The 43,693-nt window shown below is 57.8% G+C and carries 35 protein-coding genes; 14 read left to right on the top strand and 21 right to left on the bottom strand.

Going from position 1 to position 43,693, the window contains the following annotated elements; genetic code table 11:
- Positions 1-314: 314 nt before the first annotated feature.
- Positions 315-1,898, bottom strand: coding sequence for a peptide chain release factor 3 (locus EYC95_RS26570; protein WP_131062973.1), 1,584 nt, complete (start codon positions 1,896-1,898; stop codon positions 315-317).
- Positions 1,899-2,396: 498 nt separating this feature from the next.
- Here EYC95_RS26570 and EYC95_RS26565 point away from each other — a divergent pair, with 498 nt between their 5' ends.
- The 5 genes from EYC95_RS26565 to EYC95_RS26545 all read left to right on the top strand — a co-directional run bounded on the left by EYC95_RS26565 (position 2,397) and on the right by EYC95_RS26545 (position 7,493).
- A complete protein-coding gene (locus EYC95_RS26565; protein ID WP_054049992.1) occupies positions 2,397-3,113 on the top strand; it encodes an ABC transporter permease in 717 nt (238 codons plus the stop codon).
- A gap of 20 nt (positions 3,114-3,133) precedes the next feature.
- Entirely contained in the window at positions 3,134-4,042 is a 909-nt protein-coding gene (locus EYC95_RS26560) for a glycine betaine ABC transporter substrate-binding protein (protein ID WP_131062972.1), read from the top strand.
- 12 nt (positions 4,043-4,054) lie between these two features.
- A complete protein-coding gene (locus tag EYC95_RS26555) occupies positions 4,055-4,708 on the top strand; it encodes an ABC transporter permease (RefSeq protein WP_131062971.1) in 654 nt (217 codons plus the stop codon).
- Positions 4,705-5,862, top strand: coding sequence for a betaine/proline/choline family ABC transporter ATP-binding protein (locus tag EYC95_RS26550; RefSeq protein WP_131062970.1), 1,158 nt, complete (start codon positions 4,705-4,707; stop codon positions 5,860-5,862). The genes EYC95_RS26555 and EYC95_RS26550 overlap by 4 nt, the downstream gene beginning before the upstream one ends.
- Positions 5,863-6,329: 467 nt before the next feature.
- Complete coding sequence (locus EYC95_RS26545) at positions 6,330-7,493, top strand: type III PLP-dependent enzyme (protein WP_131062969.1); 1,164 nt, start codon at positions 6,330-6,332, stop codon at positions 7,491-7,493.
- A gap of 46 nt (positions 7,494-7,539) precedes the next feature.
- On the opposite strand, the gene EYC95_RS26540 is transcribed toward EYC95_RS26545, so the two are convergent.
- The 4 genes from EYC95_RS26540 to EYC95_RS26525 form a co-directional block, all read right to left on the bottom strand.
- Positions 7,540-8,415 (bottom strand): hypothetical protein, encoded by an 876-nt coding sequence (locus EYC95_RS26540; RefSeq protein ID WP_131062968.1) that lies wholly within the window; start codon positions 8,413-8,415, stop codon positions 7,540-7,542.
- A 49-nt stretch (positions 8,416-8,464) separates the two neighbouring features.
- A complete protein-coding gene (locus EYC95_RS26535; RefSeq protein ID WP_131062967.1) occupies positions 8,465-10,690 on the bottom strand; it encodes an alpha-xenorhabdolysin family binary toxin subunit A in 2,226 nt (741 codons plus the stop codon).
- A gap of 331 nt (positions 10,691-11,021) precedes the next feature.
- Positions 11,022-11,777, bottom strand: coding sequence for a tetratricopeptide repeat protein (locus EYC95_RS26530; protein WP_131062966.1), 756 nt, complete (start codon positions 11,775-11,777; stop codon positions 11,022-11,024).
- Complete coding sequence (locus EYC95_RS26525) at positions 11,774-12,454, bottom strand: Fe2+-dependent dioxygenase (RefSeq protein ID WP_131062965.1); 681 nt, start codon at positions 12,452-12,454, stop codon at positions 11,774-11,776. The genes EYC95_RS26530 and EYC95_RS26525 overlap by 4 nt, the downstream gene beginning before the upstream one ends.
- A 206-nt stretch (positions 12,455-12,660) precedes the next feature.
- Here EYC95_RS26525 and EYC95_RS26520 point away from each other — a divergent pair, with 206 nt between their 5' ends.
- Together EYC95_RS26520 and EYC95_RS26515 are read left to right on the top strand one after the other, a co-directional pair.
- Positions 12,661-14,985: a TonB-dependent siderophore receptor gene (locus tag EYC95_RS26520; RefSeq protein WP_131062964.1), complete on the top strand. Its 2,325-nt coding sequence runs from the start codon at positions 12,661-12,663 to the stop codon at positions 14,983-14,985.
- A gap of 167 nt (positions 14,986-15,152) precedes the next feature.
- Positions 15,153-17,681, top strand: coding sequence for a sulfite reductase flavoprotein subunit alpha (locus EYC95_RS26515; RefSeq protein WP_131062963.1), 2,529 nt, complete (start codon positions 15,153-15,155; stop codon positions 17,679-17,681).
- Positions 17,682-17,813: 132 nt separating this feature from the next.
- Here EYC95_RS26515 and EYC95_RS26505 read toward each other — a convergent pair whose 3' ends face one another.
- From EYC95_RS26505 to ptsP, 4 genes are all read right to left on the bottom strand, one after another.
- The gene (locus EYC95_RS26505) at positions 17,814-19,355 is read right to left on the bottom strand and encodes an alkaline phosphatase (protein WP_131062962.1); all 1,542 of its coding nucleotides are present in this window, start codon (positions 19,353-19,355) and stop codon (positions 17,814-17,816) included.
- A 166-nt stretch (positions 19,356-19,521) separates the two neighbouring features.
- Complete coding sequence (locus EYC95_RS26500; RefSeq protein ID WP_131062961.1) at positions 19,522-21,261, bottom strand: PTS fructose-like transporter subunit IIB; 1,740 nt, start codon at positions 21,259-21,261, stop codon at positions 19,522-19,524.
- Positions 21,262-21,272: 11 nt separating this feature from the next.
- Positions 21,273-22,214, bottom strand: coding sequence for a 1-phosphofructokinase (gene pfkB / locus EYC95_RS26495; protein ID WP_131062960.1), 942 nt, complete (start codon positions 22,212-22,214; stop codon positions 21,273-21,275).
- Positions 22,214-25,075 carry a phosphoenolpyruvate--protein phosphotransferase gene (ptsP, locus tag EYC95_RS26490; RefSeq protein ID WP_131062959.1) on the bottom strand — a complete coding sequence of 954 codons (2,862 nt, stop codon included), beginning with the start codon at positions 25,073-25,075 and terminating at the stop codon, positions 22,214-22,216. Before ptsP ends, pfkB begins: the two co-directional genes overlap by 1 nt.
- A 283-nt stretch (positions 25,076-25,358) precedes the next feature.
- Here ptsP and cra point away from each other — a divergent pair, with 283 nt between their 5' ends.
- Together cra and EYC95_RS26480 are read left to right on the top strand one after the other, a co-directional pair.
- Complete coding sequence (gene cra / locus EYC95_RS26485; RefSeq protein ID WP_131062975.1) at positions 25,359-26,354, top strand: catabolite repressor/activator; 996 nt, start codon at positions 25,359-25,361, stop codon at positions 26,352-26,354.
- A 3-nt stretch (positions 26,355-26,357) separates the two neighbouring features.
- Positions 26,358-27,134: a TatD family hydrolase gene (locus EYC95_RS26480; protein ID WP_131062958.1), complete on the top strand. Its 777-nt coding sequence runs from the start codon at positions 26,358-26,360 to the stop codon at positions 27,132-27,134.
- A 127-nt stretch (positions 27,135-27,261) separates the two neighbouring features.
- Here EYC95_RS26480 and EYC95_RS31120 read toward each other — a convergent pair whose 3' ends face one another.
- From EYC95_RS31120 to EYC95_RS26460, 4 genes are all read right to left on the bottom strand, one after another.
- Positions 27,262-27,966 carry a methyl-accepting chemotaxis protein gene (locus EYC95_RS31120; protein ID WP_371928437.1) on the bottom strand — a complete coding sequence of 235 codons (705 nt, stop codon included), beginning with the start codon at positions 27,964-27,966 and terminating at the stop codon, positions 27,262-27,264.
- A 1,646-nt stretch (positions 27,967-29,612) separates the two neighbouring features.
- Positions 29,613-30,449: a regulatory signaling modulator protein AmpE gene (gene ampE / locus EYC95_RS26470; protein WP_131062956.1), complete on the bottom strand. Its 837-nt coding sequence runs from the start codon at positions 30,447-30,449 to the stop codon at positions 29,613-29,615.
- Positions 30,446-31,006: a 1,6-anhydro-N-acetylmuramyl-L-alanine amidase AmpD gene (gene ampD, locus EYC95_RS26465; protein WP_131062955.1), complete on the bottom strand. Its 561-nt coding sequence runs from the start codon at positions 31,004-31,006 to the stop codon at positions 30,446-30,448. Before ampD ends, ampE begins: the two co-directional genes overlap by 4 nt.
- 64 nt (positions 31,007-31,070) lie before the next feature.
- Positions 31,071-33,269, bottom strand: coding sequence for a DUF1631 domain-containing protein (locus EYC95_RS26460; RefSeq protein WP_131062954.1), 2,199 nt, complete (start codon positions 33,267-33,269; stop codon positions 31,071-31,073).
- A 284-nt stretch (positions 33,270-33,553) separates the two neighbouring features.
- Between EYC95_RS26460 and nadC the strand changes: the two genes are divergently transcribed.
- Positions 33,554-34,402, top strand: coding sequence for a carboxylating nicotinate-nucleotide diphosphorylase (gene nadC, locus EYC95_RS26455; RefSeq protein ID WP_131062953.1), 849 nt, complete (start codon positions 33,554-33,556; stop codon positions 34,400-34,402).
- Positions 34,403-34,442: 40 nt separating this feature from the next.
- Here nadC and EYC95_RS26450 read toward each other — a convergent pair whose 3' ends face one another.
- Complete coding sequence (locus tag EYC95_RS26450; protein WP_059403417.1) at positions 34,443-34,748, bottom strand: DUF6388 family protein; 306 nt, start codon at positions 34,746-34,748, stop codon at positions 34,443-34,445.
- Between the two features lie 315 nt (positions 34,749-35,063).
- Here EYC95_RS26450 and EYC95_RS26445 point away from each other — a divergent pair, with 315 nt between their 5' ends.
- The 3 genes from EYC95_RS26445 to EYC95_RS26435 all read left to right on the top strand — a co-directional run bounded on the left by EYC95_RS26445 (position 35,064) and on the right by EYC95_RS26435 (position 37,420).
- Positions 35,064-35,855 carry a hypothetical protein gene (locus EYC95_RS26445; protein ID WP_131062952.1) on the top strand — a complete coding sequence of 264 codons (792 nt, stop codon included), beginning with the start codon at positions 35,064-35,066 and terminating at the stop codon, positions 35,853-35,855.
- A gap of 392 nt (positions 35,856-36,247) precedes the next feature.
- Positions 36,248-36,709, top strand: coding sequence for an NUDIX hydrolase (locus EYC95_RS26440; protein WP_131062951.1), 462 nt, complete (start codon positions 36,248-36,250; stop codon positions 36,707-36,709).
- A 276-nt stretch (positions 36,710-36,985) separates the two neighbouring features.
- Positions 36,986-37,420: a trypco2 family protein gene (locus EYC95_RS26435; RefSeq protein WP_131062950.1), complete on the top strand. Its 435-nt coding sequence runs from the start codon at positions 36,986-36,988 to the stop codon at positions 37,418-37,420.
- 199 nt (positions 37,421-37,619) lie between these two features.
- On the opposite strand, the gene EYC95_RS26430 is transcribed toward EYC95_RS26435, so the two are convergent.
- The 4 genes from EYC95_RS26430 to EYC95_RS26415 all read right to left on the bottom strand — a co-directional run bounded on the left by EYC95_RS26430 (position 37,620) and on the right by EYC95_RS26415 (position 40,830).
- The gene (locus EYC95_RS26430; protein ID WP_131062949.1) at positions 37,620-38,021 is read right to left on the bottom strand and encodes a hypothetical protein; all 402 of its coding nucleotides are present in this window, start codon (positions 38,019-38,021) and stop codon (positions 37,620-37,622) included.
- 216 nt (positions 38,022-38,237) lie between these two features.
- Positions 38,238-39,200, bottom strand: a complete 963-nt coding sequence (locus EYC95_RS26425) for a YiiX/YebB-like N1pC/P60 family cysteine hydrolase (protein ID WP_131062948.1) — start codon at positions 39,198-39,200, stop codon at positions 38,238-38,240.
- 125 nt (positions 39,201-39,325) lie between these two features.
- Positions 39,326-39,811, bottom strand: coding sequence for a histidine phosphatase family protein (locus EYC95_RS26420; protein WP_131062947.1), 486 nt, complete (start codon positions 39,809-39,811; stop codon positions 39,326-39,328).
- 308 nt (positions 39,812-40,119) lie between these two features.
- A complete protein-coding gene (locus EYC95_RS26415; protein ID WP_131062946.1) occupies positions 40,120-40,830 on the bottom strand; it encodes a CPBP family intramembrane glutamic endopeptidase in 711 nt (236 codons plus the stop codon).
- Positions 40,831-41,096: 266 nt separating this feature from the next.
- Between EYC95_RS26415 and EYC95_RS26410 the strand changes: the two genes are divergently transcribed.
- Positions 41,097-41,663 carry a recombinase family protein gene (locus EYC95_RS26410; protein WP_131062945.1) on the top strand — a complete coding sequence of 189 codons (567 nt, stop codon included), beginning with the start codon at positions 41,097-41,099 and terminating at the stop codon, positions 41,661-41,663.
- A 93-nt stretch (positions 41,664-41,756) separates the two neighbouring features.
- On the opposite strand, the gene EYC95_RS26405 is transcribed toward EYC95_RS26410, so the two are convergent.
- The 3 genes from EYC95_RS26405 to EYC95_RS30250 form a co-directional block, all read right to left on the bottom strand.
- The gene (locus tag EYC95_RS26405) at positions 41,757-42,578 is read right to left on the bottom strand and encodes a hypothetical protein (RefSeq protein WP_165557509.1); all 822 of its coding nucleotides are present in this window, start codon (positions 42,576-42,578) and stop codon (positions 41,757-41,759) included.
- Between the two features lie 92 nt (positions 42,579-42,670).
- A complete protein-coding gene (locus EYC95_RS26400; protein WP_131062944.1) occupies positions 42,671-42,886 on the bottom strand; it encodes a hypothetical protein in 216 nt (71 codons plus the stop codon).
- Entirely contained in the window at positions 42,873-43,043 is a 171-nt protein-coding gene (locus tag EYC95_RS30250) for a hypothetical protein (protein ID WP_165557508.1), read from the bottom strand. The genes EYC95_RS26400 and EYC95_RS30250 overlap by 14 nt, the downstream gene beginning before the upstream one ends.
- Positions 43,044-43,693 lie beyond the last annotated feature (650 nt).

Here is a 43,693-nt window from a genome sequence, read left to right as displayed (position 1 = left end):
CTTGATCATCTTCACGACTTCCAGCTTGAAGCTGTCGTCGAATGTTCTGCGTTTGTCGGTCATGAAAATCTCCTCGATAGATGCATTTTCCACCTATCGAGGTGTCCGGGGAAATTAGACCACTACACCGCGACACCCTTGCCTCTGGCTAACACTTCCCCTTGCCGGGTGTGTAGAGGACTTTCACCTCCAAGTCACCAGCGTGGCCACCATAGCCAAGCTGGTTGCGCTTCGCGCGCAACGCGCCATGCCTGGCGCACCAAAAAAAAGCCCACTGTGTTCACAGTGGGCTTTGGGGTGTTATCGCTCAGCGCTTAGTGATGCTCACGCGTCGCACGGAATTTCACGTCCGGCCAGCGCTCTTCCATCAGTGCCAGGTTGACCCGGGTCGGGGCCAGGTAGGTCAGGTGACCGCCGCCGTCAATCGCGAGGTTTTCCACCGCCTTGATCTGGAACTCTTCAAGCTTCTTCTTATCGCTGCAATCGATCCAGCGCGCGGAATAAACGGTGATCGGCTCATAGGAGCACTCGACCTTGTATTCCTCTTTCAAGCGACTGGCGACCACATCGAACTGCAGCACACCGACGGCACCCAGGATGATGTCGTTGCTGCGCGTGGGGAAGAACACCTGGGTCGCGCCTTCTTCCGCCAGTTGCTGCAGACCCTGACGCAGTTGCTTGGACTTGAGCGGATCACGCAGGCGCACGCGACGGAACAGTTCCGGGGCGAAGTGCGGGATGCCGGTGAAACCCAGGACTTCGCCTTCGGTGAAGGTGTCGCCGATCTGGATGGTACCGTGGTTGTGCAGGCCGATGATGTCGCCGGCAAACGCTTCTTCCAGTTGCTCACGCTCGGAGGAGAAGAACGTCAGGGCATCGCCGATCCGAACATCCTTGCCGGTGCGCACGTGGCGCATCTTCATGCCTTTTTCGTATTTGCCGGAGCAGATACGCATGAAGGCGATGCGGTCGCGGTGTTTCGGGTCCATGTTCGCCTGGATCTTGAACACGAAGCCGGCGAATTTCTCTTCGACCGGTTCAACGGTGCGCTCGTTGGCGACACGGGCCAGCGGTTTCGGCGCCCAGTTGACCACGGCGTCGAGCACGTGATCGACACCGAAGTTGCCCAGTGCAGTACCGAAGAACACCGGGGTCAGTTGGCCGTCGAGGAATTCCTGTTGATTGAATTCGTGGCAGGCGCCCTGCACCAATTCCAGCTGATCGACGAAGCGATCGTACTCGTCACCCAAGTGCGCGCGGGCTTCATCAGAGTCGAGCTTCTCGATGATTTTCACATCGGTACGCTCGTGGCCGTGGCCAGCGGTGTACACGATGATGTAGTCGTCGGCCAGGTGATAAACGCCCTTGAAGTCGCGGTAGCAACCGATCGGCCAGGTGATCGGCGCAGCCTTGATCTTCAGGACCGCTTCGATTTCGTCGAGCAGTTCGATCGGGTCGCGGATGTCACGGTCGAGTTTGTTGATGAAGCTGACGATCGGCGTGTCACGCAGACGGCAGACGTCCATCAGCGCGATGGTCCGTGGCTCTACACCCTTGCCGCCGTCGAGGACCATCAATGCCGAGTCAACCGCCGTCAGGGTGCGGTAGGTATCTTCGGAGAAGTCTTCGTGGCCCGGGGTGTCCAGCAGGTTGATCATGTGATCGCGATACGGGAACTGCATGACCGACGTGGTAATGGAAATACCCCGTTGTTTTTCCATTTCCATCCAGTCGGAGGTGGCATGGCGGTCGGATTTACGGGATTTCACCGTGCCAGCAATCGCAATCGCCTTGCCCATCAGCAAAAGCTTCTCGGTGATGGTGGTTTTACCGGCATCGGGGTGGGAAATAATGGCGAAAGTGCGGCGTTTCGCGACTTCGGCGGCCTGTTTGGTCATGGGAAATCGCCTGGCAGGTGATTCAAAAAAGGGCGGCGAGTATAGCGCAAACCGTGACCTACAGACCACCGTTCACCCTGTAGCATCTGCCCCGTGGTGAGGGGATTTATCCCCGTTGGGCTGCGAAGCGGCCCCTATTTTCCAGCCACACCGCGCCCAATGGATTACGACGGCTTCGCCGCCGAACGGGGATAAATCCCCTCGCCACAGCCTCGCAGGCTCGGCAGCTGCTACACGGGCATATCGAGATGCGTGGTAGCTAAATGCTGCTAAATATGGAACCTTTTAAAAGGTGGAGGCGTCCACTCCCCTGTTACAGCTCTCGTAGCAGGGTTTGAAAAACCTGCAAGTTAGCCTGACGAGGCTGCGCTTATGGCTCGATCTCATGCGGTTCCATCAGCATGGGGAGCTGCTTCTCGCGAACGTTGATAATCCCGGCAGCCAGGAATGGCATGCCCCACGGGACTGCGTCCGCCGACTGAAAAAAGGAGTCCGCCTGTGGCTATTCGCTATGGCAAGGGGCTGATAGGAGGTGCGGTTGTCGTCGCTCTCCTGGCCCTGCTGGTCCACTGGATTGGCATCAACACGATCGAACATTACCGCGACGATTTGTTGTTTTACCTGCAAGCTCACCTGATTCTCGTCCTTGTTTCCATGCTGGCCGCCCTCGTTGTGGGCATCCCCGCCGGCATCTTCCTCAGCCGCCCGACCATGGTTGGACGCGCCGAACGCTTCATGCAGATCTTCAACATCGGCAACACTGTGCCGCCTCTTGCCGTACTGGCCATCGCCCTGGGGATCCTCGGCATCGGCAGCGGCCCCGCGATTTTCGCCCTGTTCCTCGCCTCGCTGTTGCCGATCGTGCGCAACACCTATGAAGGCCTGAAAAACGTCCAGGGATCGCTCAAGGAAGCGGCCGTCGGCATTGGTATGACGCCGACTCAAGTGCTGTGGCGGGTCGAACTGCCGAACGCTGTGCCGATCATCATCGGTGGCGTGCGCGTGGCCCTGGCGATCAACGTTGGTACCGCACCGCTGGCGTTCCTGATCGGCGCCAACAGCCTGGGCAGCCTGATTTTCCCAGGCATCGCCTTGAACAATCAGCCGCAACTGCTGCTCGGCGCGGCTTGCACCGCCCTGCTGGCCTTGCTGCTCGACGGTCTGGTGACACTCGCCAGCCGCCTCTGGCTCGAACGCGGCCTACGCCCGTCTTAAGCCTCGGCAAAGGAATATTTATGAAAGCTTTCTACCTAAAAGGCATGACCTTAATAATGGGCTGCGTCCTGCTATTCGCAGGATTTGCCCAAGCCGCTGAAAAACCCGTGATCCGCATCGGCGCCCGGGTCTTCACCGAACAAACCCTGCTGGCGGAAATCACCTCCCAATACCTGCGCACCAAGGGTTACGACACTCAGGTGACCGGCGGTCTGGGCAGCAACCTCGCTCGCAGCGCCCACGAAAGTGGTCAGCTGGACCTGATGTGGGAATACACCGGCGTGTCGCTGGTGGCTTACAACCATGTCACTGAAAAGCTCGACAGCGCTCAGTCCTACGCCAAGGTGAAAGAACTCGACGCAAAAAAAGGCCTGATCTGGCTCACCCCGTCGAAGTTCAGCAACACCTACGCCCTGGCCCTGCCGGAAAAAACCGCAAAAGCCTACCCGCAGATCAACACCATCAGCGAGCTGAACACGGTGATGCAGGCTGAGGCGAAGACCAATCATCTCGTCGCGCTGGACACCGAGTTCGCCAACCGTTCCGACGGTCTGGACGGCATGGTCGACCTCTATGGCATGAACCTGACCCGCAAAAACATCCGGCAGATGGATGCTGGGCTGGTCTACACCGCCCTGCGTAACGGCCAGGTGTTTGCCGGTCTGGTCTACACCACCGACGGTCGTTTGAATGCCTTCAAGCTCAAACTGCTGGAAGACGACAAGCACTACTTCCCGGACTACACCGCCGCGCCGGTGGTGCGTCAGGACTACCTCGACGCCCATCCAAAACTGGCGGAAGAAATAAAGCCGCTGGCCGAACTGTTCGATGACGCCACCATGCGGCAGCTCAATGCGCGGGTCGATGTCGATCACGAAAGTCCTTCATCCGTTGCTGCAGATTTCCTGCGCCAGCACCCTATTAACTGAGGAGGAAAAGACATGGAATTTCTGAACGCCTTTTCCCATCTCGACTGGCCGCTGGTCCTGCAACTGACCGGGCAGCACATCACCCTCGTCGGTATTGCCGTGACCCTGGCGATCCTGGTTGGCGTGCCGCTGGGCATCCTGATGACACGCTTCCCGACCCTCGCCGGCCCGTTGCAAGCCAGTGCCACGGTGCTGCTGACGGTGCCGTCGATTGCGCTGTTCGGCCTGCTGCTGCCGTTCTACTCCAAATTCGGCCAGGGCTTGGGGCCGATGCCGGCGATTACCGCGGTGTTTCTGTACTCGCTGCTGCCAATCATGCGTAACACCTACCTCGCCCTGACCGGCGTCGAACCCGGCATTCGCGAAGCCGCGCGCGGCATCGGCATGACCTTCGGCCAGCGCCTGCGCATGGTCGAGTTGCCGATCGCCGTGCCCGTGATCCTCGCCGGCGTGCGCACCGCCGTGGTCATGAACATTGGTGTCATGACCATCGCCGCGACCATCGGCGCCGGTGGCCTCGGTGTACTCATTCTCGCTTCCATCAGCCGCAGCGACATGTCGATGCTGATCGTCGGCGCCGTGCTGGTCAGTCTCCTGGCCATCTTCGCCGACCTGCTTCTGCAATGGCTGCAACGCACGCTGACTCCAAAAGGATTACTCAAATGATCGAACTTCAAAACCTCAGCAAGACCTTCCAAAGCAACGGCAAAGATGTGAAAGCCGTGGACTCGGTAAGCCTGACCGTCAATGAAGGCGAGATCTGCGTGTTCCTCGGGCCATCGGGCTGCGGCAAAAGCACCACACTGAAAATGATCAACCGTCTGATCAAACCGACCTCCGGCAAAATCCTGATCAATGGCGAAGACACCACCGACCTCGATGCTGTGACCCTGCGCCGCAACATCGGTTATGTGATCCAGCAGATCGGCCTGTTTCCGAACATGACCATCGAGGAAAACATCACCATCGTTCCGCGCCTGCTGGGCTGGGACAAACAGAAATGCCACGACCGCGCCCGCGAGTTGATGAGCATGATCAAGCTGGAACCCAAGCAGTATCTGAATCGCTACCCGCGTGAACTGTCCGGCGGTCAGCAGCAGCGGATCGGTGTGATTCGTGCCTTGGCGGCGGATGCGCCGTTGTTGCTGATGGACGAACCGTTCGGCGCGGTCGACCCGATCAACCGCGAGATGATCCAGAACGAGTTCTTCGAGATGCAGCGCGCGCTGAACAAGACCGTGATCATGGTCAGCCACGACATCGACGAAGCCATCAAGCTGGGCGACAAGATTGCGATCTTCCGCGCCGGCAAGCTGCTGCAGATCGATCACCCGGACACGCTGCTGGCGCACCCGGCGGATGACTTTGTCAGCAACTTCGTTGGCCAGGACAGTACGCTTAAACGCCTGTTGTTGGTGAAAGCCGAAGACGCAGCGGACAACGCCCCGTCGGTAAGCCCGGAAACGCCGGTGGCTGAAGCCCTGGAGTTGATGGACGAACTGGACCGTCGATATGTGGTGGTCACTGACGGTGAGAACAAGGCGCTGGGTTATGTAAGGCGTCGAGACCTGCACCGTCAGGCCGGGACTTGCGCGCAGTACCTGCGTGAGTTCAACGCCACGGCGGCATTCGACGAGCATTTGCGCATCCTGCTGTCACGCATGTACGAGTTCAACCGCTCGTGGTTGCCGGTGATGGATGCGGAGCGGGTGTTCCTGGGGGAGGTGACTCAGGAATCAATTGCAGAGTATTTGAGCTCTGGCAAGTCCCGTGGGGGCAAGACCAGCATTGTTTCGCCCGCCGAGACAGCGGTCGCCTGATCTGACGTCTTCGCGAGCAAGCCCGCTCCCACATTGGTCCGCGTTCATCCACAAAATTGTGAGCTGACACAGATCCAATGTGGGAGCGGGCTTGCTCGCGAATGGGGCACCACAAATCCCTCTGATACACCTCAAATATCCCTCCTACGGGAACATCACACTGTCATGCAGGTCGGTTACATCAGTAGTTGTCCGGGACCGCACGACGGAAGCGTGCAAAAACGCGACATTTTTTGTTGATCTCAAGCCCCTCACGCCCTAAAGTTCGCGCCGAACGTCCATGCTGGAAACGATCCATCCGGCTCAAGTACTGACGACGAGACAGCAAGGCCAAGGGAAGCACCGCCTCCCGTGGCCTTTTTGCTTTCGGCGACATGCCTTGGGAAGTAGGCGAACCAAAGTGGGGATACGGAGGACGTTCATTTGCACCCATTGATTAATCTAGTTTGCCAGTAGGAGTTCCCAGCATGTCGATCAACGTCGAAGACTATTTCGCGCGCGATACCTTCCAGAAAATGAAGGCGTTCGCCGACAAACAAGAAACCCCGTTCGTGGTGATCGACACCGCGATGATCAGCCAGGCCTACGACGACCTGCGCGCCGGTTTCGATTTCGCCAAGGTCTACTACGCGGTCAAGGCCAACCCGGCCGTCGAAGTCATCGACCTGCTCAAAGAGAAAGGCTCGAACTTCGACATCGCCTCGATCTACGAGCTCGATAAAGTGATGAATCAGGGCGTCGGCCCGGATCGCATCAGCTACGGCAACACCATCAAGAAATCCAAGGACATTCGCTACTTCTACGAGAAGGGCGTGCGTCTGTATGCCACCGACTCCGAAGCCGACCTGCGTAACATCGCCAAAGCTGCACCGGGTTCGAAAGTCTACGTGCGCATCCTCACCGAAGGCTCGACCACCGCTGACTGGCCTTTGTCGCGCAAATTCGGCTGCCAGACCGACATGGCCATGGACTTGCTGATCCTCGCCCGCGACCTGGGCCTGGTGCCGTACGGCCTCTCGTTCCACGTCGGCTCGCAACAGCGCGACATCAGCGTCTGGGACGCGGCGATCGCCAAGGTCAAAGTCATCTTCGAACGCCTGAAAGAAGAAGACGGCATTCACCTGAAGCTGATCAACATGGGCGGCGGCTTCCCGGCCAACTACATCACCCGCACCAACAGCCTGGAAACCTACGCTGAAGAAATCATCCGTTTCCTCAAGGAAGACTTCGGTGACGAACTGCCGGAAATCATCCTGGAGCCAGGCCGTTCGTTGATCGCCAACGCCGGCATCCTGGTCAGCGAAGTGGTGCTGGTGGCGCGTAAATCCCGCACCGCGGTAGAGCGGTGGGTGTACACGGATGTGGGCAAGTTCTCCGGCCTGATCGAAACCATGGACGAAGCCATCAAGTTCCCGATCTGGACCGAGAAGAAAGGCGAGATGGAAGAAGTGGTCATCGCCGGCCCGACCTGCGACAGCGCCGACATCATGTATGAAAACTACAAGTACGGTTTGCCGCTGAACCTGGCCATTGGTGATCGTCTTTACTGGTTGTCGACCGGTGCGTATACCACCAGTTACAGCGCGGTTGAATTCAATGGCTTTCCGCCGTTGAAGTCGTTCTACGTGTAAGCGATCTCTTGAAACATGAAAAGGCCCATGAATACATGGGCCTTTTTTATTTGCGCAACCAGGCTTCGAGGTGATTGATCATTGTCATGAACTCTTCAGCCTCCTGCACCACGCGCTCCAACTTTGAGTTCAACCTCCCCATCGTTGACATATCAGCTGTTTGAAACAGCTCGTCTTTAGCGCTATCGACGCGCAATAAAATTTCCGCGACAAAAAAACCCATCTGCGAACGCAAGGACGTAAACCCGTTAAATAACGCCGTAACATCGGCTTTGTATTCTGCTGACTTTATCGAAGGGTCTGTGGAAGAGTAAGCAACATCCCAAACAGGTGTCGTATCCGTCTCCCTGAACAACGCCTCCACCACAGTGGGTTGCAGATGACAATTACAGGAGCGATAGTCCATTGCTCCCATAAATGCGGAGCGCAGTGCAAACGCATCCTCATACAGGCTCTGGTCTATAAACTTCAGCACGTCTATATGACCTTCCGTATCAAAAAACTGACTACCTAACCCTTGAACCAGTCCTCGCACACTCGTTGGCACTGAGCCCCAGCTCGGGGAGCGGGAGAAACTGTATAGATTTACATCAACCTCATCGAGGGGCTTGCTCGGGGACGTTTGACGGGTTATTTCCAAAGACTCGCGGGTAAAGGTGAGCAGATCTTGAAAATTGGCATCGCATCGAATCCTGGCGCTTTCACTACGATCCCAATAGTCCCGCAGATACTTCTGATTAAATAAGACCTTGTTCAAGCGCGTATCGTAGGTCAGTTCCGCACGCTGATGGCCACTGTTTTTACGGCGGTCAAACACAATCGGTATGTTGTCGTATGTCGGGAACAGCGTGTCGAGAAAGCGTGCGTAACGATCCAGTAGACGCCGCTGCTCAGGGGAAAACTCAAAGGTAACTATATCCATGATCCATATTAAAGGAGGTGGGCGTCTGACCCACCTCCCCGACTCCTTATCAGCGCTGAATAGTCTTCAAGCATTCGACAACGTCTGCGATTCGGGCAATCGCGATATCCGCCCGCTCCTCGACAGGCAGCCCCTTGTCCTGCTTGGTTTCCTGGGCGAACTGTTCAAAGTCGACAACCAATTTCGAAAATTCATTCCCGAACGCCCAACGTCCATCGTCCAGAGTGTCCAGAGCGTAGACCAGTCTAATCTTCCCATTAGTCTTGACGATATCCTTGGCATACCCGTCAGACTGGGACTTCAACTCCAGCGCTCTCTGCTTGAGGCTGTTGTACGCCGCAATCATGTTGAGATAGGAAATGGCGTGCCCGATACCTGCGATCAACTTTTTAAGGGTTTCCAGAGCCAGCAGCGCGATTTCAATCTGCGGCGGCGCCAGACCCAATGTCTTCAGTTTATCCAGCGTGAGTTGTGACTCTTCGCCAATTTTCTCGATTCCAGCTTTCTCAATCAACTCAATCGCTTCCAGCACGGACGTCATCTGCTCTTTCAGTTCAGATACTTTTTCATCAGACCTGGTTTTTTGTTGCTCGGCGTAAACTAGATCCTGTTGCAGCGCCACTACCCACTGTTTCGAGACAGCGCGGTCAAACCGGCCACTGACACTTCTTTCGATCTCTTGAAATATTTCAGCTTTTGCGGACAAGTGGCCGGATACCCCTTGCAGCTCTCTTTCCATGTCTTCGCGGATTTCATCGTCATCAGCCGGATTGCCCAGCTCTGTCAGATAATCTTTCAGACTCCGGAGCGATGAAGCCAGCTTGATTTCACTTGATTGAGCCTGGACTCGCACATCAAATACTGTCCTGTTAATCGTGACGGCCAGAGTACTCAGGGTTTCCACCGGACCGGGCAAATAGTCGAATTGCTGGAAAAGCATTTGTACGTCAGTGTTCGCGCCTTGCACGTCATCGTTATGGCTGCGCAACTGGGCCATGTCAAAACCCGAGCCCAAATGGTGGAGTGTCGAAGTCATAGCGTTCCCATCCTGGAAAATCAAACAACTGCTTTCATATTCATCATCGGCCGCCTTGAACACCTTAAGCAACTCATCTGAGCTTTTTTGTATTTCCTCCCAAGGCCCAACAACTCTTTTTATTTCATTAATAAATGTCCTTAAGGAAATCGCGTTATCCACTTTATCAATGTGTTCGGCCGATGAACTGATCCAATCACTTAACGCATTCCACACCAACATCAGATTCTGAGTCGCCAGTTCGGCTTCGATCGCGACATAGGTCAGATTCTGAAGATCATCACGCACCTTGTTCAAGGAGCTCAATGTCTGGCTTTTGCTGGCCATCCTTAGATTGGCTTCATTTTGCAACGCCCTGAGTGCATTTCGCTCACGACGCACTTCTTCAGCCTTGACTCCGTAATAGATGCCGAGAACCAACCCGCCAATATTCATGGTTGCGCCGGAGATGATCGCGTCCTTGACCAGTTTGGAATAGCGCTCATTGAGCAGATCAATTTCTTTCGAGCGCGCCTCAATTTCATCCTGCAATACCTGAATATCTGCCTGATACGTATTTTCGGAGACAAACTTCAAACGCAGTTTTATTTCCGGCAGTACTTGCTCACGCATATCGGTACCAAAGCTATCCAGCCCTTCTCTTACTTCCTCGGCCTTGGCATGGCAGTCCTTGACCTTATCAAGTATTTGGTTGAGGAAATACTTAATATCCGGGACATCCCCTGACGGCAAATCAAGATCAGGCAGATCCGGGAACTGCTTTTTGAGTTCCAAATACTGCTCGGGGGTAGTGATATTGTATTCTTCCAAATATCCGGAGGATTTTAGCTCATTGTAGATACTTACAATTTCACCGCCGATGCCGATGATGCTGCCAGAAAAAATCTTCAACTGATTTCCTGTCTGCATGATGTCCTGGCGCAGTGGCCGCCAACGCCTGGCATGGATGTTGGTGATTGTGAAGGTGCGGAGAAAATCCTCTGCAGCCAGTCCCACGCTGCCATTGTCATCGGCGCCATACTTGAGGTAAGCAATGACATCCTGAAGCTGGACCGGAAAAGACAACCCCAACTCTTCATACTTCCTCAGGCTGATAATTTGCTCTTTGGTGAGCTGTATTCCGGTTTCCCGATTATATTCCTCACCATCGAACTCCCCCCGACCAAGGGAGGCATCCACGAATATCATCGGTGCCTTTGCGGCGACCTCAAGTAACTTGCTGCTGGTTTTGAATTCCATAAGAGACTCCTTGTCTTCTTGGGAAATTAATGCAATTTAAGTTAAAGCCCGACACTGACAAATCATTATTCCATCAGACTGCAGATATCGCGCAAACCAACCTTAGTGCACCAAAGCAATTATCTACAAGTTTTAAAATATTAAAAATCAAGACAACCACTACAACACAGCCATTAACATTGAAAACAACCGATACCCACTCACAGTTCAATCTAATTACTACGCACACCCGATGAGTGTATTAAAACTTCCCAGACCATGCGTTCTATCGCGCAACGCACCGCGCAAAACGAGACTTCGCCGTCAATACGTTAACGCTTCCCATAAAATGTTATTGCGCCGTCAACTGAGATAGCCGCAGCCGATAAGCGTCAGCCATCCCGCGGATTTGTGGATGAAGTGCGCCTAGCAATGACTCACTGCTCACCCGCAAGAAATTTGCGTTTCCCCCCTCCAATGCCTTGCGCAGCCAGCCCAGCGCATCATCGACACACCCTTCATCGGCCAGTACCGCTGCATAACTGAACTGTCCACGAAAATCCCCGCCCTCGGCCGAGCGTCGATACCATTCCCGGGCCATGTACAAATCCTGCGGACAGTGGCGTCCTTCTTCCAGATAGCGGCCCAACAGATTCATGGATTTGGCATGCCCCGACTCGGCGGCGCGGCGATACAACGCCAGTGCTTGCGCTTGGCTCTCTGCTACCCCGCGACCGGTGGCGAACAGGTTGGCAACGTTGTACATCGCCCAATCCAGTCCCGCTTCAGCCGCTACCCGGTAATGCCGTGCAGCCAGCGCAGCATCGGCCGGACAACCCCAGCCATGTTCATGGCAACGACCGAGCATATTGCGCGCCATCAAGTGCCCACGCCGGGCGGCAATCTCGAACCAGCGCACGGCCAGTGACCGATCCTGTTCGATACCCTGCCCGTCCAGCAGGATTTGCCCCAGCAAGGCCTGGGCGTCCAGCACTCCTTCGCGGGCGGCGAGCAGAATCGCCTGCGCCGCACGAGCGGGGCTTTCCTCCAGCATGGCCTTGAGCGAGTCACCGTCGAGGACTTCCTCGCGGCGCAATTGATAACTCATACCTCGACCCAGCGGCGCAACAAGTTGTGATAGGTGCCCGTAAGGCGGATCAGCGACGGGTGATCAGGCATGTCCTGGGTCAGTTGCTGGATCGCCCCGTCCATTTCAAACAGCAAGGCGCGCTGGCTGTCTTCGCGTACCAGGCTTTGAGTCCAGAAGAACGACGCATAGCGAGTGCCGCGCGTGACGGCGTTGACTTTGTGCAAGCTGGTGCCGGGATAAAGGACCATGTCCCCGGCCGGCAACTTCACGCGCTGGGTGCCGAAGGTGTCCTGGATTTCCAGTTCGCCGCCGTCGTAGTCGTCCGGTTCGCTGAAAAAAAGCGTCGCCGACAGATCGGTGCGAACCCGCTCGATGCCCCCTTTGGACTGACGCACAGCGTTGTCGATGTGGAAGTCGAAACTGCCACCGGCCGTGTAACAGTTCAGTAACGGAGGGAAAACTTTGTGCGGTAACGCCGCAGACATGAACAGCGGGTTTTTCCACAGCCGCTCAAGCATCGCCGCGCCCACTTCCTTGGCCAGAGGGTGGCCTTCGGGCAGTTGCAGATTGTGCTTGGCTTTGGCCGACTGGTAGCCGGCGGTGATTTTGCCGTCGGCCCAATCTGCCTGCTCCAGAGCCTCGCGGATGCGCTGCACTTCTTCTTTCGCGAACACGCCGGGAATGTGCAGCAGCATGGGATGGCACCTGAAGTCAGAGAGGCGGCAATGGTATTGATTCTTATTGACTGTGTAAAACCCCTAAGACGAACGAATCATCAAAAACCGTAAGGTTAAATTGTAAAGAATGTAAATTCTTCGCGAATAGTAACGTTTCGCAATTGATACAAATACGCGTCTACCCTATATTCCGCGGCCTCAAATCCTTGGGGAGGGGAATTCAAATGTCACGCCAACAATCACAATTACCAGTCAGTTCACCGCGTTTACTCGCGTCTGCAATTGGCGTGGCGCTCACTGCCAGCTCTGCCGGCCACATGGTTTTCGCGGCTGAAAAGGCCGACGAAAAAGCGCCGAGCAATACGATTTCCCTAGGGGCTACCGCCATCACCGGCGAAGTCCAGGATGCGACTTCCTACAACGTCGAAAAAGCCTCCTCGCCCAAGTACACCGCACCGTTGGTGGACACACCGCGTTCGATCACCGTCATCCCGCAGCAGGTACTCAAGGATACCGGCGCCCTCAATATGCAGGACGCGCTGCGCACCGTTCCGGGTATCACCTTTGGTGCCGGTGAAGGTGGCAACCCACAAGGCGATCGTCCGTTCATTCGTGGTTTTGACGCTCAGGGCGATACGTATCTGGACGGCGTGCGCGACACCGGTTCGCAGAGCCGCGAGATCTTCGCCGTCGAGTCGATCGAAGTCAGCAAAGGCCCGAACTCGGCCATTGGCGGCCGTGGCGCTGCGGGCGGCAGCATTAACCTGGTGAGCAAAAAGGCCCACCTGGGCGACTCGTTTGACGGTGGCTTTACCTGGGGTTCGGACCAGACCCAGCGTTACACCATGGACGGCAACTATCAGTTCACCGATACCGCCGCCGGCCGACTGAACCTGATGAGCCACGAAAGTAACGTTGCTGGCCGTGACAGCGTCGATTACGACCGTTGGGGCATCGCACCGTCGCTGGCGTTCGGCCTGGGCACCGACACCCGGGTCAACCTCGATTACTACCATCTGGAAAGCAACGACACGCCAGACTCGGGCATTCCGTACACCATCCCTGTCGCAGGTTCGGCCGCCCGCACCAAATCGAACCCGGACAAGCCTTTCGCCGGGGGTGATCACAGCAACTTCTACGGTCTGGAAGATCGCGACTTCCGCAAGGGCCGCACCGACACGGCGACCTTCGCCATCGAGCACGACCTGAACGATGCGCTGACCGTCAAAAACACCTTGCGCCACGGCAACAGCATGCAGGATTACATCCTGACCCAGCCGGACGACAGCAAGGGCAACGTCAATAACGGCAGCGTCTGGCGCCGGGCCAACACCCGCGTCAGCAACACCGAGACCACCACTAACCAGACCGATCTGTTTGGTGACGTGTACATCGCCGGGTTCAAGAACAGCTTCGCTACCGGTATCGAGTTGAGCCGTGAGGAAAGTCAAAAGTCCTCGTACAACGTCAACGTCGACACCACCCCGAGAACAGCAGCCTCGACCACTAACTGCTCACCGGCATTGATCGGCGCGCGAAGCGGCTACAACTGCACCTCGCTGGCCAACCCGAACTCGAACGATCCGTGGAACGGTGCGATCTCGCGTAACTACGCTGGCACCGACACTCAGTCCGACACCTACGCGTTGTATGTGTTCGACACCCTGGAGTTGTCCGAACAATGGCTGGTGAACATGGGCCTGCGTTACGACCATTTCGACACCCAGTACAGAACCTACAACTCCTCCAGCGTGACCACGTCCAAAGGGGATGACGTCAGCGAGTTCGTGACCGGCCAGTTCGGCGTTGTTTACAAGCCGGCCGAAAACGGCAGCATCTACGCGTCCTACGCCACCTCCGCCACTCCGCCGGGCAACACCTTGGGCGAAGGCCAGGAAGGCAACCCGTTGGGCGGCACTCCTGATCGCAACGGCAACTTGCTGAGCAGCGACATGGAGCCGGAAACCACCAAGAACTACGAAATCGGCACCAAGTGGGATTTGCTCAACGATCGCCTGTCGCTGACCGCCGATATCTTCCGCACCGAGAAAGAAAACGCCCGCGTTCAAGTCAATACCACCGCCTATGAAAACGCCGGCAAAACCCGCGTTCAAGGGATCGAATTGTCGGCCACCGGCAAGATCACCGAAAAATGGCAGGTCTTCGCCGGTTACGCTTACATGGACAGCGAGCAAGTCGATGGTGGTGATCTGCCGGCCAACAAAGCCAACAACGGCAACGAGTTGCCAAACACCCCGAAAAACAGTGCCAGCCTGTGGACGACCTATCAGGTCACGCCGAAGCTGACCATCGGTGGCGGTGCGTTCTATGTCGACGACGTATTCGGCAGCGTGGCCAACACCACCATGGTGGATTCCTACGTTCGTTACGACGCAATGGCCGCCTACAAGCTGAGCAAAAACGTCGACTTGCAACTGAACGTGCAGAACCTGACCGACGAAACCTACTACGACAAAGCCTTCTCGACCCACTTCGCCAACCAGGCGGCGGGCCGTACGGCATTGCTGAGCACCAACTTCCACTTCTGATTGCAAGCCTCACCACCGCTCCCACATGGAAAGTGGTGAAGGCTGATATCAGCAGGCCCCGTTCATCCACATGAACGGGGCTTTTGTGCGTAAAAAAGAATGTTTCTCAGCAACCCACGGCATAATGCGCGCCGTGATGATTATTTCGAACGAACAAGGCGAGCGACGTGTTGAAGAAAACCCTGTTCCAGTTGCACTGGTTTTTCGGCATCAGTGCCGGGCTGGTCCTGGCCCTGATGGGCATCACCGGGGCAATGGTATCGTTTGAGGATGAAATCCTCAGCGTGCTCAATCCTTCCGTGCTGCAGGTCGAGAAGCAGGTTGCCGGTGTCCTGCCGCCCGCCGAACTGGTGGAAAAGATCGAGGGGGCTTCCGGCAAAAAAGTCGCGATGCTCTGGGTCGAGACCGACAGCGGCAACGCCGCGCGGGTGAGCTTCACGCCGCCACCGGGCGAACGCCGTGGCGAGATGCGCTACTTCGATCCGTACACCGCCGAATTCATGGGTGACGCTACCGGCCAGGATTTCTTCGGCCTGATGCTGCGACTGCACCGTTTCCTCGCCATGGGCGATACCGGCCGGCAGATCACCGGTGCGTGCACACTGATCCTGGTGTTCTTCTGCCTGTCCGGCCTGTACTTGCGCTGGCCGCGCCAATGGAAAAGCTGGCGCGCCTGGCTGACCCTTGACTGGAAGAAAAAGGGCCGCAGCTTTAACTGGGACCTGCACTCGGTGGCCGGCACGTGGTGCCTGGTGTTTTACCTCCTGTCAGCGTTGACGGGGTTGTCCTGGTCCTATGAGTGGTACAACAAGGGCCTGACCCAATTACTTTCCGACGCACCGCAAAACGAGCGCTTGCGCGGCGGTCGTGGCCCTGCACCGAGCGGCCCGGCGCCCACCGCCGACTACGCCGTCATGTGGAGCAGCATTTATAGCGCTGCAGGTCCGGCACTCAGTGCCTACAACATCCGCATGCCGCCAGTGGCCGGCAAACCGGCGACGGTTTTCTACCTGTTGAACTCCTCGCCCCATGACCGTGCGCTGAACCAGATCAGCCTCGATCCGGCCACCGGCATCGTCAAGCGGCATGACCGTTACAGCGACAAGAGCCTCAAGGCGCAACTGCTGACCAGCCTCTATGCGCTGCACGTGGGGAGTTACTTCGGCATCGTCGGGCGGATCATCCTGACCATTACCGCGCTGACCATGCCGCTGTTCTTCGTCACTGGCTGGATGTTGTATCTGGATCGTCGCCGCAAGAAAAAACAGATCAAGGACGCTCGCAAAGACTTCGCGCAAACGGGCAGCAATACACCCGCCTGGTTGATCGGCTTCGCCAGCCAAAGCGGGTTTGCCGAGCAACTGGCGTGGCAGACCGCCGGGCAATTGCAGGCGGCCGGCCTGTCGGTGAAGGTGCAGCCGCTGGCGAATGTCAGCGAACAGGATTTGCGTGAATCCAGCAACGCGCTGTTCGTGGTCAGCACCTTCGGCGATGGCGAGGCGCCGGACAGCGCCCGTGGTTTTGAACGCAAAGTACTCGGCCGGGCGTTGAGCCTGGAGAGCCTGAACTACGCGGTACTGGGGCTCGGTGATCGCCAGTATCAACACTTCTGCGGTTTCGCCCGACGCTTGCACACGTGGCTGGGCGAGCATGGCGGCAAGACCTTGTTCGCGCCGGTGGAAGTCGACAGCGGCGACCCTTACGCCTTGCGTCACTGGCAGCAGCAACTCGGCCTGCTGACCGGGCAGGCGCCGGTCGACACCTGGCAAGCCCCGAGCTACAACAACTGGACCCTGACCCGCCGCGAATTGATGAACCCGGACAGCAGCGGCTCCCCGGTGTACTTGCTGGGCCTCACCGCCCCGACGACCAGCAGTTGGCTGGCGGGTGATCTGGTGGAAGTCCTGCCCCGCAATTGCCCGTGGGCGATCGAGCATTTACTTGATGGCCTGGGTATTGAAGGCCGGGCGATGGTGACCTTCGATGGCCTGTCACAAGCGCTGGAGCAAGCCCTCGCCAGTCGCCAGTTGCCCGAGAACAGAACTCACCTGGTCGGCCTGCACGCGCAGGCGTTGGTAGACGCCTTGGTGCCCTTGGCCATGCGCGAATACTCCATCGCCTCGATCGCCGCCGACGGCGTGCTGGAACTGATCGTGCGTCAGGAAATGCATGCCGACGGCAGCCTGGGCATAGGCTCCGGTTGGCTGACCGAACACGCGCCAGTAGGTGGCACCGTCAGCCTGCGGGTGCGGCGCAACAGTGGCTTCCATCTGCCGACCGAGCCAGTACCGATGATCCTGCTGGGCAACGGCACCGGGCTGGCCGGCCTGCGCAGTTTGCTCAAGGCACGAATTGCCGATGGGCAGCAACGGCATTGGCTGCTGTTCGGTGAGCGCAATCGGGAGTACGACTACCTGTGCCGCGACGAGCTTGAGGAATGGTTGATTTCAGGCGATCTGGAGCGACTGGACCTGGCGTTCTCGCGGGATCAGGCCGAGAAGATCTACGTACAGGATCGACTGCGTGAGTCGGCCGATCTACTGAAGCAATGGTTGGCCGACGGTGCCGTGATTTACATCTGCGGCAGCTTGCAGGGAATGGCTTCAGGCGTGGATCACGTGCTCAACGAAGTGCTCGGGATTGAAGAGGTTGACCGCCTGATCGAGCAGGGCCGCTACCGCCGCGACGTCTACTGATACATCACAATCCCTGTGGGAGCGGGCTTGCTCGCGAAAGCGGCGTGTCATTCAACGATGATGTTGACTGATCCACCGCATTCGCGAGCAAGCCCGCTCCCACATTGATTTTTGGTCGTTCATGAAAAACGGTCAGACTGGCTGCAGCTTCTGCTCAAACACCGCCACCCCATCCAGATCCCGCAACACCACGCTCATCTCCCCCGTCTGCCCATCAATATTCACCTCGCCAAAAAACTGAAACCCGGCGAACGGTGAGGTGTTCTGCGCGGGTGGTGACTTCTCGAAAACCACCTCGGGCCCGAACGTCTTATCCAGCGGATTAGGCCCGTAGCTCCCCGCATTCAACGGCCCGGCCACAAACTCCCAAAACGGTTCGAAATCCTGAAACGCCGCGCGATCCGGGTGGTAGTGATGCGCTGCGCAGTAATGCACATCCGCCGTCAGGAAAACGAAATTGCGCACTTGCTGCGCCCGTAGAAAGCCCAACAGTTCAGCGATTTCCAGTTCACGTCCCTGGGCCGGTCCGGGATCGCCGTTGGCCACCGCTTCCCAACGCGCCACACCCGGGCTGACTTCTCCGTCGGGGACGCCGAGGCCGATTGGCATGTCGGCGGCGATGACTTTCCATTGCGCACCGGAGGCTTTCAACGACGCCTTGAGCCAGTCGAGTTGCTCACGACCGAGAAAGGGTTTGGCGGCGCCGAGGTTATCGTCATTGGCTTCGCGATAACTGCGCATGTCCAGCACAAACACATCCAGCATCGGCCCATAACCAAGCTGGCGATAAATCCGCCCGCCACCATCGGCGCTCTGCAAACGCATGGGCGCATATTCGAGCCAGGCTTGGCGGGCGCGGCCCACCAGGCTGTGGATATCTTTGCTCTTGTAGCGCTCATCCAACTGCTTGCCCGGCGACCAGTTGTTTACCACTTCATGGTCGTCCCATTGCCAGATCTGCGGGACTTCGGCGTTGAAGCGACGGACGTTTTCGTCCATCAGGTTGTAGCGGTAGTTGCCGCGGTAATCGTCAAGGGTCTCGGCGACCTTGCTCTTGGCTTCTGTGGTGATATTGCGCCACACCCGGCCGCTTTCGGTGGTCAGTTGCGCCGGCACCGGGCCGTCGGCGTAGATGGTGTCGCCGCTGTGGATAAAGAAGTCGGGCAGGCGCAAGCGCATGGCTTCGTAGATGCGCATGCCGCCAATGTCCGGGTTGATACCGAAGCCTTGCCCGACGGTGTCACCGCTCCAGACGAACCGAAGGTCGCGCCGGGTTTGCGGCACGCTGCGCAAGTGGCCGAACCAGGGTTCACTGGCGACGCCACTCTGGGCGTCTTCGAAATACACGCGATAAAAAATCGCCTGATCGGCGGGCAGACCGGTGAGCTCGACCCGCGCGGTGAAATCGGTGCGCGCATCGGCCAATGGCGAGACGAATCGACGAGGGTTGCCGAACAGGCTGCGGGTGTCCCATTCCACCACCATCCGTGCCGGCCGGTCGCTGCGACTCCAGATCATCGCCCGGTCACCCAGCACATCGCCGGACTGCACGCCATCGGTGAGTAGTGGACGATCCTTGACCGAGGCGATGACCGCCGGTGCCAGGCCTGGAAGCAAAAGCCCGGCGCCGACGGCTTGCATGACACGACGGCGGCCGAGGTCGAATTCGCTCATGGTGTTCTCCCTGAAAAGGAAAACTAAAGCACGTGTGCATGAAACCGGTGTGACACCACGACTTGTTGGAGCGAGGCTTGCCCGCGAAGGCGATTTAACATCCAACAAAGATAGTGACTGTCAGGCCGTCTTCGCGGGCAAGCCTCGCTCCTACAAAGGTTTTGTGTCAGGCCTTTACGGGTTCCAGTGCCAGCTCTACCGTTTCCGGTCGCTTGAGCAGCGCATACGCCACCGCCGTCAACAGACTCCCCGCCACAATCGCGAACAGATACAACAGCGCATGATTGATCGCATTCGGGATCGCCAGAACGAACAACCCACCGTGCGGCGCCATCAGTTTGCAGCCGAAATACATCGACAACGCACCGGTCAGCGCCCCCCCGGCAATGCTCGCCGGAATCACCCGTAGCGGGTCTTTGGCGGCAAACGGAATCGCGCCTTCGGAGATGAAACACAGCCCCAATACCAGCGCCGCCTTACCTGCCTCGCGCTCGGTCTGGGCAAACTTGCGACGCGCAATAAACGTGGCGATCCCCAAGCCAATCGGCGGCACCATGCCGGCGGCCATCGTTGCGGCCATCGGTGCATAACTTTGCGAGGCCAGCAGCCCGACCGAGAACGCATACGCGGCCTTGTTGATCGGCCCGCCAAGGTCGACGCACATCATCCCGCCGAGCAGCACACCGAGCAGAATCGCGTTGGTGGTGCCCATGCTGTCGAGGAAGTGCGTGAGACCTTCAAGCATCCCCGCAACCGGTTTGCCGACGATGTAAATCATTACCAGACCAGTGAACAGGCTCGCCAGTAACGGGATGATCAGAATTGGTTTCAGCGCTTCAAGACTTTGCGGCAAGCGTGCATAACGATTGATCGCCTGCGCCGCATAACCGGCGATGAAACCGGCAATGATCCCGCCGATAAAACCGGCGCCCAGGGTGCTCGCCAGCAGGCCACCGATCATCCCCGGTGCCAGGCCCGGACGGTCGGCGATCGAGTAGGCGATGTATCCCGCCAGCAACGGCACCATCAACTTGAACGCCGTCTCGCCGCCGATCTGCATCAGGGCTGCCGCCAACGTGCCCGGCTCCTTGAACGCGGTGATACCGAATACGAACGACAACGCAATCATCAACCCACCCGCCACCACCATCGGCAACATGAACGACACGCCCGTCAGCAGGTGTTTATAGACGCCAGTCTTCTCCTGCTTGGTCGGGCCTTTAGCACCGGTCGCAGCGGTTTCCTGCTTGCCTTCGGCCAGCGCCTTGTTCAGCGTCGCTTCGGCTTGCTTCAGGGCAATGCCAGTGCCGCAACGGTAAATCTTCTTGCCGGCGAAACGTTCGGTGGCGACTTCGATATCGCAGGCCAGCAGCACCACATCGGCATCGGCAATCGCTGCGGCGCTGAGTGGATTGCGCGCACCGACCGAGCCCTGGGTTTCCACTTGCAGGTCGTAGCCCAGACGCTTGGCCGCTTGCTGCAAGGCTTCGGCGGCCATGAACGTGTGAGCGACACCGGTTGGACATGCGGTGATCGCCACCAGACGTGGTGCGCTTTGAACAGTGATGGCAGGTTGCGCGACAACTTCGGGCGCGACATACACCTGAGCTTCTTCAGCACCTCGGCGCAGCACCGCTTCTACATCCTGCAGGGCGTGCGCGGGTGTGCTCTGGAACACTTTCTTGCCGACCAATCGCGACATGTCCACCGGCGTGCTGGTCACCAGCAACACCCACTCCGCGGCCTCAATCGTAGCCGCCGACAGCTGACGTTCCGGATGCGCGGCATCAACCACTTCGACGCTGGTGCTCCAGCCCTGACGCTGGGCCGCTGCATCGAGCAAACGGGCGCACAGCACACTGGTGACCATGCCGTTCGGGCAGGCCGTAACAATGGCTAACTTCATGACAAACCCTCTTATTGTTCTGTCAGGGGGCGCACGCGCACACCCTGTTCGAGCCGCGCCAACTGCGCTGTATCGCCAATACCGAAACCGATCTGCGTGACCGCCATCGCGGCAATCGCCGTGGCGGTGCGCAGGGTCTGTTCAGGCGTGTCGGCGCTGAGCAAACCGTGGAGCATGCCGGCCAGCAACGAATCGCCCGCGCCCACCGTGCTGACGACGCTGACCTTGGGCGGCGTGGCATGCATCGCCGAGCCGACACTGAACCAGTTCACACCATCGGCACCGTGGGAGATCACCACATGCTCGATGCCTTGAGCGTGCAAACGGCTCGCCGCTTCGGCTTGTGCCGCCACCGATATCACCTCGCAGCCCAGCGCATCGGCCAGCTCTTCGGTGTTCGGCTTGATCAGCCACGGGCCAGCCTTGAGCGCCACACGCAAGGCTTCACCACTGGTGTCGAGAGCGACCTTCAAACCGAGGTTTTTCAAACGCTCAATCAACGCCTGCAACCACTGAGGACTGATCCCTTGCGGCAGGCTGCCGGCGACGACGACCGCGTCATGACCGGGGGCAATCTGATCGAGTCGATCCAGCAACGCTTGCTGCGCCGCCTCATTGACCATCGGCCCCGGACCGTTGATGTCGGTGATGCGCCCATCATTTTCCGCCAGTTTGATGTTGCTGCGCGTCTCGCCGGGAACCCGAATGAACGCATCGACAAAACCGCGCTTGGCGAAAAGGGTCTCGAACGCTTGGAGGTTGTCCTCACCGAGGAAACCGCTGACCGTCAGCTGATGCCCGAGGTCTGCCAGCACCTGCGCCACGTTCACGCCTTTACCGGCGGCGTGGGTGTGCATTTCGTCGCTGCGATTGACTTGGCCGGGCTCAAGGCGCGGCAGCTGCACCGTCAGGTCCAACGCCGGGTTGAGCGTCAGGGTCAGTATCCTGGCCATTACAGGGCCTCCACTAATGCGCGCACTTCATTGGCGCTGCCCACGGCCAGGGCCTGTTGGGCGAGAATTTTGGTTTGGCTCAGGCTGAGTTCGCGGATGCGCGCCTTGACCTCGGCAATGCTGCGACCCGACACGCTCAGCTCATCCACGCCGAGGCCGACCAGCACCGGCACCGCCAGCGGATCGGCCGCCAGCTCGCCGCACACGCCCACCCACTTGCCGTTGGCATGGGCCGCGCGCACGGTGATGTCGATCAATTGCAGTACCGCCGGATGCAAGCCGTCAGCCTGGGCCGACAAGGTTGGGTGACCCCGGTCGATGGCCAGGGTGTATTGGGTCAGGTCATTGGTGCCGACGCTGAAGAAGTCGACTTCCTTGGCCAGCACCGGAGCAAGCAGCGCCGCCGACGGCACCTCGATCATGATCCCCAGTTGCAGGTCGGAGACCGGGATTTCCAGACGCAGACGTTCGGTCATGTCCCGCGCCTGGCGCCACTCATCGACGCTGCCGACCATGGGGAACATGATCCGCAGCGGGCGGTTGTCCGCCGCTCGGAGCAAGGCGCGCAATTGCGCTTCCATGATCTGCGGACGCTGCAAGGTCAGGCGGATGCCACGCACACCGAGGAACGGGTTTTCTTCTTTCGCAATCGGCCAGTACGGCAGCGGTTTGTCGCCCCCGACGTCGAGGGTGCGAACCACCAAGGGACGACCGGCCAGGCCATCGAGGACGCGACGGTATTCGACTTCCTGGGTCGCTTCGTCGGGCGCCTGGGAATGGGCCATGAAAATCAGTTCGGTGCGCAGCAAACCGATGCCTTCGGCGCCCTGCTCCACCGCGCTGGTCACGCCAGCGCTTTCGCCGATGTTAGCGAACACTTCGACCGCGTGACCGTCAGTGGTCAATGCCGGTTGATGGCGTTGTTCGGCCGCCGCCTTCAGGCGTTGCTCGCGGGTGTCACGTTCTTCGGTGGCGCGCTGCAAGGTTGCTGCGTCGGCGTCCACGTGCAGGCGACCGCGCTGACCATCAATCAGCAACGGCGTGCCCGGCGCCAGCAGCAACACCGCTGCACCGGCGCCGACCAGGGCCGGAATGCCAAGCGCCCGGGCGACAATCGCGCTGTGAGCGGTCGCGCCGCCACGGGCCGTGAGAATACCGGCCACGCGGGTCGGATCGAGACGGGCGACGTCGGACGGACCGACCTCGTCCATCACCAGAATGTACGGCTGATCGGGTTCATTCGGGGTTTCGACGCCACTGAGTTGCGCCAGCACCCGACGGCCGATGTCGCGCAAGTCGGCAGCCCGTTCGGCGAGCAACGCATCCTGCAGCGATTCCTGTTGCTTGGCCGCCGCTTCGATCACCGCCATCCACGCCGCTTCGGCGCTTTCGCCTTGCTTGAGGCGGGTGTCGACTTCATCGGTCAGTTCCGGGTCGTCGAGCATTTCCTGGTGGGTGATGAAAATCTCGCGAATGGCCTTGGATTTGCTGCGCTCGATCAGGCCTTCGATGTCGCCACGCACGTGCACCAACGCCTGCTTGAGACGCTCGCGCTCGATCGCGGCAGACTCGCCACGCAGCGGGTAATCGATGGTTTGCAGCACTTGAATGTGCGCCGGACCGATGGCGATGCCCGGTGCGGCGGCAATCGCCTGAACCAGACTACCGGACGCTGGCGCGAGGAGCACTTGGGCCACATCGGCAAACACTTCGCGCTGCTGGCTCACGGCTGGCAACGGTTCGACTTCTTCGCCCAGGCCTTCTTCGATGGCGGCGAGCAAGGCTGGCAACGCATCAGCGGCGATGCTCGGTTCGGCGACGAACTCCAGCACCTGACCGCGACGGGCGCCGAGGCTGAGCAGTTTGCTCAAGCTCTTCACCGACACGGCGCTGTCCTGGCCATCGACGATGCGCACGCGGATTTCGCCTTCAAAACTCTTAGCCAATTGCGCGAGGATTTTCGCCGGGCGGGCATGCAAACCGTGGGCGTTGGCCAACGCAATGCGCGCGCTCGGCCAATCCGCCGGCAGTTCACCGCCCAGCACTTCAAGAACTTTACGGCTGCTGGTGGCGCGGCCCAATTCGTGGCCACGACCTTCGATCAGCAACGCACAAAGGCGTTCGAGCAAGGCCTGATGCGCCTCGCCGAGGCTGGCCAGACAGAACAGGCCACTGAGCGGCTGGCCAAGGTAGCGCATGGGTTTGTCCGGCGTGACGAAGGCGAGGCCCGGGCGCTTGACCGTTTGCTCGCTGTGCAACCACCACAGGCCATCGCCCAGCGGCAGCGCTTCGACTTGCTGCAACACGGCGGAGAAACCGTTGCTCACGCAATCTGCCTGGCGCAGCAAACGCGCACCGCGCCACACCAGCTCTTCGAAGTCATCGGCGGAGACACCGAGGCCGATCATCTGTGCATCCAGCGCCAGTTCTTGCGGTGCGCCTTGCAGCAGCTTCAATAAAGCTTCGGCGGAACTGGCGCGACGCAAGGCCTGGCCCAGGTCGGTCTCACCGAGGGCCCGGGTCAGCAGTTGCAGCAGTCGCAAGTGTTCATCGGATTTGGCGGCGATACCGATCGCCAGATAAACAATCTGGCCGTCGCCCCAGTCCACGCCTTCGGGAAACTGCATCAGTCGCACGCCAGTGGAATACACCTGATCGCGGGTTTCCGGCGTACCGTGGGGGATGGCAATACCTTGACCGAGAAAGGTCGAGCCCTGGGCTTCGCGTGCTTGCAAACCGGCAAGGTAACCCTCGGCCACCAGGCCATCGGTGACCAGATGCCGGGCCAGCAGTTGCAAGGCTTCGGATTTATCCACCGCCGATTGGCCCATGGATATCTGCTCTATGGTGAGCTCGAGCATACTTTCTCCTTTTTGGCGTCTGTTGGCGCCAGGTATTGTTTTGAATGATTCCAGCTTAGGCGCTTAGCCATCACTTTTGGCGGTTTCGCGGCAGAACCGGCCATATGCGCTTATAACGTGGAAAATACGCTTGCTGAAACGTTTAATCTAGAATGATTGGCACGTTACTCGATTATGTCCCATCCTTGAAGTCCAACTTGTCGGAAGCGTTGCGACAATGGTCGTCTACCGTAATCGGTTAGGATTGGCGAAAATGTCGGCCGAAAAACAAGGAAAGCCCGCGTTGAAACTCAGTGATATCGCACAATTGGCCGGTGTGTCCGTTACCACCGCCAGTTATGTCATTAATGGCAAGGCCGAACAGCAACGTATCAGCAGTGCCACCGTCGAGCGCGTTCGTGCGGTCGTCGAACAACATGGCTTCACACCCAACCCCCAGGCCGCCGGGCTGCGCAGCCGGCACACGCGCACCTTGGGCTTCATTCTGCCGGACCTGGAAAACCCCAGTTACGCACGCATTGCCAAACTGCTCGAGCAAGGCGCCCGGGCTCGCGGCTATCAACTGCTGATCGCCAGCTCCGACGATGCGCCGGACAGCGAACGGCAATTGCTGCAACTGTTCCGCGCCCGGCGCTGTGATGCGTTGATTGTCGCCAGTTGCCTGCCGGCCGGTGACGACAGCTACCGTCAGTTGCAAGCCAAGGGCATGCCGATCATCGCCATCGACCGGGTGATGGAACCTGAACATTTCTGTTCGGTGATCAGCGATGATCGCGAGGCCAGCCTGCAACTGACCCGCAGCCTGCTCGATCCGCTGCCCAAGCAGATCGCGCTGATCGGTGCACGGCCCGAGCTGAGCATCAGCCAGGAACGTGCCGCCGGGTTTAAGGAAGCCCTGACCGGGTTCAAAGGCGAAGTGCTGATCGAGCACGCCGAGTCGTTCAGTCGCGAGTGCGGCAAGCAGTTGATGGAAGAACTCCTTGAGCGTCTGGGGCATTTGCCGGATGCGCTGGTGACCACGTCCTACGTGCTGCTTCAAGGCGTGTTCGATGCCTTGCACGACTTTCCGCTGAAAACCCGCCCGCTGCGCCTCGGCACCTTCGGCGACACGCAGTTGCTGGACTTCCTGCCGCTGCCGGTCAACGCCATGGCTCAGCAGCATCAGTTGATCGCCGACAAGGCACTGGCACTGGCACTGGCCGCCATCGAGCAGTCCGATTACCAACCCGGCGTGCAGGCCATCGCGCGGACCTTCAAGCAGCGTATTCGCCAGGACTGAACCGTGGAGCTGATCGACAGCCACACTCATCTGGATTTTCCGGACTTCGACGAGGACCGCTCGGCGCTGCTCGCCGAGAGCCGTACCCTTGGAGTGCGCCGGATGGTGGTGCTGGGGGTTTATCAGGGGAATTGGCAGCGGGTCTGGGACCTGGTGCAAAGCGATCCCGATCTGCATGCGGCGTTCGGGTTGCACCCGGTGTATCTGGACCAACATCACCCTGAAGACTTACCCGAACTCGGTGATTGGCTGACCCGCCTGGCGGGTCATCGGCAACTGTGTGCGGTGGGCGAGATCGGTCTGGATTACTTCATCGAAACCCTGGACCGTGAACGCCAGCAGGCCTTGTTTGACGCGCAACTGCAACTGGCGGTGGATTTCAATCTTCCGGCGCTGATTCATGTGCGGCGCAGCCATGCAGCAGTGATTGCCACGCTCAAACGTTTCCGGCTGAAACGCGCGGGAATCATTCATGCCTTCGCCGGTAGCAAGGAAGAGGCTCGCGAGTACATCAAGCTCGGCTTCAAGCTGGGCCTGGGCGGTGCCGCGACCTGGCCGCAGGCGTTGCGCATGCACCGCGTGCTCGCCGATTTACCCCTTGAGTCGGTGGTGCTGGAAACCGACTCGCCGGACATGGCGCCTGTCATGTTTCCCGGCCAACGCAACAGCCCGGCGCATTTGCCGGCGATCTGCTCGGCACTGGCCGGGATCATGGGGATCACTTCGGAGCAATTGGCTGCGGCCAGCACGGCCAATGCCTGCGAGTTGTTCAGCTGGTAATCAGCCCTGCACAAAAACCTGTGGGAGCGAGCCTGCTCGCGATAGCGGTATGACAGCCGACACTGATGTCGACTGAAAGACCGCTATCGCGAGCAGGCTCGCTCCCACTTTTGGTCCCTGTGTGCTGTCAGACCCGGAACGCGCTGATCAGTTGTTTGAGTTCCACCACCTGGGCCGACAACGCGCGACTGGCATCCTCGGTCTGGTGCGCACCTTCGGCGGTGCGTTCGCCAGCGCGGTTGATCTCGACGATGTTCTGGTCGATGTCATGGGCCACCGCGGTCTGCTGCTCCACTGCCGCGGCGATCTGCTGGTTCTGGTCGACGATCATGCCGACGGCGCCGAGGATGTTTTCCAGCGCTTGCTGAACCTTTTCCGACTGCCCGACGGTGCCATCGGCCACCTGATGACTGACACCCATGGCTTTCACGGCCGCGCCGACACCGTTTTGCAGCTTGGTAATCATCTGCTCGATTTCTTCGGTCGATTGCTGGGTGCGCTTGGCCAGTGTCCGGACCTCATCGGCCACCACCGCAAATCCACGCCCCTGCTCACCGGCCCGAGCGGCTTCGATCGCGGCGTTGAGCGCCAGAAGGTTGGTCTGCTCGGCGATGCTTTTGATCACTTCCAGCACGCGGCTGATGGATTGGCTGTCGCTGGCCAATTGATTGATCACCCGCACCGACTGATCGATCTCACTGGCCAGTTGCGCGATGCTGCCCTGCTGGGACGCCACCAGGCCGCGACCGCTGATGGTCTCGTCGTTAACGCTGTGAGCGCTGCTGACCGCCGCGGCGGCACTGCGCGCCACCTCAAGTGAGGTCGCCGACATCTGGTTCATGGCCGTGGCGACCTGCTCGATCTGCGAGCGCTGCCCCGCCACCGCCTGGTTGCTTTGGGCAGAAACACTTTCGACCTGCCCGGCCTGACGCTCGACCTCATTGACGGTCTGGCCTACGCGTTCGATCAGGTCATGGATTTTCTTCACGGTGCCGTTGAACACCTCGCCCAACTCGCCCAACTCATCGCGGCTTTCGGCGCGGAAGGTCACTGTCATGTCGCCCGCCGCGACTTTGTCCAGCGTCGCGCCAAGTCGCTTGAGGGTGGTGCGGGTCGAGGCGTAGAAGCCGCCGTAGAGGTAAAAAATCAACACAAACACCACCGACAGCGCCACGGCCTGCAAGACCATGTGGGTGCGGTTCTGCTCCAGTCGTTGCTGTAACTGGGTGCCGAGAAAGGTCAGGGTGGCTTCGTTGAGTTGGTAGGTCTGGTCCATCAGGCCGGTGACCTGATCATAAAAGGCCTGCCATGGCGCATCGAGGGTGTCCGCCATCACTACCTGTTCTTCGAACAGTTCACTGGCCTTTTTCAGGGAGGCCTTGCTGCTCTCGGCCTGGGCCGCCAGGGTTTCACGCGCCGCTTTGCTGGAGTCCAATGCATCATTCAGCTTCAGACCGTATTCACCCTGGAGCTTTTCGATCTGCGCCAGCAGCTCATCGAACCGGGTGCTTGACGACGAATTCAGAAAACCTTGCCCCAGCGAATAAGAACCCATCGCGCGGCCGTCACCCAGGATCTGGGTCACCGGCGGAGTGACGTTGGTAATGAGTTCGCTCAGCTGACGCATGTCGCTTTGACTGTCGCGGCTCAGGCCGGCTTGAGTGGCGATGATCTGACTGAAAATCTGTGCATTGCCGAGTAATTTGCCGATCAGCGCACTTTTACTTTGCAGGGAGCTTTCCGCTTGCTGGGCCTTGAACCCGGCGATCATTTCATCGCGTTTGCCGTCGAAAACGGTGATCTGTTCCGGGTCCGTGGTCATCGCCGCCAGCCCTTGCAGGCGGGCCAGAACACCTTGCTCCAGCGTGCTGATCTTCGTCTCGACGTTGCCGGCCTTGCCGGACTGGCCAAGGGTGACGTTGATTTGCACCAGATTGTTCAGGGTTTCCAGATCACGCCGCAGGGTCAGGCTGCTGCCGAGCAGGTCGAGGCTTTGCAGTTCGACTTGGGTGCCCTGGAATTCACGATAGGAATCGCGGACCAGATAGAAATTGGTCACCAGCATCGGCACGAGGAACAGCACACTGATCAGGCTGAACTTCATGCCGAAGCTCAGGCGATTCATCAGCGCGACGGCGGGATAGAGCAAGCTCTTCACTGGAAGTCTCCCTTTTGATTCTTATTTTTATTGGCAGGCGCGGGTCGACGGCAGATAGCCACTATTTAGCGCTGACTCTGTATAGCTTAAATCGGCAGGGGGTTTTGTAACTTAAGGTTAACGGCAGGATGCGCACCTGGGACGATTGATATCCCTGTGGCGAGGGGGCTTGCCCCCGTTCGGCTGCGAAGCAGTCGTAAATCCAGACAACTCGGTCTGTCTGAAGGGACACTGGGGCCGCTTCGCGACCCAACGGGGTGATGCAGCATTCCGACAAGCCCCCTCGCCACAGGGAGCCCGTTCACCCCAATGGATTTGGGTTAAGGCAACACCGTCCACAACGCAAAACCTGCATACCAGAGCACCGCCGCACGCAGCAGTAACTCCCAGATCCGGTCCAGGCTGTTGATGCCATCCGGTCCGACGACCGGCGCAGGAATTTCACCGGCCACCAGCCCGACTTTCTCAATTAGCTGAGCGGCGCTGATGTTCCAGTTCAGCAGTTCATGCAGCATGACGCGGCTGACTGCAACAAAGTTTCCGACCAGCGCGAAACTCGCCGCCAACAGACGCACCGGCACCCAATCAAACGCATGACGCAACTGTGCAGCGCGTTCGACCACGGCCGGGTTCTGCCCGTGTTCTTCGGCCAACGCCAGCAGTCGGTAGCTCAGGGCTGCGACCGGGCCCAGCACGAAGTACCAGAAAATCACCGCGAAGAAGCTCTGGTAAGCCTCCCACAGCAAATGGCCTTCGACCCGTTCAAGCAGTTGCTCGCCGTTATCGGCGCAGATGTCCAGGTCGCGCTTGGACACATGGGCAGCCGCTTGCAGGTCTTCCCTGCGCCAGGCATCGCGAAACGGCCCGAGGCCGGCCAGCAAATCGCCGCGGCCCAGGCTGTAAATCACCACCAGCAAGTGCACTGGTAACGCCAGCAATCCGTAGGCCACCGGCTCAAGCACCACCAACAACAAACCCAGCAGCGCTACCGGCAGCAACACCAGCACCACCAATATCAGCCATGGCCGATTGATCAGACGTGGACTGACTTCAAGCTTGTTCAGTTCACGTACCCAACCGCCATCACGTTGGACCCGATGGCGCAGGGCCGAGAATTTCTCGATCCAGACTGCCAACAGCAACACCAGAAAACTCATTGTCCTTCCTCTTTTGCCAGGGCCGCGCGATAGCGTGCCCAGTCGAACGCGGGTCCCGGATCCGTCTTGCGCCCCGGTGCGATGTCGCTATGCCCACAGATGCGCTGTGCGGTGATCGCCGTAAACGTGCTTTGCAGCTGTCGGGTCAGCGTCGTCAACGCTTGATATTGGGCGTCGGTGAACGGCAGATCATCCGTGCCTTCGAGCTCGATGCCCACGGAAAAATCGTTACAGGTTTCACGCCCCTCGAAACTCGAGACACCGGCGTGCCAGGCGCGCTCAAGACAAGAGACAAACTGAGTGACCGTGCCGTCACGCTCAATCAAAAAGTGCGCAGACACCCGCAGGTCAGAAATCCCTTCAAAGTAGGGATGCTCCGTGACATCCAGACGATTCTGGAAAAATTCCTGCACCTTGCCGGTGGCGAACTGCGCGGGCGGCAGGCTGATGTTGTGGATCACCAGCAGGGAAATTTCGCCCGAGGGGCGCGCATTGAAGTTGGGCGAGGGGCATACATCCACGCCCTGACACCAACCGCTCGCGGGGTCCAACTGCATACAGGTTCCTTCAACGACGACTGTGTTGGCGACCAGTATGCCGCGATAGGCCCTCGGGGCGCGATCACTTGCCGCGATTGAGTCGCCGCAGATTGCCCAGCACCGACTCCAGGGCCCGATCGAACAGCAAGGTGTCGTCCAGCGCCCGCACCGCGCCACGGCTAAATTCCAGGGCCAGGCCGGTGCGGTTGCGCTCCAGCACCTTCATCCCGGTGCGGTTGACGAAGATGTATTTCCCGGTCGCTTCGATGATCGCTGCCAGCTTGCAACGCAGGGTATTTTCATCGTCTTCCTGAAACTCGACCCAGCAGCCGGGACGCAGTTGATCGACCTGGACCAAACCGGCATCGTCCGCCGGCAACCGTACTGACACCGTATCGGCGGGGCCCTCGTCGGCGGTGCGCAGCACGACTTCCTGCAGCACTTCGACCATCACCGGCTGCTCGGCGAGCGGTTCAACCGCATGGTCCGGACGCTCGAACAATTGCACGTGCAAGGTTTCCAACTCACTGAAAAACTCACTGGTGGCGAACGGATCGAAGGCCGAACTGCTCAGCCCGTCACGCAAGGACTTCAGCAACCCCGGCACCAGCGCCAACAGACGCAGGCCAGCATCGGGCTCGTCATGGCGCTGCACGCTCCAGATCAATTGCTCCATGGTCTGCACATCGGCATGCCATTGCGCCGACGCGTCACCGTGCTTGAGGCAAGTCAACAACAGCACTTTGCTCCAGGCTTCCTGGACGAAGACCACCACACCTTGCGGCAGCATTTTGCCCAACAACGCCTGATTCAGCGCCTGCTCGACACGCTGGCGAGCCAGTTCGGTCCTGGCGCGGCCTTCTTCGGCGTCACGGGTGCGCTGCTCAAGCAGTTCACTGCGACGGCGCTCGTCACTGGTGAAGGCGAGAAAATCCGCCAGCAACTCGGAAAAAATCGCCGGATCGTCAACAAAGTCATTCAACAGGCGCTGCACCACTTGCTCGATGCGCAGGTACAGGCTGTCACGCTCGTGGTCATCGCACTCGCCCCAACCCATGGCGGCAGCGGCGATCTCGTTAAGCAGACGCCGGGCCGGGTGACTGGCACGGCTGAAGAAGCTCTTGTCGAGCACCGCCACTTTGAGCATCGGGATCTGCAAACGGGCAATCAGCGCCTTGAGGGAGTCCGGCAGGTTGCGGTCATCAAGGATGCATTCGAAGAGCATCGCGATCAGGTTGATCACGTCTTCGTCAGCCACGCCGACCACACGCGACTTGCCACTCTTGACGCTGACCCGGGTCAGCAGTTGTTCGAGCTGGTTACGCAGATCGAAGTCGTCCTGTGTCGCCAGCGCCGGCACGTATTGCTGCAAGTGCGAGAGCAGGCGCAACAGGTCGCGGGTGGAAATGGGCTGGGTCTGGGCACTGGCTTCGAGGGTGGGTGCGACACTGCCGCGCACGTGTAACAGCAGCTCCTGCAACGCGGCGAAGACTTCCTGCACACCGTCGTCGATCGGCGTGTGGATGCCGGCCTCGATAGGTTCGGCATGGGCACTGGCGGCCGCCTGATCGGTGGCTCGCCGCGCGGGCGCGGGCTTGAGGTCCGGCAACACCCCGGTAGCGATGAGCAGTTGATTGGCTTCGGCGTACAGCTGATCAGCGCTGCTGAGCACGTAGCGGTCGAACAGCTTGAGAATGATCAGCTTGACCTTGATCTCCACCCCCAGGTTGCGCCAAGCCTGCAAGAAATACTCACAGAGCCTCGCCGGCCCCAACGGGTTGTGCTGATCGTCCAGCGCATTGCCCAGCAGAGCACTGAGTCGGGCCGTCAGTTGGTCAAGGGCGAAACCGTCGCGGTTTCGAACTTTGCTGACCATGGCCTCCACCGCAACGCGGCGCTCCAGGTCGTCATTGGGCGCAGCACCGGCATCGAACGCCAATGCCCGAGGCAAGGCCTCTTGGGTGCTGTCGTACTGCGAGAGGCTGACGAATGCTTCAAAGAATTGTTCGAGAAATCCGCGCTCGATGCTTTTTCGCTTCAGTCGCAAGTCGCGCATGGCTTCGAAGAATCGGTTCTGCTCGACGTCGTTGCGAGCCCGATCGGCCATTTCGAACAGCGTGTCGTCGGCGTTATCAAACAATTCCTGCAAACCATGCCTGAGCTGTTGAGTGGCCTTGTCGCGAACCTGAAGCAGAATCACAGGCAGGCGGGCGAGCGGCGATTGAATCGCCTGATCCGTAGCTGCCTTGTGCAAAGGCACTACATTCCCGTCGTTGTGCATCCGAGCCTCCTGAAACGGTGATTCTGCGAACAATCGTGAACCCAAAACACGTCAAACCCATGACGTCAAAAGCAAGGCGGATTATCTTGCAAAAGCGCCCCCGTGTGCCAGCAGACTCTGTGCTTCGCATTGAAATAGACGCGTAGGGAAGACGCAGACTTAGTGCCGATGATTCAAGGCAATCGACCAAATGCAGGTTTGCATGCGACGGGAACGCCTCTGATGCCTTGGGTTGCCTCACGCCATGGCCCTATAATCGGGCCACTTTGTTTGTGGAGCCCGTTATGCCGAATCTACGTCTCGCCGATTTGACCGCCGAAATCGAAGCCAACGTGCGCCGTGCGTTGCTCGAAGACATCGGCAGCGGCGACATCACCGCGCAGCTGATCCCGGCCGAACGCCTGGCCAAAGCCACCATCATCACCCGCGACGCTGCGATCATTGCCGGCACCGCATGGGTCGATGCCGTTTTCCGGCAACTCGATCCACGGGTCGCGGTGCACTGGCAGGTGCGCGACGGCGAACGGGTGAAACCCAATCAGGCGCTGTTTCACCTCGAAGGTCCGGCACGCTCGTTGCTGACCGGCGAACGCTCTGCGCTGAACTTCCTGCAATTGCTCTCGGGCGTGGCCACACGCGCGCAATACCTGGCGGATTTTGTCGCCAAGACGCAGGTGAAGTTGCTCGACACCCGTAAAACCCTGCCGGGGCTGCGTCTGGCGCAGAAGTACGCCGTGACCTGCGGCGGTTGCCACAACCACCGTATCGGCCTGTACGACGCCTTCCTGATCAAGGAAAACCACATCGCTGCCTGCGGGGGCATTCCTGAAGCCATTAACGCTGCGCACAAGATCGCCCCGGGCAAACCGGTCGAGATTGAAGTGGAAAGCCTGGATGAGTTCAAAGAAGCCCTGGCGGCGGGTGCGGACATCATCATGCTCGATGAGCTGAGCCTGGATGACATGCGTGAAGCCGTGCGCCTGAACGCAGGCAAGGCAAAACTGGAGGCCAGCGGCGGTATCAACGAAAACACGCTGCTGCCGATCGCCGAAACCGGGGTGGATTACATTTCGATTGGTGCGATGACCAAGGATGTGAAGGCTGTCGACCTGTCGATGCGTCTGAGCCTCTGAGAATGAAAAAACGCCAGCCTCATTGAGGCTGGCGTTTTTGTCAGACCACCAGATTGTTCATCTCGCAGTACTCTTCCCACTCGACGCCCAACACCTCGGCCGCCTCCTTGTGCAGCACCAGGCGCGCAGCCTCGAACTCCTCCGGAGTCGAGGTGTACTTGAGCGTCAGCTCCCACGGCTGCAAGCCCTGGGATTCCGCCTCATCCTCGAACGCCCACTGGATCTGGTCTTTCTGATCGTCGGCTGGCAAGTCCTTGATCTCTTCGGCTAACTGGGGCGAATCCAGCAAGTACTTTTTCAGCGCTTCTTCGTGTCTGGCTTCTTGAGTCAATTCTTTAACGGTCATGTCGTTCTCGCTGATCTGGGGAATGGAAGATGGATCTGGATCATCAAGGATCTCTCTGACGCAAAAAACCGTTTGAAGCCCGGTTTGTCTGGCCTTCAGAACCATTCGGGGATCATCTGAAAACTGCAAAGTGGTGCGTGTTCAACGTTCGAATATAGGACGTTTGGACGACGATTTATATGGACTTTTACATCAAATCTACAAAAAAACCGTTGATCGGGCTTTCTGAAAATTTTCCTTCGCTAACCAGGAACAACGTTCAAAAGGTAAAGTCATAGCGATGTGCCATATAGGCACCTCACAAGGAACCCGGTGATGCGCAATTTTTCCAAGCTTCCGTCTACCCTGTTTGCAACCGGCATGACCGCCCTTCTTCTCGGCAGCCTGGCACTGCCCAATACCGCTCAAGCCGGTCTGGAATACAAATCCGACAGCGCTAACTCTTCTGATAAATTCCTCGCCTTCCATAATTATTACGGCACATACGTGATGGTCAGATCCGACGTCAGTACTGATGACGTGGAACAACTGCAACGCATTGTCAAAACCAATACGGCTGATCTGGAGGTTCTGAAGAAAACCGTCAGTGAGCAGGCGCGCCTCATCGAAGAGTTCAAAAAGAACACGGGCTCCAGTTCAAGCTCGAATGCCAGCGAAGTGGACAAACTCAAGCGCATCGTCAGCGAACAGGACACTGGCCTGAAAAACCTCGCCAAGGCCATGGACGAACTCAAACGCAATAGCAGTTCGAATACCAGCTCCAGTTCCAGCGAAGTCAGCGACCTCAAGCGCACGATCAGCGAACAGGAAAACGGGCTGAAAAAACTCGCCAGTCAGATGGACGATCTGAAACGCAGCGGCGGCTCGAACTCCGGTTCAAGCTCCAGCTCGAGCGAGGTGAGTGACCTCAAGCGCACCGTCAACGGGCAGGAAAACGACCTCAAAAGACTTGCAGGCCAGGTGGAAGACCTCAAGCGCAGTGCAGGATCGAGTTCCAGTTCAAGCTCCAGCGACCTGTCCAGCCTTAAGCGGGAAGTCAGCGATCAGGATAATCAACTGGATCAGCTCAAACGCACCTTGGAGGATCTGAGCAGAAAAGTGAAATAACAGGGGGAATGGTGCCCGAGACAGGAATCGAACCAATCGACCCGAGCTCAGTAAAAACGGTACTACTTATAGCTACAAAAACAAAATAGGTACTCATTAGGGCACTCAGTAAAAACCAAGGCCTGCCGTCAGCTCTTAACTGCTGTGGCACTTCAGCTTAGCCCAGGCGCTGCGATTGGACTACTGTTCCGTTTTCTCTACCGTCCTCACTGACGTCGGGTGACAATCTAAAAGCCCGTCTGGCCACGATGCTCACCTTGGATGAAGCGCTTCATAGGCAGCCCTGCTGAAGTATCATTACCCTATCGTAACGCTACGAGCCATGTGGGAGACCTCCGACTGATCAGGGCGGCACCCCACATTTCAAAAATTTCAGGGAAGATATACGTCAAATGCGTGAGCGAAAGGCTGCACGATTACTAGTTATAAGCCCCTCTCGAGATGTCCTCCTTTTCAGATTTATCCATAAAGATGGGGCTTTAGCCGGTAGAAATTACTGGGCCACCCCAGGCGGTGGTCTTGAAGACGGAGAAACATTCCACGCCGCTGCAATACGTGAACTGCGTGAGGAGACCGGTATTCAGGTCAACACAGTTGTAGGGCCTGTGGCAGATCGGAGGTTTTCAATGCTCCTGCCCAGCGGCGAGACGGTGTTCGCAGTTGAGCAGTATTTCGTTGTGCACGCGGAAAGCCAGACACTTTCTAGCTCCGAATGGACCTTACACGAGACTCAGGTCATGGCAGATCATCACTGGTGGTCCGCTCAGGAGCTGAGATCTACTGGAGAAAAGGTATGGCCTGAGGCGTTAGTTGAGATGCTCGTGGATGCAGGTGTCTTCGAACCGGCTGCGTAACCGTCACCGCGAATCCATATGCGTTTTTACACACTCTGAGCCGAGCACTGTCTTTCTCGACAGCCAGCAATCGGCCAGAAGCAGTCATCGGGCTTAGTGTTAGCGGTGCTGTGTATGCGAGCCGTTTGGACTGTGGAGCTTATTCGTGATAGGACTTGCCTCCCGGGCCGCAGCTAGCCACCTAGCGCAGGCGCAGAATAATCGATGAGTTCTCCGATCGCGGTAATGCCCCCAATGGGTGTTGCGCCTAAACAATTTCGTGGATGGGGTTAAGCAATGAAAGGGATGATCAGCCTTGTGGACTTCATCAAGGAGGTTAAACAGGAACTCCGTGCCGCTGTGGATAAAGAAGATCCATTTTTCGAAATGGGAGATGTGGAACTAGAGGTCACCTTCGCCTTGGACGCAACAGCTAAGGCAGGTGCAAAGTTGTTCGTCGTTGACATCGGCGGAGAGACCAAAGCTACCCAAACGCATAAGGTCAAGGTCAAACTTCATCCCTTTGTAGAGGATGATGGCCCCCAACAGATTCCTGCGCAGCGCGCCCAAAAAGGCTCAGGATTGGTAACTTCATATAAGAATTCAAAGCAGAGAAAGGGTAAAACGACTGAACCACACTCGACCAGAGCACGTGTAGCACCTACAGCGCACAAACCAAGCGTCCCCGCGACTCCCTCCCCCGTGGCGCGGCGCAGGCCCCCTGCTGGCTAATTTTATTGATCATCAACTCGAATTCATTTCTCTGTACTGCAAAAATTCGACTAATCGAGCGGTTTTACCGACCTGGTGGACTAGCGACTGCGCCAGCTCTGGGTCGATTGCGGTAGACGTGACAGGCAGAAATCGGCCACAAGCGGACACTGTTGTCGGTAAGCAGCCGTACACTGCTTCGGTAACAAAGCTAGAGTGCCTATTTGGGCGATAGCCAGTGGACGACTTGCCCGAGATCATCCCGAGTCACTTCTTGAACTTCCATTTGAAACTTGAGTGCAAGATTTTTTGCGAGTCGAGCGTTAAGACGAACTCGGCCACTATGGTCTGCCTCAGCAGAGAAGCAGATGCCACGGTATGGCTGCCTCTGAATGACCTCAGCAACAATCGCTTGAATGGTGTCGTAGATCTCATGCGCGGACCCATTCCCTGTGGCGTCAACAGAGTTCTCGCCGTCCGAAAATGAAACGCTCCACGTATCGACTCCTGCAGGTGAAGCGATTGCAGGAGCGGCAAAAAACTGAACTTTAAAGGGTGCCCCTAAGCGTGTGGAAAAGGACGCGGTGTCGCGTACATCATTCCACTTCCATTTCGTCGCCATAAGCTTCTCCGTTGATAACTGGCAGTCATTTTGCCCCAAAAATGCGCATGGCGAAATGGGAATCAAATTGGTTTAGGTTGAGCCCCTAGTCATTCACGAAAACACGCGCCAGATCCGACGTATCTCCTCCCCTTAGAAGCTAAAAAAAACCGCCAGATTTGGCGGTTTTTCTGCCTGTTAGTCAGGTCGCTTCTGGATGAGCGTATGCTGACTTGGTCACCGGGGTATGGAGTCCCAGAACCGGAAGTTCATCTTCTCTTCCATGTTCTGGATACCCTGTGCCACCTTGACCAGCGATTCATGCGGGAGATTTCCTGCGCGTGCTTGGGCCTGCACCTCAGCCAGGAGGTCTTTTCGCTGCTTGTCACGGTAGCGGTTCAGCTTCAGGCCAGCAATGAGTGCGTGGGCCTGCATTGCCATCATTTCCTTGTACTCCTGGAAAAAGGGGACGAAGGGCCGCACGGTTTCGGTGATGTCCTGGCAAACCTCGCCTTTGTCAGCGAGTCGGTCGAAATGGCACGGGTTGACCAAGACGCCCTGGGGGACTTTGATGCATCGAACTTTGCTGTCCCGGTATACCTTGCTGACCAACTCCGAGCAGTAGGAGAATTTGGTGCCGGCCCCATTTGTAGGTCTGATGCTATATGGCTGCTGGAGGTAGTACGCACACCGCGTAAGCATGCGATCCCGATTTTCTTCAGTCACCTCGTGGAAACGAATGATCCGCCAGTTGTCCTCGACTTCACTCAGCACTTCTGCAATCGTGCGGTGCTTGACGCCGACACCTAGGTTGGCATCGATGCAGATGAAATCCGCGTGCACCATCGCCACATGGCTCGCCCTCACTTTCGCATAGAAGGGGATTTGGGCTGCCACCAGGGCTTTGGATCGAAACTTCTTGCCGGTAACCAGGATGACGTCGCCGCTCTGGAGAATCCCGCTGAACTCGTTCATTTTGGAAGAGTATTCATTCTCTTCACGCCTGATCATCGCTCGGTACACGGGGAACTGATGCTCAGGCACGCCGCTTATCCGGGCCACAAAATCGATTTCATCATCCGGACTGGCTGCGAACTCTTCAAATGACTTGGCGGCTTTTTCCTCGTTGGATATGAGCTTAAAAACATCTGCGCGGGCTAGGTTGCGAACCTCTTCCGCGACCTCTTCTAGATTCTTCACCTTAGCTTCCTTTGCTTGCTTTGACTGTTATGGCACAGGGCCGTCCAGGTCGTGAGAATTCCACCTCCCCGATCCGGAGTCAAAGGCTCTTCAGCAGGCAGGGCGGGACGGGCCTTTGGAGATGGTTACCGGCATTCGAGATCGCTGGAGACGCGGATCCAGATCCAGCGGCAGTCCGTTCCTTGCACCATGAGTATCTGATCTTGCGGGATGACGAGCCTCGTGGCTTCGCGGCTGTCTGCCTTCGACAAAAGGCTGAAGAGCACACGGATGATGCCTGCATGGGTCACTAACACCGTGTCCATGGTCAGGTTTGAAAGGAAATCAGCCACCCTGACGGAGGCCTGTTGGTAGCTCTCACCATACTTGGGCGTGAAGGCAAAGGGGTCAGTCTCGTATTCATCGAGCTCCTGGGGCGAACGCTGTGACACCTCCAGCAGAGTCATCCCTTCCCAGGCACCAAACGAGATCTCAGTGCCCCTATCGTCATAGCGGACAGCGGCTTCGTCTTTGCCAAGCTCTTGTGCTATCGCCTTCATCGTTGCGGCGCGGAGCATTGGGCTGCTGATCAACGGGAAGTGGACGTGAACTCCGTCGATGGTTCGGTGCATTCATTGGCCAATTTCTGGCAATGGGTGAACTCCGACAAGCTGCGCCAGATTGCTGGCTGGCAGGATAGGCGAGCGAGCTTCGTAGAGGGCATCGAAGAGTACCGACTCGCCTTCGAAGCTAGAAAGTGACTTGCCGTCGGTCCGCGTTGGTCTGATATCAAGCCTCCTTGAACGTCCGCTTTGGGTCGGTTGCGGACCTTCGCAGCAGGCAGCTATCGACCCAAAGCGGACAATCGTTAAACGGCCACCTACATGCTGCCTTAGCTGAAGACAGCATGCGAGAGAGCGCTCGCTTTCTGAAACACCTTTCATTCAAAGTTGGCGAGGACCAAATCTGAGGTCATGCCTGCAACCTCAGCAAAGCTATGCAGCAACACCGGCGCAACCAGGCCGCCGGTAGCGATACGAGCCGCACCGAAAATTACTCCCAAGCAACCCAACAGAAGAAACGACGGCCAATTCTTGTACTGACCGTGGGTCAGCATGAAAAGCGCAGCCATAGCAATGACGGCGACCCACTGCCAGGATCGACTTGTGATTGGAAAGAGTCGAATGAGGAAGTGTCGATACAAGAGTTCCTCACTGAGGGGCGGCAATACAAGCAGCATCGATAGGAACAGAATGATCTGGGCTGTCGAGAATTCGGACAACAGATTTTCCATGAACGGTTCTCGTCCGAACCCGAGTGTCACGTCCAAGAACGTCGTCACGACGTAAGCGGCCACGATCAAAGGCACACCAAAGCGTAGTGCTCGTCCTGTGTTGTGCCCAAGCAGTGCTCTAATACCACCGTCATTGCGGAACTGGATTAGTGCCAGCAACAGTAATGCCGCGCCCGTGATTCCATGCGCCCCCACCAGCCAAAGGGAATTCCAGTTCTCTTGCCCCACCATTCCGACGGTCGTGATCTGGAGCGCGTAGAAAATGAGCACGGCCAAAGCCGCCATACCCCATCGCCCTGCCCATTTGTAAGGCTCAGACCTTGAGGCCTCGATTGTCGGAATGTTCTCGAACTTCATACCGCTTCCTTAAATTGGATGATTCAAGCCAATGTAACGGCAGCTGCCCGCTATTCCATACCTAAAAACTGAAACGGCCCTAGCTTCATATACACCTTCGAGCGGCCGCATCTGGCCGATAGCTGCTCTTCGCTCAAGCTGATTTGTCGCTTTATTCCTAAATTATGCGACAAGCTCTCGCTTTCTGAATTTGCCGGGTTCGCGCTGTCGCACAAGTCTGTCGCTGGTGCTAACTTACTTGCGACAAGTTACGCGACAGGTGCTGAATGGAATATGTAAGCCAGCTAATCGGATATGCACGGGTTTCAACGCAAGGCCAGAATCTAGAGCAGCAACGCGTCATGCTCGGCCAATACGGATGCCAGCGCATTTTTGAAGAAAAAGTCAGTGGAGCGCGGATAGATCGATTACAGCTAGAGCGCTTGTTTGATCACTTGAGGGCGGGGGATATTGTTGTAGTCACTCGTTTGGATCGCTTGGCTAGGTCAACAACGGATCTTCTTCATATAGCTGAGAAAATCAAAAAAATTGGTGCTGGCTTACGATCATTGGCAGAGCCGTGGGTTGATACCACATCACCGGCTGGGCAAATGGTTCTGACGATTTTTGCGGGTATTGCAGATTTCGAGCGAGCGCTGATTGGTGAGCGCACCAGTGCCGGGAGAGCAGCAGCCAAAGCCCGGGGCGTTCGGTTTGGGCCTAAACCGGTATTAACACCGGAACAGGTCAGCCATGCGCGACAACTGATTGCCGAAGAGCAACGGCCAGTGGCAGAGGCTGCCCGCCTCTTGGGGGTTCATAGAGCGACCCTGTATAGAGCGCTGTCCAGGTAGTGAGCGCCGTCCGTGTTTAGATTGATTTGACGACAACCGGCGAGTGCCCTTGGGTATTCGCCGATCACAAGGCAGGCTGTTGTCACCAGGGTGTCACGGGTTACCGGCCATCTGACGGGCATAATGACGGTCACTTAGATCCTTCTTAGGATCAGCCTTGGCCCAACGCTCCGACTTCGAACAGTCCATGCAGGTCAGTATCATTCTGTCGGCGCTGAGGGTGTACAGGTGAGCTTTGGGGGCATCGCCGATCTTCAAGCCAGTGTCGGTGAGCTCGAATCTAGGAACCTCGTGCCCCAGACGATAATCCATGTTCTCAAAGTTGAACGACCACCTTTTGATCTGGCTTTTGCGCCAAATGGTCATAATGGTCAGCGGGTCTTTTTTCGTGGTGCGTTGATATACCCAATCGCCTTCATAAGGTGTCAGCTTCGGGGCTTCTGCATCACGTCGACCTTGCTCCAGGGCTTTCTGCTGAATTTTTTCCAGCTCGGCATTCATTGCTTCCTCATCCTTGCGAGCCTGATCCTTCAGCAGCTGCTGTACGTCATATGGCCCTTTAGGGTCATATTCCCAAACCAGATCGTCCTTCTTCAGGCCTATTACCTTGCAGTTAAGACAGTCAAGGCTTTGCTCATCAACGTTGCGCCTCATGGCCAGGCGTGCAGAGCCGTTTACATCATCAAGAAGAAGTTTTTCATCTTTTACCGAAACCTTCAGTTTAGCGAGAGGCTTGATACGGCCTTTCCCATCGTCCCCAAAGATTTCTGCTTCATCGCCATGAACATTGAGAACCATTGTCCTCTGAATATTTGAGTCTTTAAACCGATAAGCCCCTGTGAAGTCTTCGCCACCACAGGCAGCAAGGCCTGAACCGGCAACAGCAACTGCCACTAACTTGAAAAAAGTGCGCATAACATCCTTTCGTTCTGTTGATGACGCTGTTTCCTAGCGCCCTGTGAGTTGTTAGATGGGAGTAGCAGCCAAAAGTAAACCGTCTAAGTGTGTCATTTTGCCATCATTACCTTCTCCCTACCATTGAGCTCGCAAACAAACAATTCAGCGCGAAATGGATCCTGCCGCAGCGGCACTGGCATCCAGTACAGCCGCAGCACCGTTTCATCACTCGCAACGATCACAGGCCGCGTCGAGGATGCCGACCAGACCAGCTCCGGACAGAGAAAACTGACGAGCATTAGCTCATCTAGATCAGCGCTCATCATGGTCTGCCCCCTCCCGATGCTCCAGCCACGCCGCCCAGCCCCACAAAACGTTGCCCAGTACCGCCAGCGCAACAATGCCCCACAGCGGCAACCAGCGATTTGAACCGACCCAGAACCCCAGTCCACCGAAGAAAAGCGTCATCCACAGTCGCTTCATCTCACACCTCAGATTTCGTTCGAGCGACGGACGTTAATCCAACCTTCCAGTGTGTCAGCGCCGGCCGTGTAAAAATCGTCGTTTCCCCTAATGGGAATTGAGAGTCTCGCGATGGGATACCAGGGAAGGGCAACGGCACCAAAAGAAAGTAATGGGCGCCACTGTGAATATTGATGATTTCTCAGTGGTATTTGTGTGATTGCTACTGGCTCGCCGGATTTTCCCGGCGTAGGGCAGCGGGCCGACTGTATGTGCATTGTGCTTCCCAACGTAACCTAGTGGAGGCACAGATACTTCAAGCGGCTTTTAAAAGGAACGACTGGGAACCTGGGTGGTTTCTCAGTGGTATTTGCAGGATTTCTGAAGGCTTACTGAGTTTTTCCGAAAAGTAAAAATAATAATGAGTGCCCGCGGAGAGAATGGAAGATCAGCCGTTATGATCAGTGAGGGCAAGAGGCTCACCGGTCGAGTGAGCTGGTGATGCTGAGGATGTCGGAACCGACACACAGCATCACATGCCTATTGTAGTGGTCAACTAATCCCGGACACGACGTTAAGTTTTTCTTCGGCCCGAGCTGGCGCCAGCCCACCGTTGAATTGATGGGGCCGAATCCAGTTGTACCGATGCATCAAGAAATGGCTGATATCGC

The sequence above is a fragment of the Pseudomonas sp. BGI-2 genome, assembly GCF_004310295.1.
GTDB lineage: Bacteria > Pseudomonadota > Gammaproteobacteria > Pseudomonadales > Pseudomonadaceae > Aquipseudomonas.
The sequence above is the reverse complement of the archived record's forward strand: the minus strand, read 5'-3'. Positions and strand labels throughout refer to the sequence as shown.

Coding starts and splice junctions, on each gene's coding strand:
- EYC95_RS26570 (WP_131062973.1), bottom strand. CDS start 1,898: ATGACCAAACAGGCCGCCGAAGTCGCGAAACGCCGCACTTTCGCCATT.
- EYC95_RS26560 (WP_131062972.1), top strand. CDS start 3,134: ATGAAAGCTTTCTACCTAAAAGGCATGACCTTAATAATGGGCTGCGTC.
- EYC95_RS26555 (WP_131062971.1), top strand. CDS start 4,055: ATGGAATTTCTGAACGCCTTTTCCCATCTCGACTGGCCGCTGGTCCTG.
- EYC95_RS26550 (WP_131062970.1), top strand. CDS start 4,705: ATGATCGAACTTCAAAACCTCAGCAAGACCTTCCAAAGCAACGGCAAA.
- EYC95_RS26545 (WP_131062969.1), top strand. CDS start 6,330: ATGTCGATCAACGTCGAAGACTATTTCGCGCGCGATACCTTCCAGAAA.
- EYC95_RS26540 (WP_131062968.1), bottom strand. CDS start 8,415: ATGGATATAGTTACCTTTGAGTTTTCCCCTGAGCAGCGGCGTCTACTG.
- EYC95_RS26535 (WP_131062967.1), bottom strand. CDS start 10,690: ATGGAATTCAAAACCAGCAGCAAGTTACTTGAGGTCGCCGCAAAGGCA.
- EYC95_RS26530 (WP_131062966.1), bottom strand. CDS start 11,777: ATGAGTTATCAATTGCGCCGCGAGGAAGTCCTCGACGGTGACTCGCTC.
- EYC95_RS26525 (WP_131062965.1), bottom strand. CDS start 12,454: ATGCTGCTGCACATTCCCGGCGTGTTCGCGAAAGAAGAAGTGCAGCGC.
- EYC95_RS26520 (WP_131062964.1), top strand. CDS start 12,661: ATGTCACGCCAACAATCACAATTACCAGTCAGTTCACCGCGTTTACTC.
- EYC95_RS26505 (WP_131062962.1), bottom strand. CDS start 19,355: ATGAGCGAATTCGACCTCGGCCGCCGTCGTGTCATGCAAGCCGTCGGC.
- EYC95_RS26500 (WP_131062961.1), bottom strand. CDS start 21,261: ATGAAGTTAGCCATTGTTACGGCCTGCCCGAACGGCATGGTCACCAGT.
- pfkB (WP_131062960.1), bottom strand. CDS start 22,214: ATGGCCAGGATACTGACCCTGACGCTCAACCCGGCGTTGGACCTGACG.
- ptsP (WP_131062959.1), bottom strand. CDS start 25,075: ATGCTCGAGCTCACCATAGAGCAGATATCCATGGGCCAATCGGCGGTG.
- EYC95_RS31120 (WP_371928437.1), bottom strand. CDS start 27,966: ATGTCGGCGACCTCACTTGAGGTGGCGCGCAGTGCCGCCGCGGCGGTC.
- ampE (WP_131062956.1), bottom strand. CDS start 30,449: ATGAGTTTTCTGGTGTTGCTGTTGGCAGTCTGGATCGAGAAATTCTCG.
- ampD (WP_131062955.1), bottom strand. CDS start 31,006: ATGCAGTTGGACCCCGCGAGCGGTTGGTGTCAGGGCGTGGATGTATGC.
- EYC95_RS26460 (WP_131062954.1), bottom strand. CDS start 33,269: ATGCACAACGACGGGAATGTAGTGCCTTTGCACAAGGCAGCTACGGAT.
- nadC (WP_131062953.1), top strand. CDS start 33,554: ATGCCGAATCTACGTCTCGCCGATTTGACCGCCGAAATCGAAGCCAAC.
- EYC95_RS26450 (WP_059403417.1), bottom strand. CDS start 34,748: ATGACCGTTAAAGAATTGACTCAAGAAGCCAGACACGAAGAAGCGCTG.
- EYC95_RS26445 (WP_131062952.1), top strand. CDS start 35,064: ATGCGCAATTTTTCCAAGCTTCCGTCTACCCTGTTTGCAACCGGCATG.
- EYC95_RS26440 (WP_131062951.1), top strand. CDS start 36,248: ATGCGTGAGCGAAAGGCTGCACGATTACTAGTTATAAGCCCCTCTCGA.
- EYC95_RS26435 (WP_131062950.1), top strand. CDS start 36,986: ATGAAAGGGATGATCAGCCTTGTGGACTTCATCAAGGAGGTTAAACAG.
- EYC95_RS26430 (WP_131062949.1), bottom strand. CDS start 38,021: ATGGCGACGAAATGGAAGTGGAATGATGTACGCGACACCGCGTCCTTT.
- EYC95_RS26420 (WP_131062947.1), bottom strand. CDS start 39,811: ATGCACCGAACCATCGACGGAGTTCACGTCCACTTCCCGTTGATCAGC.
- EYC95_RS26415 (WP_131062946.1), bottom strand. CDS start 40,830: ATGAAGTTCGAGAACATTCCGACAATCGAGGCCTCAAGGTCTGAGCCT.
- EYC95_RS26410 (WP_131062945.1), top strand. CDS start 41,097: ATGGAATATGTAAGCCAGCTAATCGGATATGCACGGGTTTCAACGCAA.
- EYC95_RS26405 (WP_165557509.1), bottom strand. CDS start 42,578: ATGCGCACTTTTTTCAAGTTAGTGGCAGTTGCTGTTGCCGGTTCAGGC.
- EYC95_RS26400 (WP_131062944.1), bottom strand. CDS start 42,886: ATGATGAGCGCTGATCTAGATGAGCTAATGCTCGTCAGTTTTCTCTGT.
- EYC95_RS30250 (WP_165557508.1), bottom strand. CDS start 43,043: ATGAAGCGACTGTGGATGACGCTTTTCTTCGGTGGACTGGGGTTCTGG.